The 57,671-nt window shown below is 35.6% G+C and carries 62 protein-coding genes and 1 riboswitch (1 of these 63 running past the window's edge); of the genes, 34 read left to right on the top strand and 28 right to left on the bottom strand.

Annotation, left to right across the window (positions count from 1 at the left end):
- The 8 genes from TX86_RS24185 to TX86_RS24155 all read left to right on the top strand — a co-directional run.
- Nucleotides 1-942: the 3' portion of a YycH family regulatory protein gene (locus TX86_RS24185; RefSeq protein ID WP_042352930.1), read on the top strand. The gene continues 402 nt to the left of window position 1, outside the view; the window shows 942 of its 1,344 coding nt (coding positions 403-1,344); its start codon lies off the left edge, out of view; it ends in the stop codon at nt 940-942.
- Nucleotides 929-1,759 (top strand): two-component system regulatory protein YycI, encoded by an 831-nt coding sequence (locus tag TX86_RS24180; RefSeq protein ID WP_042352928.1) that lies wholly within the window; start codon nt 929-931, stop codon nt 1,757-1,759. The genes TX86_RS24185 and TX86_RS24180 overlap by 14 nt, the downstream gene beginning before the upstream one ends.
- 6 nt (nt 1,760-1,765) lie before the next feature.
- Complete coding sequence (gene yycJ, locus TX86_RS24175; protein ID WP_042352927.1) at nt 1,766-2,560, top strand: exodeoxyribonuclease YycJ; 795 nt, start codon at nt 1,766-1,768, stop codon at nt 2,558-2,560.
- Between the two features lie 209 nt (nt 2,561-2,769).
- The gene (locus tag TX86_RS24170) at nt 2,770-3,963 is read left to right on the top strand and encodes a S1C family serine protease (RefSeq protein WP_042352925.1); all 1,194 of its coding nucleotides are present in this window, start codon (nt 2,770-2,772) and stop codon (nt 3,961-3,963) included.
- Between the two features lie 444 nt (nt 3,964-4,407).
- Nucleotides 4,408-4,566 (top strand): CxxH/CxxC protein, encoded by a 159-nt coding sequence (locus TX86_RS26505; RefSeq protein ID WP_081707828.1) that lies wholly within the window; start codon nt 4,408-4,410, stop codon nt 4,564-4,566.
- A 93-nt stretch (nt 4,567-4,659) separates the two neighbouring features.
- Nucleotides 4,660-5,139 carry a 23S rRNA (pseudouridine(1915)-N(3))-methyltransferase RlmH gene (rlmH, locus tag TX86_RS24165; protein WP_042352923.1) on the top strand — a complete coding sequence of 160 codons (480 nt, stop codon included), beginning with the start codon at nt 4,660-4,662 and terminating at the stop codon, nt 5,137-5,139.
- A gap of 225 nt (nt 5,140-5,364) precedes the next feature.
- Nucleotides 5,365-5,856, top strand: a complete 492-nt coding sequence (locus TX86_RS24160; protein ID WP_042352922.1) for a hypothetical protein — start codon at nt 5,365-5,367, stop codon at nt 5,854-5,856.
- A 29-nt stretch (nt 5,857-5,885) separates the two neighbouring features.
- Complete coding sequence (locus tag TX86_RS24155) at nt 5,886-6,374, top strand: hypothetical protein (RefSeq protein WP_042352921.1); 489 nt, start codon at nt 5,886-5,888, stop codon at nt 6,372-6,374.
- A 221-nt stretch (nt 6,375-6,595) separates the two neighbouring features.
- Here TX86_RS24155 and TX86_RS24150 read toward each other — a convergent pair whose 3' ends face one another.
- Nucleotides 6,596-7,504, bottom strand: coding sequence for a Gfo/Idh/MocA family protein (locus TX86_RS24150; protein ID WP_042352920.1), 909 nt, complete (start codon nt 7,502-7,504; stop codon nt 6,596-6,598).
- 192 nt (nt 7,505-7,696) lie between these two features.
- Between TX86_RS24150 and TX86_RS24145 the strand changes: the two genes are divergently transcribed.
- From TX86_RS24145 to TX86_RS24130, 4 genes are all read left to right on the top strand, one after another.
- The gene (locus tag TX86_RS24145) at nt 7,697-7,918 is read left to right on the top strand and encodes a DUF2829 domain-containing protein (RefSeq protein WP_042352919.1); all 222 of its coding nucleotides are present in this window, start codon (nt 7,697-7,699) and stop codon (nt 7,916-7,918) included.
- 48 nt (nt 7,919-7,966) lie between these two features.
- Nucleotides 7,967-8,722: a 3-oxoacyl-ACP reductase gene (locus tag TX86_RS24140; RefSeq protein WP_042352918.1), complete on the top strand. Its 756-nt coding sequence runs from the start codon at nt 7,967-7,969 to the stop codon at nt 8,720-8,722.
- Nucleotides 8,723-8,875: 153 nt separating this feature from the next.
- Complete coding sequence (locus TX86_RS24135) at nt 8,876-9,385, top strand: QueT transporter family protein (protein WP_042352917.1); 510 nt, start codon at nt 8,876-8,878, stop codon at nt 9,383-9,385.
- A 189-nt stretch (nt 9,386-9,574) separates the two neighbouring features.
- A complete protein-coding gene (locus TX86_RS24130; RefSeq protein WP_042352915.1) occupies nt 9,575-10,558 on the top strand; it encodes a GIY-YIG nuclease family protein in 984 nt (327 codons plus the stop codon).
- Between the two features lie 126 nt (nt 10,559-10,684).
- On the opposite strand, the gene TX86_RS26500 is transcribed toward TX86_RS24130, so the two are convergent.
- Nucleotides 10,685-10,792 (bottom strand): anti-repressor SinI family protein, encoded by a 108-nt coding sequence (locus TX86_RS26500; protein ID WP_081707827.1) that lies wholly within the window; start codon nt 10,790-10,792, stop codon nt 10,685-10,687.
- 448 nt (nt 10,793-11,240) lie between these two features.
- Between TX86_RS26500 and TX86_RS24125 the strand changes: the two genes are divergently transcribed.
- From TX86_RS24125 to TX86_RS24105, 5 genes are all read left to right on the top strand, one after another.
- Nucleotides 11,241-12,230 carry a glutaminase gene (locus TX86_RS24125; RefSeq protein WP_042352914.1) on the top strand — a complete coding sequence of 330 codons (990 nt, stop codon included), beginning with the start codon at nt 11,241-11,243 and terminating at the stop codon, nt 12,228-12,230.
- A gap of 196 nt (nt 12,231-12,426) precedes the next feature.
- Entirely contained in the window at nt 12,427-13,416 is a 990-nt protein-coding gene (locus TX86_RS24120) for an ABC transporter substrate-binding protein (RefSeq protein WP_042352912.1), read from the top strand.
- 27 nt (nt 13,417-13,443) lie between these two features.
- A complete protein-coding gene (locus tag TX86_RS24115) occupies nt 13,444-14,430 on the top strand; it encodes a FecCD family ABC transporter permease (protein WP_042352911.1) in 987 nt (328 codons plus the stop codon).
- A 1-nt stretch (nt 14,431) separates the two neighbouring features.
- Nucleotides 14,432-15,223, top strand: a complete 792-nt coding sequence (locus TX86_RS24110; RefSeq protein ID WP_042353006.1) for an ABC transporter ATP-binding protein — start codon at nt 14,432-14,434, stop codon at nt 15,221-15,223.
- 11 nt (nt 15,224-15,234) lie between these two features.
- Nucleotides 15,235-15,732, top strand: coding sequence for a HugZ family pyridoxamine 5'-phosphate oxidase (locus TX86_RS24105; protein ID WP_042352910.1), 498 nt, complete (start codon nt 15,235-15,237; stop codon nt 15,730-15,732).
- 62 nt (nt 15,733-15,794) lie between these two features.
- On the opposite strand, the gene guaC is transcribed toward TX86_RS24105, so the two are convergent.
- Nucleotides 15,795-16,778, bottom strand: a complete 984-nt coding sequence (gene guaC / locus TX86_RS24100) for a GMP reductase (RefSeq protein ID WP_042352907.1) — start codon at nt 16,776-16,778, stop codon at nt 15,795-15,797.
- Between the two features lie 372 nt (nt 16,779-17,150).
- Here guaC and TX86_RS24095 point away from each other — a divergent pair, with 372 nt between their 5' ends.
- The 3 genes from TX86_RS24095 to TX86_RS24085 all read left to right on the top strand — a co-directional run bounded on the left by TX86_RS24095 (nt 17,151) and on the right by TX86_RS24085 (nt 19,992).
- Nucleotides 17,151-17,492, top strand: coding sequence for a zinc ribbon domain-containing protein YjdM (locus TX86_RS24095; RefSeq protein WP_042352905.1), 342 nt, complete (start codon nt 17,151-17,153; stop codon nt 17,490-17,492).
- 374 nt (nt 17,493-17,866) lie between these two features.
- Nucleotides 17,867-18,289: a MarR family winged helix-turn-helix transcriptional regulator gene (locus TX86_RS24090; RefSeq protein WP_042352902.1), complete on the top strand. Its 423-nt coding sequence runs from the start codon at nt 17,867-17,869 to the stop codon at nt 18,287-18,289.
- 44 nt (nt 18,290-18,333) lie between these two features.
- Nucleotides 18,334-19,992, top strand: coding sequence for an FAD-dependent oxidoreductase (locus TX86_RS24085; RefSeq protein WP_042352900.1), 1,659 nt, complete (start codon nt 18,334-18,336; stop codon nt 19,990-19,992).
- Between the two features lie 68 nt (nt 19,993-20,060).
- Here TX86_RS24085 and TX86_RS24080 read toward each other — a convergent pair whose 3' ends face one another.
- Nucleotides 20,061-20,978, bottom strand: coding sequence for a DsbA family oxidoreductase (locus TX86_RS24080; protein WP_042352898.1), 918 nt, complete (start codon nt 20,976-20,978; stop codon nt 20,061-20,063).
- Nucleotides 20,965-21,306: a winged helix-turn-helix transcriptional regulator gene (locus TX86_RS24075; protein ID WP_042352896.1), complete on the bottom strand. Its 342-nt coding sequence runs from the start codon at nt 21,304-21,306 to the stop codon at nt 20,965-20,967. Before TX86_RS24075 ends, TX86_RS24080 begins: the two co-directional genes overlap by 14 nt.
- Before the next feature lie 138 nt (nt 21,307-21,444).
- Here TX86_RS24075 and TX86_RS24070 point away from each other — a divergent pair, with 138 nt between their 5' ends.
- The gene (locus tag TX86_RS24070; RefSeq protein ID WP_042352895.1) at nt 21,445-22,113 is read left to right on the top strand and encodes a YdeI/OmpD-associated family protein; all 669 of its coding nucleotides are present in this window, start codon (nt 21,445-21,447) and stop codon (nt 22,111-22,113) included.
- A gap of 45 nt (nt 22,114-22,158) precedes the next feature.
- Here TX86_RS24070 and TX86_RS24065 read toward each other — a convergent pair whose 3' ends face one another.
- The 3 genes from TX86_RS24065 to TX86_RS24055 all read right to left on the bottom strand — a co-directional run bounded on the left by TX86_RS24065 (nt 22,159) and on the right by TX86_RS24055 (nt 24,605).
- Complete coding sequence (locus tag TX86_RS24065; protein WP_042352894.1) at nt 22,159-22,683, bottom strand: PadR family transcriptional regulator; 525 nt, start codon at nt 22,681-22,683, stop codon at nt 22,159-22,161.
- Between the two features lie 74 nt (nt 22,684-22,757).
- A complete protein-coding gene (locus TX86_RS24060; RefSeq protein ID WP_042352893.1) occupies nt 22,758-23,915 on the bottom strand; it encodes a YhgE/Pip domain-containing protein in 1,158 nt (385 codons plus the stop codon).
- 249 nt (nt 23,916-24,164) lie between these two features.
- Nucleotides 24,165-24,605 (bottom strand): MarR family winged helix-turn-helix transcriptional regulator, encoded by a 441-nt coding sequence (locus tag TX86_RS24055; protein ID WP_336469871.1) that lies wholly within the window; start codon nt 24,603-24,605, stop codon nt 24,165-24,167.
- A 177-nt stretch (nt 24,606-24,782) separates the two neighbouring features.
- Here TX86_RS24055 and TX86_RS24050 point away from each other — a divergent pair, with 177 nt between their 5' ends.
- Nucleotides 24,783-25,238, top strand: a complete 456-nt coding sequence (locus TX86_RS24050) for a CBS domain-containing protein (RefSeq protein ID WP_042352891.1) — start codon at nt 24,783-24,785, stop codon at nt 25,236-25,238.
- A gap of 73 nt (nt 25,239-25,311) precedes the next feature.
- Here the strand turns inward: TX86_RS24050 and TX86_RS24045 are convergent, their stop codons facing one another.
- Entirely contained in the window at nt 25,312-26,103 is a 792-nt protein-coding gene (locus tag TX86_RS24045) for an ABC transporter ATP-binding protein (protein ID WP_042352890.1), read from the bottom strand.
- Nucleotides 26,104-26,351: 248 nt separating this feature from the next.
- Between TX86_RS24045 and TX86_RS24040 the strand changes: the two genes are divergently transcribed.
- Complete coding sequence (locus tag TX86_RS24040) at nt 26,352-26,843, top strand: PaaI family thioesterase (RefSeq protein ID WP_042352889.1); 492 nt, start codon at nt 26,352-26,354, stop codon at nt 26,841-26,843.
- Nucleotides 26,844-26,961: 118 nt separating this feature from the next.
- A complete protein-coding gene (locus tag TX86_RS25985; protein ID WP_052343887.1) occupies nt 26,962-27,729 on the top strand; it encodes a lysozyme inhibitor LprI family protein in 768 nt (255 codons plus the stop codon).
- 67 nt (nt 27,730-27,796) lie between these two features.
- Here the strand turns inward: TX86_RS25985 and TX86_RS24030 are convergent, their stop codons facing one another.
- The 4 genes from TX86_RS24030 to TX86_RS24015 form a co-directional block, all read right to left on the bottom strand.
- Nucleotides 27,797-28,543, bottom strand: a complete 747-nt coding sequence (locus tag TX86_RS24030; RefSeq protein WP_042352888.1) for an amino acid ABC transporter ATP-binding protein — start codon at nt 28,541-28,543, stop codon at nt 27,797-27,799.
- 15 nt (nt 28,544-28,558) lie between these two features.
- A complete protein-coding gene (locus TX86_RS24025) occupies nt 28,559-29,215 on the bottom strand; it encodes an amino acid ABC transporter permease (protein ID WP_042352886.1) in 657 nt (218 codons plus the stop codon).
- A 75-nt stretch (nt 29,216-29,290) separates the two neighbouring features.
- Nucleotides 29,291-30,088, bottom strand: coding sequence for an amino acid ABC transporter substrate-binding protein (locus tag TX86_RS24020; protein WP_042352885.1), 798 nt, complete (start codon nt 30,086-30,088; stop codon nt 29,291-29,293).
- A 303-nt stretch (nt 30,089-30,391) separates the two neighbouring features.
- Nucleotides 30,392-30,721, bottom strand: a complete 330-nt coding sequence (locus TX86_RS24015; RefSeq protein ID WP_042352883.1) for a heme oxygenase — start codon at nt 30,719-30,721, stop codon at nt 30,392-30,394.
- Between the two features lie 208 nt (nt 30,722-30,929).
- On the opposite strand from TX86_RS24015, the gene gpmA reads away from it, so the two are divergent.
- Nucleotides 30,930-31,661 carry a 2,3-diphosphoglycerate-dependent phosphoglycerate mutase gene (gpmA, locus tag TX86_RS24010; RefSeq protein WP_042352881.1) on the top strand — a complete coding sequence of 244 codons (732 nt, stop codon included), beginning with the start codon at nt 30,930-30,932 and terminating at the stop codon, nt 31,659-31,661.
- A gap of 110 nt (nt 31,662-31,771) precedes the next feature.
- Here the strand turns inward: gpmA and TX86_RS24005 are convergent, their stop codons facing one another.
- From TX86_RS24005 to TX86_RS23980, 6 genes are all read right to left on the bottom strand, one after another.
- Nucleotides 31,772-33,052, bottom strand: coding sequence for an MFS transporter (locus TX86_RS24005; RefSeq protein ID WP_042352880.1), 1,281 nt, complete (start codon nt 33,050-33,052; stop codon nt 31,772-31,774).
- A gap of 90 nt (nt 33,053-33,142) precedes the next feature.
- On the bottom strand, nt 33,143-34,453 hold the full coding sequence (locus TX86_RS24000; RefSeq protein WP_154663222.1) for an alkaline phosphatase family protein: 1,311 nt from the start codon (nt 34,451-34,453) through the stop codon (nt 33,143-33,145).
- A gap of 184 nt (nt 34,454-34,637) precedes the next feature.
- Entirely contained in the window at nt 34,638-35,741 is a 1,104-nt protein-coding gene (locus TX86_RS23995) for an iron-containing alcohol dehydrogenase family protein (RefSeq protein ID WP_042352877.1), read from the bottom strand.
- Nucleotides 35,742-35,770: 29 nt separating this feature from the next.
- On the bottom strand, nt 35,771-36,610 hold the full coding sequence (locus TX86_RS23990; protein WP_042352875.1) for a MetQ/NlpA family ABC transporter substrate-binding protein: 840 nt from the start codon (nt 36,608-36,610) through the stop codon (nt 35,771-35,773).
- Nucleotides 36,611-36,628: 18 nt separating this feature from the next.
- Nucleotides 36,629-37,300: a methionine ABC transporter permease gene (locus tag TX86_RS23985; RefSeq protein WP_042352874.1), complete on the bottom strand. Its 672-nt coding sequence runs from the start codon at nt 37,298-37,300 to the stop codon at nt 36,629-36,631.
- Nucleotides 37,290-38,297, bottom strand: coding sequence for a methionine ABC transporter ATP-binding protein (locus tag TX86_RS23980; protein ID WP_042352873.1), 1,008 nt, complete (start codon nt 38,295-38,297; stop codon nt 37,290-37,292). Before TX86_RS23980 ends, TX86_RS23985 begins: the two co-directional genes overlap by 11 nt.
- Nucleotides 38,298-38,394: 97 nt before the next feature.
- Nucleotides 38,395-38,500: riboswitch (SAM riboswitch) on the bottom strand.
- A gap of 444 nt (nt 38,501-38,944) precedes the next feature.
- Here TX86_RS23980 and TX86_RS23975 point away from each other — a divergent pair.
- The 3 genes from TX86_RS23975 (at nt 38,945) to TX86_RS23965 (ending at nt 41,732) form a co-directional block, all read left to right on the top strand.
- Nucleotides 38,945-39,412, top strand: coding sequence for a YbaK/EbsC family protein (locus TX86_RS23975; protein ID WP_042352872.1), 468 nt, complete (start codon nt 38,945-38,947; stop codon nt 39,410-39,412).
- Between the two features lie 171 nt (nt 39,413-39,583).
- Nucleotides 39,584-41,029 carry a DEAD/DEAH box helicase gene (locus TX86_RS23970; RefSeq protein ID WP_042352870.1) on the top strand — a complete coding sequence of 482 codons (1,446 nt, stop codon included), beginning with the start codon at nt 39,584-39,586 and terminating at the stop codon, nt 41,027-41,029.
- Between the two features lie 70 nt (nt 41,030-41,099).
- A complete protein-coding gene (locus TX86_RS23965; protein ID WP_230203716.1) occupies nt 41,100-41,732 on the top strand; it encodes a DUF305 domain-containing protein in 633 nt (210 codons plus the stop codon).
- Nucleotides 41,733-41,821: 89 nt separating this feature from the next.
- Here TX86_RS23965 and isdG read toward each other — a convergent pair whose 3' ends face one another.
- The 7 genes from isdG to TX86_RS23930 all read right to left on the bottom strand — a co-directional run bounded on the left by isdG (nt 41,822) and on the right by TX86_RS23930 (nt 49,021).
- The gene (isdG, locus tag TX86_RS23960) at nt 41,822-42,166 is read right to left on the bottom strand and encodes a heme oxygenase (RefSeq protein WP_042352868.1); all 345 of its coding nucleotides are present in this window, start codon (nt 42,164-42,166) and stop codon (nt 41,822-41,824) included.
- A complete protein-coding gene (locus TX86_RS23955) occupies nt 42,132-42,950 on the bottom strand; it encodes an ABC transporter ATP-binding protein (protein ID WP_042352867.1) in 819 nt (272 codons plus the stop codon). The genes isdG and TX86_RS23955 overlap by 35 nt, the downstream gene beginning before the upstream one ends.
- Nucleotides 42,950-43,945, bottom strand: a complete 996-nt coding sequence (locus TX86_RS23950; RefSeq protein ID WP_042352866.1) for a FecCD family ABC transporter permease — start codon at nt 43,943-43,945, stop codon at nt 42,950-42,952. The genes TX86_RS23955 and TX86_RS23950 overlap by 1 nt, the downstream gene beginning before the upstream one ends.
- A gap of 2 nt (nt 43,946-43,947) precedes the next feature.
- Nucleotides 43,948-44,916 carry an ABC transporter substrate-binding protein gene (locus tag TX86_RS23945; RefSeq protein WP_042352865.1) on the bottom strand — a complete coding sequence of 323 codons (969 nt, stop codon included), beginning with the start codon at nt 44,914-44,916 and terminating at the stop codon, nt 43,948-43,950.
- A 467-nt stretch (nt 44,917-45,383) separates the two neighbouring features.
- The gene (locus TX86_RS23940) at nt 45,384-46,613 is read right to left on the bottom strand and encodes a hypothetical protein (protein WP_042352864.1); all 1,230 of its coding nucleotides are present in this window, start codon (nt 46,611-46,613) and stop codon (nt 45,384-45,386) included.
- Between the two features lie 315 nt (nt 46,614-46,928).
- Nucleotides 46,929-47,651: a FadR/GntR family transcriptional regulator gene (locus tag TX86_RS23935; protein ID WP_042352862.1), complete on the bottom strand. Its 723-nt coding sequence runs from the start codon at nt 47,649-47,651 to the stop codon at nt 46,929-46,931.
- On the bottom strand, nt 47,648-49,021 hold the full coding sequence (locus TX86_RS23930; RefSeq protein WP_042352861.1) for an FAD-binding oxidoreductase: 1,374 nt from the start codon (nt 49,019-49,021) through the stop codon (nt 47,648-47,650). Before TX86_RS23930 ends, TX86_RS23935 begins: the two co-directional genes overlap by 4 nt.
- A gap of 203 nt (nt 49,022-49,224) precedes the next feature.
- Here TX86_RS23930 and TX86_RS23925 point away from each other — a divergent pair, with 203 nt between their 5' ends.
- Complete coding sequence (locus TX86_RS23925; protein WP_042352859.1) at nt 49,225-49,749, top strand: GNAT family N-acetyltransferase; 525 nt, start codon at nt 49,225-49,227, stop codon at nt 49,747-49,749.
- A 115-nt stretch (nt 49,750-49,864) separates the two neighbouring features.
- Nucleotides 49,865-50,878 carry a LacI family DNA-binding transcriptional regulator gene (locus TX86_RS23920; protein ID WP_042352858.1) on the top strand — a complete coding sequence of 338 codons (1,014 nt, stop codon included), beginning with the start codon at nt 49,865-49,867 and terminating at the stop codon, nt 50,876-50,878.
- Between the two features lie 192 nt (nt 50,879-51,070).
- Here TX86_RS23920 and TX86_RS23915 read toward each other — a convergent pair whose 3' ends face one another.
- Nucleotides 51,071-51,754: a class I SAM-dependent methyltransferase gene (locus tag TX86_RS23915; RefSeq protein ID WP_042352856.1), complete on the bottom strand. Its 684-nt coding sequence runs from the start codon at nt 51,752-51,754 to the stop codon at nt 51,071-51,073.
- A 128-nt stretch (nt 51,755-51,882) separates the two neighbouring features.
- Between TX86_RS23915 and TX86_RS23910 the strand changes: the two genes are divergently transcribed.
- Nucleotides 51,883-52,755: a LysR family transcriptional regulator gene (locus tag TX86_RS23910; protein ID WP_042352854.1), complete on the top strand. Its 873-nt coding sequence runs from the start codon at nt 51,883-51,885 to the stop codon at nt 52,753-52,755.
- A gap of 169 nt (nt 52,756-52,924) precedes the next feature.
- Here the strand turns inward: TX86_RS23910 and uptA are convergent, their stop codons facing one another.
- The gene (uptA, locus tag TX86_RS23905) at nt 52,925-53,524 is read right to left on the bottom strand and encodes an undecaprenyl phosphate transporter UptA (RefSeq protein WP_042352853.1); all 600 of its coding nucleotides are present in this window, start codon (nt 53,522-53,524) and stop codon (nt 52,925-52,927) included.
- A 269-nt stretch (nt 53,525-53,793) separates the two neighbouring features.
- Here uptA and TX86_RS23900 point away from each other — a divergent pair, with 269 nt between their 5' ends.
- The 3 genes from TX86_RS23900 to TX86_RS23890 all read left to right on the top strand — a co-directional run bounded on the left by TX86_RS23900 (nt 53,794) and on the right by TX86_RS23890 (nt 57,652).
- Entirely contained in the window at nt 53,794-55,032 is a 1,239-nt protein-coding gene (locus tag TX86_RS23900) for an MFS transporter (protein ID WP_042352852.1), read from the top strand.
- 30 nt (nt 55,033-55,062) lie between these two features.
- Entirely contained in the window at nt 55,063-56,568 is a 1,506-nt protein-coding gene (locus TX86_RS23895; protein ID WP_042352851.1) for a glycoside hydrolase family 32 protein, read from the top strand.
- A gap of 73 nt (nt 56,569-56,641) precedes the next feature.
- Complete coding sequence (locus tag TX86_RS23890; protein ID WP_042352850.1) at nt 56,642-57,652, top strand: carbohydrate kinase family protein; 1,011 nt, start codon at nt 56,642-56,644, stop codon at nt 57,650-57,652.
- Nucleotides 57,653-57,671: the final 19 nt, after the last annotated feature.

Here is a 57,671-nt window from a genome sequence, read left to right as displayed (position 1 = left end):
GATCGAGAACTTCGCAGAGATCTTGAATTTGACCGCATTCTTATTAGTGCAGCTACGGGAAATGGAGAAGAAAATGAAGTTTATTTCGTCTCTACTGATCCTGAGAAGAAATATGTTTATAGATTTGATGTGAGTGCTTCACATTTAAAAAAGCTAACGAACCAGATACGTGAGAAAGCGAAGAAATTTGATCACTATACAGTAATTAATGCGACACCTAATAAAGCTCTCTATGTACCAGAAAATAAAGGTCAGTATCCTAAATATAAATACACTACAAAATTACTAGATGTAAATAAATTTAAAAATGCATTATTTCCAGATCCAGGCGTTGTGAAATCAGACCAAATTGTAAGAGGGCAAGAGTTTACAGGGGGATCGACATTTATGCGTGTGTTTTATGATACAATGGTGCTCAAATATGTCAATCCAGGCTTAAAAGAAACATATAAAACTGCAAAAGCTGATTTATTAGAGAACAGTATCGAATTTATTAATGAGCATTCAGGATGGGAAGATAATTATCGATTTGCTGAAATTAATCAAGACGAACAGAAAACGACCTTTCGGTTATATGTAAATGGCTTACCTACCTTCAATAACCAATTCATGTCTGAGCTTGTTCAAAAATGGGTAGAAGACGATCTAAAGTCATATTTTCGACCATTCTTTACATTAGAACTAGCCATATTATCTGAAAGTGATATGGTTACCTTACCTTCAGGGAAGGAAGCATTTCAACAAATTAGTTCGGTGGCTGAACCTAACTATGAAGCAGACTTGTTAGAGGATATGCAGATTGGTTATCGTATGGTTAAAGATATGGAAGCATTTCAGTATGACAATATTTCTTTGGAGCCCGCTTGGTATTACAAATATAATGGTGAGTGGAAGTCATTAACGTTGAAACAAACAGGAGGAATATCACGTGGATTGGAGTAAAACGAAAACCATTTTTATTGTAGTTTTTCTTGTTCTCAATATGTTCCTTCTGTATCAATATATTCAAAAAAGAAGTTCTAATGGTCTTGAAGTGATTGCAGAATCAACCATTGAAGATAAATTAAAAGAAAATGAAATTACGTATAAAACGTTGCCAAAGCAACCGAATAAAGAGCAATACTTAAGTGCGAAAAGTAAACTTTTTTCTGATGAGGAATTAAAAAAACTCAAAAATCAACGAGTTCAAAAAGAAAAAAATCAACAAATATATGCTTCAGAATTTAAGCCATTGCAATTAGGTGAAAAAATTCATTCGGAAGCGTTAGATTCTTTTGTAAAAGAAAATGTATTGCACGGAGATCAGTATCGGTTTTGGAAAGTTGACGAAATCGGTAACGTGATTATTTATTATCAAACATATAAAGGTAAGATGATTTTTAATAACAGTAGTGCAAAACTAGAGCTAAAAATGGATGATAAGAGACAAGTTATATCTTATACGCAAACATATCTAGATGATATTGACGAACAATTTAACGAAAAAGATGATGTTATACCAGCTATAAAAGCGATTGAAACATTATTTAATAAAGGAAGTATTCAGCCTAATAATGAAATTACTAATGTGGAATTAGGTTATATCAATATACTCCAGGATACGGCTTCACATATCTTGACACCGATTTGGCATGTAGAAATTAATAATGAGGATGATTTCTTTGTAAATGCGCTTGATGGTAGAATTATTGAATTTAATGATGGAGTGAATATCTCTGATGAATCGGATATGGATGATAAAAAATTAATATTGGAGTGAAGATTCATGACGATGCATTTTAGCGTTCTCGCAAGCGGGAGCACGGGAAATGCGTTTTATGTAGAAACAGAAGATCAGCGCTTTCTAGTAGATGCGGGCTTGAGCGGAAAAGGAATGGAAGGTTTATTTCAACAAATTGGGCGAAATCTTTCTGAACTTACTGGTGTACTAGTTACTCATGAGCATAGTGATCATATTAAAGGGCTGGGTGTAATCGCTCGTAAGCACAAGCTACCAATCTATGCGAATGAGAAAACATGGCATGCCATGGAAGGTTTAATTGGTGAAGTTCCAACTGAACAGAAGTTTACTTTTGATATGGAAACGGTTAAGACATTTGGTAGTTTAGATATTGAATCATTTGGTGTTTCTCATGATGCTGCTGAGCCAATGTTTTATGTGTTCCATCATAATGGTAAGAAAATTGCTCTAATGACTGACACTGGGTATGTCAGTGATCGAATGAAAGGCGTGATTGCTAATGCTGATTGTTTCGTATTTGAGAGTAATCATGATGTTGGGATGTTACGAATGGGACGCTACCCATGGAGCGTAAAACGTAGAATTCTTAGTGATGTAGGGCATGTATCGAATGAAGATGCAGCCTTAGCTATGAGCGAGGTTATTGGTGATCAGACGAAACGTATTTACTTGGCGCATTTGAGTCTTGATAATAATATGAAAGATTTAGCGCGTATGTCTGTTACTCAAACATTAGAAAGCAAAGGATTAATTGTCGGAGAAGGATTTTCATTATATGATACCGATCCGAAAACAGCGACCGATTTGGTGACTGTTTAAGATAAAAGGCTGTTCGAACGGGTGAATTCAAGTCACCGTTCGAACAGCCTTTTTTTACACGTTTGATTCAGGTGAATCCTATATAAACCCTTTATTAAGTATAGAGAATATATGTATTAACAAAGATGCAAACTAATCCACTGAAAGTTAAAAAGTATGAAAAGCGGCTATAATAATAAATATGATTAATTATGAGAGGACTGAGAGAATTGGATTACTACGATCACGATTATGATCAAAGACCAAAGCGTAGAGCGGGAAATAAAAAGGGGTATTTTTTTTCAGGTTTAATAGGCGTTATTGTTGGTGCTCTATTAGTTGGTTTAGTCTTTCCAGCAATGGGTTGGATGAATGGCACTAATGGTGCTAATGAAATCAATCATACAAATCAATCACCTGGAATTAAGCAAAATGTAGCTTTAAATGTTACAAGTTCGGTCACAGATGCTTATGATAAGGCAGCAGATGCTGTTGTCGGCATAACTAATATTCAAGAAGCTAGTATTTTTTCTCAAGGTGGCGAAGCGGGAACTGGTTCAGGTGTTGTGTACGAAAAAGCCAATGGAAAAGCTTATATTGTTACTAATCACCACGTAATTGAAGGTGCATCTGCACTAGAAGTATCGCTTTCAGATGGTACAAAAATTCCTGCGAAGGTGATTGGGAGCGATGTGTGGACTGACTTAGCTGTTATTCAAACAGATGCTAGTAAAATAAAAACAATAGCCGAATTTGGTGATTCTTCTTCATTGAAACCAGGTGAGCCTGTTTTAGCGATTGGAAATCCACTTGGCTTACAATTCTCTGGATCGGTGACACAGGGTATTATTTCAGGTTTAGAAAGAACGATAGAAATTGATATTAATCAAGATGGCGTTGTAGATTGGAATTCAGAAGTTATTCAAACGGATACTGCTATTAACCCTGGTAATAGCGGTGGTGCCTTGGTGAATTTAAAAGGCCAAGTAATTGGTATTAATTCTATGAAAATTGCAGAGCAAGCGGTTGAGGGAATTGGTCTTGCTATACCTATAAACTCAGCGATACCAGTTATAAAAGATATTGAGAAGTATGGAGAAGTGAAACGCCCATATTTAGGTGTAAGCCTAGCACCAATTGAAGAAGTAACGCAATATCATCGTGAAAATACGTTTAAGTTACCAGCAAATGTAACAACTGGTGTGGCAATTGTAGAGGTTCAACGAAATTCACCAGCAGCAAAAGCAGGTATTAAAGCGTATGATGTCATTGTTGAAATGGATGGAGAGAAAATTAAAGATCTCGTTAGCTTCCGAAAACATTTGTATATTGATAAAAAGATTGGCGATCAGTTGAAGGTTAAATTTTATCGGAACGGTAAATTAGAAAGTGCAACAATTACATTGCAAGGGGAAACATTATAAGTTTATGAAGAGTCGTGCATGCGACTCTTTTTTATTGGGGATAAATCAAGAAGAGTAAACATCAATCCAAAAAGACCGGTGATGGTTTTTCTTTGAATGCTAAGAAAGTATATAATTTTGTGCGGTGTCTAGCTCCAGCGCCCTGTGACTAGTAGATTTCGCTCATCTCCCTACGATAAGTCAACATCGAAAAAGGCTACCGCCTCTTCGTGTTTCCTTTATCTCAGTCGAAGTGCTCCAATCTATACGTCACAAAACGGGCGCTTCCGCTTTTCTTATTGTTGATAACTTTGCTTTTTATGCTATGATGACTAGTGTGAAGAATAAACTGTGTATAACTTATTGAATGGTTATTAGTTGTGGATAAATTTCGCATTTTTGAAAAAACTATAATTATCGAAGGATAAATAGTGAGGAAATAATACTAGATGGAGGAATAGGACAATGATCAATTGCTGCAAAGAGCACGTAGAATTAGCGTTAGATGTAATGGTAGACGAACATGAAGTAGCCCCAGTGCTTACAGAATTAACAGAGGAAGAAAAGTTGTCCACAACCTGTGAATATTGTAATAACAAAGCTATATATGTAGTAGGGAACTGATATTCCCATACGAAATGTGGACATCTATTGTGGATATGTGGATAAGTCCTGTGTATAAGTTGTTTGTAATATGTTTGTAAAGTGAGGATACCTGTGAATATCTCAATTATCACCGTAGGGAAACTGAAAGAAAAATATTTAAAACAAGGCATTGCTGAATATACGAAACGACTTTCAGCTTATGCAAAAATTGATATTATCGAATTACCTGATGAAAAAGCCCCAGAGAATTTAAGTGAAACAGATATGCTAATCGTCAAACAAAAAGAAGGCGAACGTATCTTAGCGAAAATTTCTCTAGATACACATGTCATTGCACTCGCTATTGAGGGTAGCATGAAAACATCGGAACAACTAGCGGAAAATCTTGATAAATTAGCGACATATGGGAAGAGTAAAGTTGCATTTGTGATTGGTGGATCGCTTGGCTTGAGTGATGAAGTGATGAAGCGTAGTAATGAGACTCTTAGTTTTTCGAAGATGACGTTTCCTCATCAACTGATGAGGTTGATTTTGGTAGAACAGATTTATCGAGCATTTCGGATTAATCGGAATGAACCGTATCATAAGTAACTGTAAGCCATAACCTTCAAGTAGGGTTATGGCTTTGTTGTGTTTATGTGAAATATATATATATCTAATGAGGGATACATTCATTATCTTGTTCTTTTGCTTTCTAAAACGTATATTCTCCAGATATCTCAAAATTTATCATAAGGACGGAGCATGAACGAATATCTTATCTTGAAAGTACTTATAACGAGTCGTGGGAAACGGGGCAAAAGGAGGAGATTATTTGTGAAAATAGGAGATAGTCAGTGGAGTAGTTATCTTGATGCGATAGAAGCTATCTTAGATAAAGGAATGGCGGCAAAGGAAGTGGTTTGCTCCATTACGACTGGCTTTCGCTTGATTCCTTCGTTACGAAATGCGCCAGGGCTAAACTCATATCATGCAACTGTGGCTGATATTGGCTACAGCTTTGATGCTGTTAGAGGAACGATAGAACGACTTCGTAGTGGCGAAATAATTCCTCTTGGAAAAGAAATGCTTGTTTTGGATCTCGATACTCTACGGATTAGTGAAATTCAGTTAAAGCCCAACTTTGAGCTAGTAGCAAAAGAATCTACATCGGACACCTTTTATTTAATTGAGCAAAGTCAATTTTTAAATCAGCAAATTACACATGTAGTCTATGAGGCTAACAGTTATGGAAAAGCTCTATTAGGAACGGAATGGAACGTGATTCTAAAACGCGTCCAAAGCGTTCAAGCTATTCCTCGCATTTAGATGACTATTTTTATAAGGGAGAGAAGGGAATGCCACATCAATCTTCTGTTCAAATGAGTGAAGAGGAAAAACAGCGTTTATTAGAATGGTGGGAGGCAACAGAGCAAGGTACAGTAGTAGTAAAGCGCTTAGTTTCAAATATTACAGAACTAAGATTAACTCCTGAATCAAGTCGTGCGGGTGGAATGATTTTGCTTTATCGTGCTGCATCGGAAGTTTCCTATGGTTATGCAGGAATGAGGGGCTGTATTCGTCGTGCTTTTACACCTGAATATTCGGAGTTTCTCAGGCACAATGTAGTTCAGTGCCACCGCTTTGCACGGAGTTCATCTGACGATACAAAGGTTCTCCTGGAACGAGTTGCTAAACAAATCCATGAGACAAATGCTATGCAGATTGTAAACAGAATCCGAGAAATACTTCGTGAAAATGATGCCGTTTTAATGGAAATCAAGAAGAAAGCGGATGCCTTTTTTGGGAAAGAAACCTTAAAAAAAATGCAAATGAAGGCAATGTAATTTAGTACCTTATCGGAAGAAGTAGATACCTTGTTTGAAACTGACCAATCGATTTAGATGGTAGAGGGAATGAATTCTACAATCAGTATGGTGAATTATAGAATGAAATGCGGCAAAACAAGAAATCAAGTAGAAGGCATATGTTATAAAACCTAGCCTGAGGTTCACAGTCACTACTTGAATTCTGTGAACCCTAATTACCTAGGAAATATTAAACTATTTTATGCGTTACTATCAATGCAAGCAACAATCCTCTCGCAAATTTCATGAGTAACTAGTGAATCATCAATAGAAGGATTAGGTATTTTATTATTTATTACACAATCAATAAAGTGATCAACTATTTGATAGAAACCACGCTTATACAATGTTGGTTCCCAATCTCCGAATTTCATTATATGTATGTCTTTATTATGATAATGCGTAGTTTCCACAAGACTATTTACAACCAATTTATCTCGTGCTGTCATATATTCAATGGTTTCTTCTGTTACACCTGTATTTCTATTCATGATACCTATTGCTGTACATCTTTCACCAATCAGTTGAATTACTAGATGTTCTAGTATGTCATCTTTTTTCAAATACTCTACTTTTACATCTTTTATAGTAGTATCCATTAAAAATCTAAGCGTATCGACTACATGTATAAAATCTTCAACTACAAATCTTCTTACATATTCGGGAAAAGCAAATCGGTTTTTTTGCATAATAATGAGGTTGGCTTGACCATGTTCTTTTAGCTCTTTTACTCTAGGTATAAATCTTCTATTGAAGCCAACCATGGCTAGCTTCCCACTCTCTTTTGAAAGGTTTACTATTCTTTCAGTTTCTTGAAAATTCATGGATATAGGTTTATCTATATATACATGAATTCCATTTAAGAGTAGTTTTTCTGCTATTTCAAAATGAGATGCTGTAGCGGTACTTACAAAAGCTGCATCAATATTCGTTGTGATTAGTTCTTCCACAGTTTGAACTTTTTCTTGAATACGATACTTTTTGGATAAGTTGTTTAAGGTTGTTACGTTTCTAGTGCAAAGGACAAGCTCAATGCCTTCTTTTTCGGAAAGTACCGGTAGATATGCTTTTTGAGCGATATCACCTAATCCGATGATTCCAATTTTCATGTTTATCACCTCATGTGAATTTCGAAAACTAATATAATTATTCTAGTATAAACAATAGTATGAAATTAAGTATTTAATTTCAAAATAAAATACCAATAACGTCTTAACCGACCATCTGTTGTAAACACCTTGATTATTCAGTATACTTTTCTCAAGAGTAATGGTTATTACATAGATAAAGGATGAGTATAGATGACTTTCGAAGAAGTATTACCACGTTTAAAGAACGGTGAAAAAGTAATTCGTGAAGGTTGGCCTGGTGCAGAGTTATATGTAAAACTTGTAGGGCAAAGCGAACATGATGGGGAGAATTTAAACCCATACTTTTTAATTAATGTACAAGGTGAAGGCTATACAATGTTTACGCCTACTGTATGTGATTTATTAGCTGAAGATTGGAAAATAGTTGAATAATAATAGAGCCCATGAATTATCGTGGGTTTTTTTAATGAAGGTGATGTTATGAAGTTTGAAGAATATGCAGGAAAAACAGTATTTGTAACAGGAGCTGCCTCTGGAATCGGTGAAGCTCAAGCCCTTGCCTTTTTAGACAACGGAGCGAAGGTATTCGCACTGGACATGGATAAACAAGGCTTGCTAAAGATAAAAAAGAAGTATGAAGGACGCTTCGATTATAGTGTTGGTAGTGTGTCTAAGATGGAAGAGGTTCAGCAAGCCGTTGGAAAAGCGTCGGATAAATATGGATCAATTGATATATTGCTAAATACAGCTGGCGTTTTAGATGGATTTGCGAAGACGCTTGATACAGATGAAGCTCTTTGGAATCGAATTATGGATACGAATGTGAAAGGTACATATTTAGTGACTAATGCCGTTTTACCAAATATGTTGAAGCAAAAATCAGGCATTGTCGTAAATATGGCTTCTATTGCTGGGCTTGTTGCAGGTGGTGGCGGAGCTGCTTATACGGCATCGAAACATGCGATTATTGGCTATACGAAACAGTTGGATTATGATTATTGTCGTGAAGGAATTCGAGCAAATGCTATTGCACCTGGTGCCATTCAAACGCCAATGAATAAAGCTGATTTTGAAGGTGAAGGAGAAATGGCAAAGTGGGTGGCGAATGAGACACCTGCTGGACGCTGGGCGCAGCCGAGTGAAGTAGCGAACTTAACGTTATATTTAGCTAGTCGTGCAGCTGATTATATGCATGGAACGACTGTGCCAATTGATGGTGGCTGGATTATGAAATAGCATTTTCAAGAATTAATTCTTCTGTTATAATACGCTGGTAAGCAAAATCTTTGCTTGCACTACGGCACTTCTGACGGAGCGACAAACTCCCTTCCTTTGGTCGTAGTTATTACTAAAGTAGTGTATAAGCTACTTTACAAAGGAGAATTTAAATTGAATACGTCTATTTCAAAAGATTCATCACGGACGTCTGTAAGCGAACTTACGAAGACGTCACTTGTAGCTGCCTTGTATGTGGCAGTGACAGTTGTCATATCTGTTATTAGTTTTGGTGCAGTACAATTGCGATTATCGGAAATGTTTAACTATTTAGCGTTGTATAATAAACGTTATGTTGTTGGAGTTACTTTAGGAGTTATACTTGCCAATTTCATGTCTCCTACGTGGGTTCTTGATGTACCAATTGGTGGTATCTCAACATTTCTCGTATTAATTCTGTGTCGTGCAGTTACAAAAAAGATTGCAAATGATATTTTGAAAATGGTCATTACCGCGTTAATTTTCGCTGTATCAATGTTTACAGTAGCAGGACAATTAACTATTCTTTTTGATCTTCCATTTTGGCCGACGTACTTAACGGTTGGAATTGGTGAACTATTGTCTATGACTATTGGTGGTATGGCAATTTATTTTATAAATAAAAAAATCGATTTAACAAAATAAATGAAAAGGAATTATCCTGCATGGAAGTGGGGTAATTCCTTTTTTTATATTTTAAGAAAGTTTACCTTCATTAAAGGAATAAAGTATAAGAAAAGACATCGACTTTCGCCATTAGGGGCGATAAGTCGTGTTTTTCTAAATATCATGGTGTAGGCTAAAGAAGAGTATGAAGAAAGAAGGCTAATACCTTTGATTAAATTAACGAAAGTATTACAAGATAAATTAAGTAACCTACCGGATTGCCCTGGAATTTATAAAATGTTAGATGCTAGTGGAAGTATCATCTATATTGGGAAAAGCAAATGCTTGAAAAAAAGAGTGAAATCCTATTTTGTTGAGTCTCCAAAGTGGGAAAAAGTAATCAAAATGCAGCCTTTTATAAAAGACTTAGAAATAGTCATAACTGATACACATTTAGAAGCAATGCTTCTTGAATGTAAACTAATTAAAGAGATTCAGCCGTACTTCAATGTTCAAATGAAAAATGATAATCGCTATGTATATGCCAAAGTCGGAATGGATGAGCGTTCAGCACCTTTAAGCGTCGTTTATCAAAGAGAAGAACATTGCTATGGTCCATTTCGTAGGAAGCATACTTTACAACAAATGATTGATGCGCTAAAAAATATTTATCCTATCCAAAAGAACAAGCAAAAGTATGAATTTGAATATCATGTATTACCCATTTCAATGACAAGTGAAGAAAAAGAGAAAAATAGACTCGTCATGAATGAGCTATTTTTAGATGTCAAAAAAATGGAGCGCTTCGTCAAGCAGTTAGAGAAAAAGATGCAAGAAGCAGCGGTTGATTACCGTTTTGAAATGGCATCAAAGTATCGAGATATCCTACAAGCTATTCAATATTTAAAAAGTGGAATAAACCGTAATCGGGAGTTCCTTGAGAAGAGTATCTTATTGAAATTGGAGATTTCCGACGGATATAAATTAATATTTGTAGCAAAAGGACAAGTTATTGATAAGCAATGCTTTACTAGAATAACAGGGCAAGATCAGGAAACATTTGTTGAGCGTGCCATAAAAAAAAGCAACGCGATAGACATCAAGAGTAATGAAAAAAGTAACATAGATTATCATGATATATTACTTGGCGAAATTATGAGTTTACCAGATGAATCTGTTATATTGCTTGAAGATATAAGCTTTTCAAATTAAACCGAATATGAAAACTTCAAATTTAGCTTCGAAATACATTTAAGAAAAAGTAGAGGAAGCTATCTTAGGCCGCTACTTTTTCTTGTTATTGTCATAGTAAGAAAACGTCGTATTTTAATAGCTTTATTAACTTTCTTTAAAAGTATATGTGTGGAAAAAATTCCTTACATCCTCAATTTTTATTCCTAAATTCTTCGCTTCTAAAATAAGTGTGATCCATTCTTTATCGAGCATAGTTAGCAATGCACCCCCTGATAACCCTTTTGGGCAATCGTTATGTAATATAGTTTAGTGTTTTACTTAATGCTTTTATTGTTTTCCCTGTTTATATGATGACTATTGTTATAAATAACTTTATTTGATGAAGGTTAAAATTGGGTAAAGTTTTATCAAGGAAATAAAAATAGTTCTTTTTACGTATGTTAAAGGTTTGGAACATCACGTTAATACATGGGAGTATAGGTTTAACACTATTAGCATTAGGGAGAAATTAACTATGAATATATAATGTATTTTTGATAATATGAAGAAAAAGAGAGATAAAATTATACTTAAATAATTTATGAACAGTTACGTGCATATTAACATGCAGATGATTATAGAGAGCTACTGTTTTGGACATGATGAGAATCTTCTTGGTTCTCATCATTTATTTTCTCTAAAAAGAAAGGAACGATACAATATGGGAAATGTACAAAACGTATTAGAGAAGGTAAATCACGAAGAGGCAAGTTGTGTACAGGAATGGGTCAATCAATATAAATCTTATACTGAACTAGGACAATGTGCTGCGTATATACCTGCTTTAAAAAGAGCAGATCCATCACAATTAGGTATTTGTATGATGGGTGCAGATGGTTCAATGATTAAAAGTGGAGATTGTGAAGTACCATTTACATTACAAAGCATTTCTAAAGTCATTAGTTTTATTGATGCTTGTATGGAGCATGGCATTCCATATGTGTTGGAGAGAGTAGACGTGGAGCCAACTGGTGATGCTTTTAACTCGATTATTCGTTTAGAGATGCATAAGCCTGGTCGGCCATTTAATCCAATGATTAATGCTGGTGCAATTACAGTTTCTGCATTACTTGGTGGTAAATCTCCTCAAGAGAAAGTAGATACCTTATGCGCATTTATTGAGAAAATGATTGGAAAACGACCAGTAGTAAATGAGGAAGTATTTGAATCGGAATGGCATACAGCTCATCGAAATCGTGCACTAGCACATTATTTGAAAGAGACAGGTTTTCTAGAATGTTCCGTAGAAGAAGCTTTGGAAGTTTACTTACGACAATGCTCTATTGAAGTAAATGCAGAAGATATAGCAATGATTGGATTAATTCTTGCGTTAGACGGTTATCATCCAATTAAAAAGGAGCAAATTTTTTCTAAAGAAATAGCTAGAATAACAAAAGCGTTGATGGTGACTTGCGGTATGTATAATGCTTCAGGGAAATTTGCAGCGTTTGTTGGTGTTCCTGCTAAAAGTGGAGTGTCTGGCGGTATTGTAGCAGCTATTCCACCAAGTGTTAAATCGGAAGATACACCATTTCCAAATGGTTGTGGAATCGGGATTTATGGACCGGCTATAGATGAATTTGGTAATAGCGTAGCGGGTGTGAAATTATTGGAACACGTAGCTAAAACATGGGATTTTACTATTTTTTAGTTGTACTTTTTTTACGATAACTTCATATTATTTTATCTCAAGCCATTCTATATATTTAGAATGGCTTTTTAGTATAGATTTTATAAAATTACTAAAATTAAGAAAAAAATGTATTGCTAGCGTTTGAATTGTCTGATATATTTCTATCTGATAATGATAATTATTTTCAATTATGAATAACGGGGGATTTCTTACAATGAAAAAGGGTATATTCGGGATGCTGTTCTTATCTGCATTATTTGTTTTAGGGGGATGTTCAGAAGATAAGGCAGAACCAGTAACAAAGAAAGAAGAAGTAGCAAAAGATCATGGAAATCATGATGCAAAAACACAAGATGAATCAAAATCAACTAGTGAAAATGACGCTAAAGTAAAGGAATTATTGAAACAATTCCCTTCAGAACAACCAAAATCAATCGTAACAACATCTGTTTCGATTGTTGAAATGTTAAATGTTTTAGATGTTAAACCAGTTGGAATACCAACTTCAACTCATAAATTACCGGAAGGCTTCGATACAATTACGCAAATCGGGTCTACGATAGCGCCTGATGTAGAGAAGATTGCAAGTCTAAATCCGGATATTATTATCGGACCAGAATCAATTGAAGAGAGTTTAGAAAAGAAAATCAAGCAAAGTAAGGTAAAGAGAGCATATATTCCAACTGATTCTTATGAAGAATTGAAAATCTCATTAGAAGTGTTAGGAAAAACATTGCATAAAGAAGATAAAGCTAAGGAATATCTTGCACAATTAGAAGAAAAAGAAAAGGCTGTCTTGGAAAATAGTAAAGGGAAAACTGCACCGAAAGTGATGATGTTATTTGGTTCTGGTGAATCATTCATGCTGATGAATGAAACAACGTATGTGGGTAGTTTAGTGAAGAAATTAGGCGCAATTAATATTGTAAATGAAGCTACGGAATCGACAGAAGCATACGTACCAATGAATATGGAAGATGTTATTGCGGCTAATCCAGATGCGATTCTTCTTGTATCACATGGTGATCCAACAGCAGCATTAGAACAATTTAAAGCTGAAGTGAAAAAGAACGGTGCATGGGAGAAATTAAATGCGTTTAAAGAGGATCGTGTTCAAGCTTTAGACTACGAAATTTTCGGATATGCTTCAATTGAAAAGGCAACTACAGGATTAGAGAAACTAAACGAGATTTTATTTAAGTAATCCGTTCTAGAATGAGGGTTGAAAGAAATGGAAGTTAAACCGAGGAAAAAAATCAGCATTGGTGTAACCTTTGTTCTATTAATTGCTTTCATCATTATATCTATAGGTATAGGTAGTGTATATATTTCACCTACGGAAACCATTAAAACAATCTTTGGTTCTGGAGAAGCGTTGTCTGAAACAATTGTTTGGGATTTACGAATTCCAAGAGTACTTATTGCTGTTTTAGTAGGAATTAATTTCGCTATTTCAGGTGCATTACTACAAGCAGTAATGAGAAACCCTCTAGCAGATCCAGGTTTAACAGGCGTTTCAAGTGGAGCAGCCGTTACTGTTTTATGTATTATGTTACTTTTCCCAAGCCTCGGTCAGTGGATTCCACTGGCAGCTGTAATTGGAGGGGGAGTAGCTGTTACGATAGTGTACGCGCTAGCATGGAAGAAAAATGGCATATCCCCTGTTCGGATCATTCTTTCAGGAGTAGCTGTTAATGCCGTATTCGGTGGTATAACGGGCTTATTATCGATTCTTTATAGCGACCGACTTCCTTCTGCACTGCAATGGTTGAATGGAAGCTTGTCTGCAAAAGGGATGGGAGATGTTAGTATACTGTTTCCTTATTCGTTAATTGGCTGGGTTCTTGCATTGTTTTGTATTCGTTCTGCTAATATTTTGAGCTTGGGTGAAAACGTGGCTGTGAACCTGGGAGAAAATACGAATCGAATTCGTATTGTGCTTTCTTTTGTAGCAGTGTATTTAGCAGCCATTTCTGTTTCAGTTGTCGGTTTATTAGGATTTGTAGGGCTGATTGTGCCACATATGTCTAGGTTTTTAGTTGGTTCCAATTATCGCCTGTTATTGCCAATGAGCATGGTATTAGGTGCAGTCGTACTACTAGCAGCAGATACAATTGGCCGTTCCTTATTTGCACCTTTAGATATTCCAGCAGGTATCGTAATGGCAATGGTAGGGGGACCATATTTTTTATATTTAATGAGAGCGGGTGACATTTAATATGCTTAAAGCTCAATCATTGGATATTAGCTATGATCATAAAAAGATATTAGATGATTTTAAGATAGACGTTGAAAAAGGTGAGATTGTTTCGATTATTGGTCCGAATGGTTCGGGGAAATCTACAGCGTTGAAAGCCATGTCTAGACTGATTCCAGTCCAAAAAGGGAAAGTTTTTTTAGATGGTAAAGACCTTCAGTTGTTAAAGTCTAAGTCTATTTCAAAAGTGATGAGTGTGTTATTCCAATCAAATGAACCACCAGCTGATATTACAGTCGAGGAACTAGTACAGTATGGTCGCACACCTCATAAGAAATGGTATGAACGAACAAAAGTAGAAGACTTAGATATCGTCGATTGGGCAATTGAAAAAACAGGATTAACCGCTTTAAGAAATCGGCAAGTAGCTTCACTTTCAGGCGGAGAGGCGCAGCGAGCATGGATTGCAATGTCTTTAGCACAGCGACCTAAGCTATTACTTCTTGATGAGCCTACTACATACTTAGATATCGCTCATCAACTTCAGCTATTAGAATTAATTCACGCCGTTAATCGTGAGTTGGGTATGACCATTGTGATGGTGTTACATGATTTAAATCAAGCTAGTATATATAGTGATAAAATTTGTGTGCTCTCAAAAGGAATCGTAGTGAATTATGGTACACCTGAGGAAGTAATGACCAAGGATATGATTCGTACAATATACGGAGTAGAGTGCGAGATTGACTCACATTATCAGCATAGAAAACCACGTATTAATTTAGTTGGTATTTCGCCAGTTGTAGCGAACTAGGAGGAGAGTAAATGGTAAAGCAAATAGATCTTGCTCAAAAAAAAGAACAGTACTTAGAGTTCATCAATACGCGTAAAACGATTGTCATTAGTTCAAAAGATAATAATGGTGACCCATTTATTAGTTATGCACCTTTCGTGAAACATGATGGAAAGTTTTATATTTATATTAGTAAAATATCAGACCATTACCAATATATCGAAGAGAATGATTTGATTCATATTATGTTACTTGCTGATGAGCACGGTTCGTCCAATTTATTTGCTCGTGAGCGAGCTCGCTTCCAATGTACTTCTGAAAATCTTGGTAATGAAGGATACGAGGAAATCTTCACTGAATTTGAAAATATTCATGGAAAGCCGATGATGGGCGTTTTACGAGGATTGGATTTTTCATTGTTTGAATTAGTTCCTCAAGAAGGTCGATTTGTTGTTGGGTTTGGCCAGGCGTTTGATATTGATGTATTGGGAGAAAGATTTTTACATGTTGTAGTAGATAAAACGAAATAAAAAAAGGTGAGCAAGTAGTTCGTGTAACTTGCTCACCTTTTTTTATATAGTTAAATTGTTTATTAAAATACTTTATCGCCATTAAAGATTGAATTTTTAACAACTACGTAATCTACTGTGCGAATAGCATCTAATGTATTTCCACCAGCGTAAGAAATAGAAGATTGCAAATCTTGTTGCATTTCTACTAGTGTATCTTTTAGAGAACCTTTGAATTCAACAAACATTTTTTTACCTTCAACATTTTTCTTCTCGCCTTTTTGGAATTCAGACGCTGAACCAAAGTACTCTTTATATAGATTTCCATCTTTCTCTACAGTGATTCCTGGAGATTCCTCATGACCAGCAAATAAAGAACCAATCATGACCATACTTGCACCGAATCGAACAGATTTAGCAATATCACCATGCGTACGAATGCCGCCATCTGCGATAATAGGTTTCGTTGCTGCTTTTGCACATAGACGTAGAGCTGCTAATTGCCAGCCACCTGTTCCGAATCCAGTTTTGATCTTTGTAATGCATACTTTACCTGGTCCAATACCGACTTTCGTAGCATCAGCGCCAGCATGTTCTAATTCTCTCACTGCTTCAGGTGTTCCTACATTTCCTGCAATTACAAAGCTAGTAGGTAGGTAATCTTTAATATGTTTAATCATATTGATTACTGCATTGGAATGTCCATGTGCAATATCAATTGTAATAAATTCTGGTATAAGCTTTTCTTCTGCAAGTTGTTTAACGAAGCTATATTCTTCTGGTTTAACACCAACACTGATTGATGCAATTAGACCACGTGATTGCATGTCTTTAATAAAGTTCAAACGCTTTTCAGGTTGGAAACGATGCATGATATAAAAGTAACCGTTTTCAGCTAAAAACATAGCAATTTTTTCATCAATGATTGTCTGCATATTTGCAGGTACTACAGGTATCTTAAAAGTATGTCCACCTAATGTTACACTTGTGTCGCACTCAGATCGACTATTTACTATACATTTTGCGGGAATTAATTGAATGTCTTCATAATCAAATACTTTTCTCATTAGTATACACCTCTAAATACGAACGTTATTATATTTTGGTGTTGAAATCGTTCGCCCAATGGTAATTTACATCATTTTGAACAGTAAGTCAAAGCTTTTGCCTTTTTTCTAAAAAAAACCATGTTTTTAGTAAAGATATTCATCAGCTATAAACGAATTATTACTTTATTTTTAAAACAAAATGATGAGTTACGTGGATTTTATGCTGGTTTGTCAATACAAGAAGACTATGATATTATACAAGCCTATGAGGAGATACCTAGATATTGATTGGTCAATTCCTATCTCATAATAGTTTTCAAGTGATTTTCTTAAAAATGAAATCAATTATATATATTGAAATGAAAAATAAAGAATGGAGAATAGATGAAAATGAATAACTTACCAAATTGCCCAAAATGTAATTCAGAGTATACGTATGAAGATGGAACACTTTTAGTTTGCCCAGAATGTGGTCATGAGTGGACTTTAGGCTCAGAAGTTGAAAACAACGAAGATGTAAAAGTTGTGAAAGATGCGAATGGTAATGTTTTAAATGATGGCGATGCTGTAACGGTTATTAAAGACCTTAAAGTAAAAGGAAGTTCATCTGTTTTGAAACAAGGTACAAAAGTAAAAAGCATCCGTCTAGTAGATGGTGATCACGATATTGATTGTAAAATTGATGGTTTTGGTGCGATGAAATTAAAGTCTGAGTTTGTTAAGAAGATTTAAGAAACGAATTTGTTTTGAAAGAAGCAAGATGCTCCCCATGCATCTTGCTTCTTTATTTTGGTCAATGAATAGCGGATAGCTTATGTTTGTTGCGTGTTTGAACGATATGAACTATATATATGATAAGAAATAGCACCATACATAAGCTAGAAACTCGATACATAAATGCATAGCTTGTGGCTGTAACGATGGCGCTTAAAATCACAGTTCCTAAGGCAACTCCTATATCCATAAAGGATAGAAAAGTGTCACTTTAAATACATAATATATAGTTCTTCTTCTAAACCTCGTCCATCCCACATACAATGAAATATCTTAAGAGTAAACTTCTTAGTAGTAAGATATGTAACGGCATGGATAGAAAGGAGATGGCTATGGATTGTGTTGATTTAGTGGAGCTTTTTGAGATGTATCGCATTTTAAATAAACGGTGGTCTCAAGAATGGAATAAGGTGAGTGAGGAAAATCATTCTACTACACATGCTTTAGCTTTAGAATTTTTGAGTGCTGAAGGAAAGCAAACAGCATCTAATCTAGCTATTTCTCTTTCTGTTACTACTGGAGCAGTTACGGGGATTGTCGATAAGTTAGTGAAGAGTGGGTTAGTCAAACGAACTCGCGATATGAAAGATCGCCGAGTCGTGTATATGGAAATTACAGAGCAAGGTATGAAGCTTTTAAAACCATTAAGAGAGAAGCGAATGCGATTAATGGAAGGGTTTCTTGCATCGCTATCAGAGTCAGAAATGCAGATATTACTACAAATAAACAGGAAGTTATATAACTACACCAAATAGAGTCATACGTTCTTAAATTTATATCGGAAGTGAGGAAAATATGAATGGAATGGGATGCTAGTTATGATGTTTTAGTAGTTGGATCTGGAGCTGCTGGTTTAACGACAGCACTCGCTGCAACGTTGAAAGGATTATCTGCTTTGGTATTGGAAAAGACCACTCATTATGGTGGATCAAGTGCTCTTTCAGGTGGCGCAATTTGGGTTCCTCTTAATCGTTATTTAAAGGAAGCCGGTGTAGAAGATACATTAGAGGAAGTGGGAGCGTACTTAGATGCGATTATTGGTGACCGTGTTCCAGCTAGCTTGAAAAAAGCCTATCTTACTCGTGGATCAGAGATGGTAGATTTTTTACACAGTCAAACCGATCATATGCGCTTTGAATACACGCCAGCATATTCGGATTATTACCCAGAAATGCCAGGTGGATTTCCGGGGGGAAGGTCAGTAGAGCCTGTAATATTTGATTTGCGTAAATTAGGTGATGAACGTAAGTTAATGCGTCGAGCTAATTTACCAACGTACGGTATGGTGATGAACTCTTATGAATTTCATAAAGTAAATATGATTAAGCGAACTTCAAAGGGAAAAGCCATGTCTTTAAAAATTGGTATGCGTTTGATGAAAACTATTTTTACAGGATATAAACCAGCAGCTCTTGGTGAAGCGCTTGTGGCGCGATTACGATTATCACTTAAAGAAGCGGGTGGCTCTGTTTGGTTATCTACTGCTTTCTCGGATTTTATTATTGAGAACGATAAAGTGGTCGGTTTAATTGTTGAGCGTAATGGGAAGAAATTACGAATTAAAGCTCGCCGTGGCGTTGTATTAGGTGCCGGTGGCTTTTCACATAATCAACAATTTCGAGAAAAATATTTGCCTTCGCCTACTTCAACAAGCTGGACATCGGCAGCTGAAGGACAAACAGGTGATATTATTGAGGCGAGCCTTCGTGCAGGTGCCAAGTTTGATTTGATGGATAAAGTATGGGGAGCACCATCTGCAGTGCCACCTGAAGGAAAACCATTTTTCTTAGTAGCGGAACGAGGTATACCGAACATGATTGTTGTTAATAGCAACGGTGAGCGCTATCTTAATGAAGCTGCTCCTTATCATGACTTCATTGATCAAATGTATGAGAATGATAAACCAGGTGCAAGGACTGTGCCTTCGTGGTTAATACTTGATCAAACTGCAAGAAGCCGTTATATTTTCATGGGATTATTCCCTGGGCAAAGTTTTCCGAAGAGGTGGATTGAGAGTGGATATATTAAGGTAGGGAACTCTATATCAGAATTGGCTGAGAAAATGAAGGTACCCGTAAATAATTTAGTAGATACAGTTGATCGCTTTAATTCATTAGCTCGGGCGGGTAAGGATGAAGACTTCCAGCGTGGTGATAGTGTGTACGATCATTATTACGGAGACCCGACTTTACCAGCTCCTAATTTGGCACCACTTGAAAAAGCTCCTTTCTATGCTGTCCCAATTTACCCAGGTGATATTGGAACAAAGGGAGGAGTTGTTATTGATGAGAATGCAAGAGTATTAAACAATAATAATGAGGCTATTCAAGGACTGTATGCAGCGGGTAATTGCTCGGCAGCGGTTATGGGTGAAACGTATGCTGGCCCAGGAGCAACACTTGGACCGGCAATGACATTTGGTTATATTGCAGCTGATCATATGGCAAATCATATCTAGATAGCCATAGTCATGCATGATATATAAAGAAAACCGCTCGAATTCAATGAAAGAGCGGTTTTTTTAGTCTATTTTATTTCAATATAAAGCTCATTAAGAATGGTTTTTGCTGAGTAAGCTGTTTCATCTAATTCTTTTTGAATAAAGGATTGTATTTGTGATTGGGTTAGATCATACATTACTTCAATTTCTTTTGAGAAGAGACGAACTTCTTTCTCCAGTAATTGAGATAATGGTGAGGGTGCTTGAGGTTGTAATGATGTCTTTGCGAGAGTTTGCTCAAGGCCTTTTAAATAATATTCTAATGGTCTTGCACCTACAATTTTTGTTCCTTTATTCTCTTTGTTAATCATGATAATAGATGGAAATCCTCGAACACCAAGTGAACGTGCTAGAGCAAAATCTTGTTCTAGTAGTTGTTGACCTTTACCTTGTTCTGCTTCTTTCAAGATGGCTTCTCCGTCTAAGTTAAGTTGATTTACAATCTCAATAAGTACAGATGCTTCACCAATGTTTTGGTTGAATACAAAAACCGCTTCTCGTGTACGGCGTAAGAAAGTGGTAGCAAGTTGCTCATCCTTTTGCTGAATAACTTTAAACACACGTGATGGTGGGTAAGAGGATTGAATAGGATTGGTTAACCATAGTGAGCCATCAATAGGCATACGAGCATGCTCACCAACTTCTCTCCAGTGCCCGGCTACATCAGCAGGTTTGCCTATGCCGTTTTTGACATCGGCAAAGCCATTCCAGCTTTCCAATAAACCACCCATAACTGTTTGGATGTTGAAATACTGACCATATTGCTTCTCAAATCGTCGCAAAACAGGCTCTAATGCCCAGCAATGTGAACAGATAGGATCTGTTACATAGTAGACTGTAATCTTTTCGTTGATTGTGTTGAAATCAATCAATTGTACAGCATCTTCTCCTGCATCCCCACATATCCCTGTTTGTAAATCACAGTTCATATTATTCATGTTCATATACCCCTTTTTTCTTATCGATTTTGTAATCGTGAGCCCATTGTTGGATAGGCTCTAAAGCCTTCGTCAGCGAATTTCCCTTTTCCGTTAGTTCATATGAAATTGAAACTGTTGGTTTGGTCGTTACTTTTTTTTCAATAAGACCGAACTCTTCTAATTCAGATAATTTTAATGAAAGAGCTCTTGGCGTAATATCTGTCAAATCTCTTTTTATTGCAGAAAAATGTGCTGATCCCTCTGGACAAAGAGATAGGTAGTGAATGATTAAACCATTCCACTTTCTTCCTAATATTTGCAGTGAGTATTCTAAGTAAGGACAAATTTCCATTTCTAACACCACCTATATAAAAAGTATATCTAGTATAAAAAATATATCAAATAATATGATTTCAACACAACCTGGGTAATACTATATAGATTTGCTACAATGGTGAATGACAATTAGGGAACTTAAAGGAGTAATTCAATGAACTCAACTAAAACGATAATTGAAAAATTAAATTTAAATAAATATCCAAGCAAAGCGATTCTTCATATTCCTGAAGATATACATGACTTTCAAGAACTACAGTATGATACATTCCTGGAAAAAGAAAAGTATGATTTAATTTTCACCTTCATTTTTAGTGAAGCAGACTTTCTGAAACGGTTACAGCAGTTTATTGATAAGCAATGTATGAATGACAAAGGATATGTCTTCTTTGCTTATCCGAAAAAGAATAATCGACAATATAAAGAGTATATTGAGCGTGATCGCTTCTTTGAAATCATTCCAGTAGATGAAGAAGGTTATGTGAAGGGTAGTGAGCTAAAATTTTCTCGCATGGTAAGCTTTAATGATGTTTTCACAGTGGTTGGTTTAAAATCAGAAGTGAAAAAAGCAAAAAGTACAAAGAAAAGTCAATGCGTTGATGATTATATTGAACATGTGGATGACATAAAACAATATTTAACTAAAAATGAGGAATTATTATCTTTCTATAATAGTTTAACTTTCGGCTATCAAAAAGACTGGGCTCGTTATGTATATAGTGCCAAAAGAAAAGAAACACAGGAAAAACGATTAGCCGAAATGGACACGATTTTAGGAGAAGGATATAAATCCATAGACTTATATCGAAGACGAAGTAAATAAAAATTTAAAGGACGTGCAAACATTAATTGCACGTCCTTTTCTATATTACTGACTACGAACGAATAATAATAATCGCTCTAGCCATTCTAAATCCACTTTCATTTGATTATGTGTATATGACTGTATGAGATGAATAGCGGGAGTAGAGTCCGGGTGAATCTCATCCCATAGTATATCATACCGTTCTATCTTTTCTTTTAACTTGTTAATAATTTCTTCGAGTAAGAAGGCTACTTTATTTGTATCAACATATTTTAAAAAAATCGTTGATGAGAATAAGGAAGAAATAGAAGTATAGTTTTTAAAACTATTATAGATTTTTTGTTCTAATGCTTCTCTACCTTTTGCAGTAATGCCATATGTGGTTTTATCAGGTCTATTTTCATCACGTATAACTTCGATTTTTTCGATACAGCCCTGCTTGAGAAGAGATTCGAAGTTATAGTATAGAGTACCATCACTGATTTTTGACAATTCATCAATATTATTTTTCTTGAACATTTTTTTTATGTCATAAGGATGATGGTTTCCTGCACTTAGAACGCCTAAAATAAAAATTTGTAGTGACATAAGCAGGAGCTCCTTTACACAATAATATGGAGCCAAGCTTGTTGGCTCCATATTACAGTTTACACTAAATATACTTAAGCGGCATGATTTATACTTGATTTGCTTAATTCTTTTGTTGGTTGCAATGTATAGATGACTAATACAATCAGGAAGCATACAGCAGTCGTAATTGCTAATCCAATAAGATGTTCTGCAATTTTTCCTCCGCCGAACATGACACTTAAGTCAACTTGTACAGTATAAAACATGATAGAAATGTAGCTGAAAAACTTGAAGAAGCCAGGCATCATGCCTTGTGTTAATACTGCACCACTGCTAATTGTTTGAATTAACATAAATGGTAAGTTAACAAAAATTGATTTTTGTCCGAGTAGCAGACTGAAAATAGACATAAATTCAATTGCACCGAACATTTCTAACGCATGCGTTAGCCACATTTTTACGAATATTTCTCCACCTAATCCATCTGTCATTGCGTAGTAAATAGCAATTCCTATAATTGGAGCAATGATCGAAACAAGTACGATAATGGCTTGAACTGACCAGAATGTTTGCCATTTTCCATATGCATGTTTAACAGCAGAGACTACACCCATAACAATCATAGAGAAGATCATAGCACCAACAAAGGAAACCATTGTAATGAAAAATGGAGCCATCTGATTGTGCATACCTGCTGGTACTTTATTTGTTGTAACAACATTTGCATCTAGCTTTGTAGGTATTTCGGCAGCAAGCTGTTTAGCTTGTTCTTCGGGCATTTTCATACTTGTAAAAATACCTTGTGCAGTTTGCGTTGCAAATTGTTGGTTCATGGTAGTACTAATTTCTGATGTTACTTGTTTCATTGTTGAAGAAACCATAGCTGGATTTGAGTCATTTATGAAATAATCCAGTTTTACTTTTTCACCTTGTTTTGTAAGCTTTTCTGAAAAATCTTTTGGAATATGAATAATTAAATGAACATCACGATTCTCCAATTTTTCTTTCGCATTCTCTAAAGACTTAGGAGTAGACGTTTGGAATGGCATTTGCTCTTTAATTTGTTTAGCCATTTCTTTCCCATAATTAGCGTCATCATTTACGATAGCCACTTTTAATTCATCCATGTTTTTAGGAATAGCGCTGTAGCCATACATAAAAATCGTAATGAAAATGATTTGATAGAAGACCGCCATGACGATACCGCCAATGATCCCCGGATTCTTCAGTAACTTTAAAAAAGTTTTCATTTGTACACCCCTTTATTTATGAACAATAAATTTAAATTACTTTAATTAGAGTAGTAATGAGAAATTATACTACGCTTATAGTGTTAAGTCAATTTAGAAAAATATTTTTTTTCAGATTTTTTAAAACCATTTCTACTAGGGTTAAAAAGATTATCAAGGGTGTTAACAATCAAGAAAAAAAAGCAATCTGCTTCACTTAAAACGAGAAGCAGATTGCTTAATTACAATATAGTTGTAGTCCGTTTATATTTATTCATATGATCTAATTTCGTGGTTTAACTTTTTTAATAGTCGTCCGAATGTTTCGCAGTCTTCATCTGGCCACTCGCTCAATAAGGATGCTATTCTTTCTAACCTAATTTCTTTAAAGTTTCGTAGCTCTGTTTCGCCTTGTTCCGTGAGTTCAAAGAAATAAGCTCTACCATCATTAGGGTCATCCACTTTTATAACGAGCCCTTTCTTTTCTAAAGCTGCTGCTTGCCGACTAACAGTTGAAACATTTAATAATAATTCATGAGCTAACGTTTTTACGCCCACTCCATTTTGAATGGAGATTTGGTGTAATAGTAAATAAGCAGATCGGTCAAGGCTGCCTTTTTCACTGATTGCTGTAAGTGCTGATATTTTCCGAACTAGCAGTGCCATTTCGACTTCTATTGTTTCTAATGGATCTGAATTCAAGTCAATCACCTCGTAACTTTACGTCTCTAAAGTTCATAATAACTTACAAAAGCTAGTTGTCAATTTTACTTTCATCTTGAGTAGAATACTATTAGTAGTTGCATTATTCGGATATATAGTTGTATAGTACAACTATATAGTTGCTTCATTTTTATAAACAGCTTTTAATACGGGAGGAGGAACATGATGAAAGCGCAAGATATTATGAAAAAGCCAGTAATTAAAGTCAAAAAACAAGATAATGTGCGAGCAGTTATCGAGAAATTTATTGAGCATGGTATTAGTGGTCTTCCTGTCGTTAATGAAAGGAATGAAATTGTTGCTTATATAAGTGATGGTGATATTATGCGATATATCGGAAAGTATAACGATGTTATTATTGATACGTTTTATTTCGTAAATGTTATTAAGGGTGATCAAGAGGAGTTTGATACAAGAGTTAAAAATATATTGGATATGAATGTGATGGAGATTGGACAAAAATCGGTCAACAAAGTATCTTGGGATGAAAATATCGAACGAATCGCTTCTATATTAGGAAAAAAACATATTAAGAAGCTACCAGTAGAACGAAATGGCGTGTTAGTGGGCATTATTAGTCGAGGAGACGTAATTAGACATTCGTTTAAGGCTTTAATGTAAGTAGGCTGTCTCAAAATTGGTCAATAATCATTTTTGAGACAGCCATGGATAGTATAATTTAGTGCTTCATTTTCTATTCGTCTTTGACTAGATGGTATGTCAAACACATTGGTTTATTTGTACGTGGATCTCTTCCTATTTCAGCATCAATATTAAAAACTTTCTTTAAAACATCTTTATCGATTACTTCTTCGCAATCACCAGCTTTAATAATTTCACCATCTTTTAATGCAATAATATAGTCAGCAAAGCGGGCAGCCTGATTCAAGTCATGTAGTACCATCACTATGGTACGCTCTTGTTCTTGATTTAATTTCTGTAATAATTCTAATACTTCTAATTGATGTGCCATATCTAAGTATGTAGTTGGTTCATCAAGGAAAATCATTTCTGTTTCCTGTGCTAGAGCCATTGCAATCCATACACGTTGACGTTGCCCACCAGACAGAGCATCTACAGATCGAAATTTAAATTCTTGTGTTCCTGTTACCTCTAATGCCCAATCGATGACTTCGTAGTCTTTCTTCGTTAAGCGGCCGAAACCCTTTTGATAAGGAAAGCGACCATAAGAAACAAGTTCACCAACTGTTAATCCACTTGCACTTTCAGGCGTTTGTGGAAGAATCGCTAGTTTTTGTGCCAGCTTTTTAGTACTATCTTTTTTTATATTTTCACCATCTAAAATCACAGATCCAGAGTGGAATGGAATGATTCGTGTGATAGCTTTTAGTAATGTCGATTTACCGCATCCGTTTGGACCGATAATGACAGTTATTTTTTTATCTGGAATTTTAACACTTAAATTCTTAACAATGAGGCGTTCATCATAGCCAATATTTAAGTTATCTGTATAAAGTCGAACCATCATAGAACCCCCAATTTTTGTAAATGAAAATGATTCTCAGTGTCGTTACTCTAGTAAATATAAGTGTATTTAGTTTGTCTGTCAATGCTCTTTTTTATTGAAAGGACGAAAATTATTTATTGAAGGTTGAAATTTATAAATTTTTTTAAAATTTATCTGTGAGTAAATACGAATCAGTCGTATTGTGTTAAAAAATGTAATATATACCATTTTTATGTGATATAATGATTTGGAAAAGGGGTGGAAGAATGGAAGAGACAATTGTGAGAGCTATACAAGATGATTATCCAGATGATTTTGCATGGTGTTATGGATGTGGTCGATTAAACGAGCATGGTCACCATATTCGTACAAGTTGGCAAGATGATCAAACAATTACGATTTATACGCCAGAACCTGAGCATACGGCATTACCAGGTTTCGTATATGGCGGAGTAATTGCCTCATTAATTGATTGCCATGGAACAGGTTCCGCATCATTAGCATTACACCGCAAAAACGGTCATGAAGCAGGAGATGGCGCAGAGCCACCACGATTTGTAACAGCATCCTTAAAAGTAGATTTTCTAAAGCCAACCCCTCAAGAAGTTCCTTTGAAAGCTATTGGAACCATTACAGAAATTCATCCGAAGAAATGGAAAGTTGATGCAGAAGTGTATGCGAATGACACACTTTGCGCTCGTGGAGAAGTAATTGCAGTAGTAATGCCAGCAACTTTTGCGAAAAAAGAGTCGGAGTAGACAAAAAGTAAGCGTATACATACAGGGGAGCTGTTTATGAGTTGTTACAAACTTATAGATAGCTTTTTCTATTTTTCAATATAGTATTTAGTTACTGCTGTAGTGGGAGGTGGAGAATGTGAAAAAGGCTGTTGGTATTATTTTTAGCTGCTTTTTATTAATGGGATGTGGGAGTGATACGTATAATCAATCGATTAAACAAGCAAAAGAAGCAGTAGCTAAAGGTGATTTTGATTTAGCATTGGCGTCGTTCGAGGCAGCTTTGGATGAGAAGGCACTTGATGATACATCCAAACAATCGTATAAACAATTGGCTGCCTATCAGCAATTGAAAGAAGATATAGAGAATGAAAAGTGGAGAAAAGCACTGGATAAAGCTACAGCAATGCTTGAACAAGATTTATTAAATCATTCTTTACGAAAAAAAGTTGAAGAATATAAAAAGATGAGTGTAAATAATATAGAAAAGGAAAAATCCATTCCTATGCATATAAATACTACTAAAGAAATCAAAAATCAAAAAGAAACAGCAAAAATAAAGAATACTTATTTAGCTAAGCTCGAATTAGTAACGAAAGAAACAGAGGCGCAATCTGCTAAATATGCCTCTTACTCGACTGCTGAATACCGTATGGTAGAAGAAGTGAATTTTAGAATGTGGGACGATTTATTAAATGAGATATATGGGGAATTACAGCAGCAATTATCAACTAGTGAAATGAATAAATTACGGGTTGTACAAAGAGAATGGATTAGCTATAGAGATACTTATGCAGAAAAAGGAATAGAGTCCTTCGAAGGTGCTTGGCAAGGAGCACAGTATGCAATTAACCTAGCCTATATTACAAAGCAAAGATGCTATGAGTTAGTAGAAGAATACTTATAGTTTTGATATAACTGGCGAAAAAGAGCTGAGCAAAAGTGAATGAAAATCACTTTTGCTCAGCTCTTTTTTATTTTAAACTCCTTTTTAGGAACGCTTTTGTTCGTTCGTTTTTGGGGTTATCAAAAAGTTCAGTTGGATGACCTGATTCAATAATTTCTCCATTGTCCATGAACATGACACGGTTGGCGACTTCTCTCGCAAAGCCCATTTCATGCGTCACGACAATCATTGTCATATGCTCTTCAGCCAAGTCCTTCATAACTTGTAGTACTTCGCCTGTTAATTCAGGGTCTAAAGCAGAAGTAGGCTCGTCAAAGAGTAGGATTTCAGGATTTAACATCAACGCACGTGCGATGGCTACCCTTTGCTTTTGGCCGCCTGAAAGCATAGATGGGTAGGCATTTGCACGCTCAGAAAGCCCAATCTTCTTCAAAAGTTCCGTACTTCGCTGTTGAATAGCAGCCTTTGATTCTGTCTTTAACATTTTTGGTGCTATTTCTAAATTATCTTTAACAGTTAGATGTGGAAAGAGATTAAAGTGTTGAAACACCATACCCATTCGACCTGTAATACGTTTTATATCTTGTGGTTTTGAATAATTGCCGTCCTTTACGAGATAATTTCCATCAACACTGACGCTGCCTCCATTGATTTCTTCAAGATGGATGAGACTGCGAAGCATGGTGCTTTTTCCAGAGCCGGAGGGACCGATTACTGCCACTACATCGTTTTTATTTACATCAAAAGTAATCTGTTTAAGTACGTCTAGCTGACCGAAAGATTTCTTAAGATTAGATACTTCAATAATCGCCACTTTTATCACTCCTTCTTATTCAAATTTGAAGCGTTTTTCAAGCCATTTAAAGAACAATGTTAGTATAAGTGTGATTAGTAGATAAATAATACCTGCTATAAAGAAAGGCACAATCGTAAAATCACGGTTAACTGCCGTTTGAGCAAAGTGTAATAATTCCGGTACGGCAACGGCATATAATAACGCCGTGTCTTTCACGAGTGTGACAGATTCGTTGGAAACAGCAGGTAGTGCAATACGAAACATTTGTGGTAACACGATACGGATCGTTGTTTGCCATCTACTTAGGCCCAGTACTTGTGATGCTTCATATTGCCCTTTGTCGATTGCTAATAGACCACCACGGAAAATCTCTGCGAAGTAGGCTGCATAATTAAGGATGAATCCTAAGCAAGCTGCAACGAAACGATCGAGCACTAAATATTCTCCGATTCCAGGAATGAGTGGTAACCCGAAACAGATAAAGAGTAGTTGTAGTAATAGTGGTGTACCACGCATTACGTAAATATATGTTTGAGCAAGCCATGAAAGTGGCTTGAAACGGCTTCGAACACCTAGTGTAAGCAGAAAGCCGAGTGGAATAGATATGATAATAGCAATGATGAACAAGAGTATGGTCATCTTTGCTCCATCTAGCATGGGTATAATCATAGTATTAAGATAATCTGACATAAAAGGATCCCTCCCAAAAACAAAACAGAATTTCCCTAGGAAATCCTGTTTGTCTTTTTTATTTGTAAGGTCGGTTTATTGAAGTACTTTATTTTCACCAAACCATTTTTCAGAAATTTTTGCTGCTGTGCCGTCCTCGTTCATCTTATCAAGAGCAGCTTGAAGTTTTTTCAATAATTCTTCGTTGCCTTTCTTTACACCAACACCGTATTCTTCTGGTGCAAGAGAGCCATCAAGTAATTTGAAAGTACCTTTTTCTTTAGACATGTAATAATCAATAACCACTTCGTCGATTGCGACTGCATCAACACGACCAGCTTTTAAATCGCTTAAAGCTAATACATTATCTTTGTATTCAGAAATTGTTTTCACTTTATCTTTAATTGGGTTTGCATTTAATGCATCAAGTGCTGAAGAAAGTTTTTGAATACCAACTTCTTTCCCTGCTAAATCATCTAATTTAGTAAGCTTAGAATCTGCTAGTGTTACAACCACTTGTGCATTTTTTAAATATGGTTTTGTAAATAAAACTTTCTTTTGACGATCTTTTGTAATTGTATATCCGTTCCAAATTAAATCGATACGACCACTCATTAATTCAGATTCTTTTGCTGACCAATCAATTGTTTGAAATTCAACGTCTACGCCCATGTGTTCAGCTGCAGCTGTTGCGTAATCAATATCGAATCCAACAATCTTGTTATTTTTATCTCTGAATCCCATTGGAGCGAACATGTCATCAATACCGATAACAATCTTTTCTTTACCATCTGATGACTTATCTGCTTCTGTTTTTTCAGACTTAGAGCCGCATCCCGCAAGGATTGCAAATAAAGCAGTAATAGTCAAAATAATAGTCGCTATACGTTTCATTTAATAGAAATCCCCTTTTTTCTAAATAATCTTAATCCTTTAGCGCATTAACATATTATTAAGATAACACATTTCGTCAATAATGGTAAGAAAATTAGCTTATTTTCATTTATACAAAATAATACAAAAATACTAAGTTTTTAGACTTTATATAGTAAAAATATTATCGAATTAAATGATTAGCTCTTATAAAACTATCTAGAATATATCTTCTCGAGGAGTACTAATTAAAATGAAAAAAGAGACTGCCCTAAAAGGGATTGAAAATCTCCTTTGGGACAGCCTCTTATCAGTGTATAAATATTAAGCTTTTTCTCGTACTGATGCTACTTCATATGTGATTAATTCGCTACCGATGATTGGAGATTCCTTCTTAGCAGCTTCTGAGCCTGGCTCTGGTTGTTTGTGAGCAGCTTTAAATGCATCGCTATTTCTCCATGTAGTAAAGCTATCAAGATTTTCCCAATACATATTAACGCTCATTTCGTCGTAATCTGTAAGATTTTGTGTTAATAAAACTTCCACTTTTACAAAACCATCAAAAGTATCTAATGGACCTGGTGCTGTAAATCTAGGAGCCATCATTGCACCCATACCTTTTTTGACTTTAATTCGATTCGTAACAATATACATACTTGGAACCTCCTTAGAGTATAGACAAAATATAGTCTATCTTGATTAATCAAATCTAGTATAAATCATTTTAGCTGAGATTGTTAGAAATAAGTTCTGAAAGTTTTGCAAAATGATCGTGCTGTACTTTAAAGAATGGTTCTATCTTGAATGGGGTATAAGAAGTGGGAGTAAATCGTAATACACAAGATTGGAGAGATGAGGGTAAATGAAAAAAATCGTATTAATTCGACATGGACAAAGTCTTTGGAACTTAGAAAATAAATTTACAGGATGGACTGATGTAGATTTATCCGATAATGGTAGAGAAGAAGCGAGAAAAGCTGGGGAAATTTTGAAGAAGAATGGTTATACGTTTGATGTTGCTTATACATCTGTGTTGAAGCGAGCCATAAGGACAGTATGGATTATTTTGCACGAAATGGACTTAATGTGGATTCCCGTCCATAAAGAATGGCGATTAAATGAGCGACATTATGGAGCTTTACAAGGGTTAAATAAACAAGAAACGGTTGAAAAGTATGGCGAAGAGCAAGTTCATGAATGGAGAAGGTCGGTGGATGCACGACCACCCGCATTACAGAAAGATGATGAACGATACGCAGGTCATGAGTATAAATACCACTGTTTGAAGGAAAATAACATTCCTTTGACAGAAAATCTAGCAGATACAGAAAAACGAGTAATTAAAGAATGGGACGAAAACATCATACCTTTATTGAAAAAGGATAAAAAGATTATTATTTCTGCTCATGGGAATACCATTCGAGCATTAGTCCAATATTTAGATGATGTATCACGTGATGGCATTGCTAGTCTAAACATTCCAACTGGTACACCACTTGTTTATGAACTAGATGACCAATTAAAACCTATAAGGCATTATTATTTATCGCTGGATGGTGAGCTTCCTAAAGATGCAGTGGCTCGACATATGTAGTAATTACTTTATTTCTTTACTTATACCTTACACTATTTGAAATCTGATTAGATTAACGTATGCATGGTGGGGAGTGAATCAAGCCCCACCCATTAAAAGTTTCACTTCTCTCATTGATTCATGTCTGCTGAGATTGTAGTTTTTTCTTTTGTTGGTTCTGGTACATATGCTAAAGTGATGATTCCGATTACGAAAAGTACAATTAAACTGAAGACACCGTTTGCTGAATTACCTGTAAACTGAGCGGTAATGCCCACGAGAAGTGGCCCCATAATAGAAGCAAACTTGCCGAAAATCGCATAAAATCCGAAAAATTCATTGGATTTCTCTTTTGGTACAAGCTTTGCATAGTAGGCGCGACTTAATGCTTGAATTCCACCTTGAGATGTAGCGACTAGCATCGCTAAAACCCAAAAATCTACGGTTGTTTCTAAGAATAAAGCATAGATACATACCACAATATAAATGGAGATACCGACATAGAGCATTGTTTTATCTGTGAATTTCTCAGCTAATCTACCATACAGAATGGCAAATGGAGCAGCTACTACTTGCGTTACGAATAAAACAATCAATAATTGAGTAGAGCTAAGACCTAAATCTGATCCATAAGCAGTTGACATTGTAATGATGGTACCAACGCCATCGATATAGAAAAAATAGGCGATTAGAAAAAGAAATAATGCTCTATATTGACTTATGTCTTTAAAGGTTTGACCTAGCCGTTTAAAGCTGTTGAGAATAGGCCTTGGCTCTCGTTCGATATAATAGCGCTGTGTAACATTTCGAAATAATGGAATTGAGAACAACCCCCACCAAAGAGCGGTAATAAGAAAGGATATTTTACTAGCCATTGTTACAGAAAGTGGAATGACATGGCTTTGAGCTAGCACAATGATGATAATGCTGATGAGAAAGGGAATAGTGCTGCCAATATAGCCAAAACTAAATCCTCTTGATGAAATTTGGTTCATTTTTTTTTCTGATGTGACATCAATTAGAAAAGCATCATAGAAAACGTTTGTACCTGCAAATCCAATAGCTGTGAATGTATAACAAATTAATAAGAGCAACCAGTTGTCATAGGGAATAAAGGCGAGTAAAGCTGTGCTTATAACACCAATAGCGAAGAAGAACGTAAAGAATTTCTTCTTATAATCTCGATAATCAGCAATCGTACCTAATACGGGTCCAAGCATGGCAAGGATAAAAGTAGAAATAGCAATCGTATATCCTAAGTAAGCCGTTGACTTTGCAGCACTTATACCAGCTTCTGTTGCAGATGCCTTAAAGAAGAGAGGAAATACTGCTGTTGTAATGATAATGGAATAAGCCGAATTAGCCCAATCATAAAATACCCAACTATTTTCTTCTTTTGTAAAAGCCTTCATTGGTAAGCCCCTCTCTAGAAAATATATACATTTTTATTGTACAGAAAAACGAATATGGTGGGGTGTCAAATACAGAATTTTACGATAATTTTACAAACTTAATATTTCTTCAATGGCTTTTCCGTCAGTTTGACCTAAGCTTAAACCTAGTAAACGAGCGAAGGTTGGTCCCTCATCGGTAAGATGCATAGTAGGTATGACTTTATTTGGCTGAATGCCTTTTCCCACAGCAATAAAAACGGTTTTATAATCAGTCTTTTCAGGGCTATAGCCGTGACAAGCTACTGTGTATTTCTTTTGTTTAACATCTTCGTCAGTAATTTCATCTATATAATCCCCTTGAAGTTGCTCAGAGAAGTAATAGCCGCGATGAGCTTCAAGCATAAAGAAGGCTTGTTGATCGGCTCCTCTTATACCAGCTTCCTCCGCTGTGTATATTTTTTCGATACCATTCAATGAATTTTGAGAGAATGTTTGAATAAGCTCAGTTACAGCTGTTTTTGTTTCAGTATCATCTCCATCTTTCAAATAGATATAAGCAGAACCATCACAGCTTTTGCAGTAGGCTTTCCAATCAGTGACTTTCCCATGATGATTTAAGTTGATTAAGCCTTGCTGTTGAAGAATAACGTTGGGCTTTATCACTTTTGATTCATCAAGAGCGCTGTGATCACCTAAGATGATGATTGTTGATTCTTCATATATTTGACTATCTTTTAGTGCCTGAATGATGTGTCCGAGGCGCTCATCATGGCGTCTAATGGCATCCTGTGCTTGCTTAGAATTAAAACCATGATAGTGGCGCTGTGAGTCAAGATCAACAAAATGAATGAGCATTAAATTGGGTTTCTTCGTTTTAATGGTATGCACAGTAGATGCCAATACGAAATCATCTAGTTCCGGTTGGCTAAGTCCCTTACGGATGTGACCAAATCTTCTTTCTAAATCGAGAAGATAAAGTGGGCTTCCGTTCCATAAAGAAACTGCAACTTGGTGGTGCCAAGGGCGGTTTGGAAAAATCTCTGGAAGATTATAATCAATATTTGCTCTGGCTGTGACTGGCCAAAGTAGAGCGGCTGTTGTCATCCCTGCTTTTTTAGCTTCATCATATAAAGTTGTGCCTTGTATATGTTTACGGTGCCAGTACCAGTCAGGGGAGAGTCTACCAGGCTGTAGAAAAGTATTATTAATGATTCTATGGCGCTTTGGAAAATTTCCTGTGACGATAGTAGCGTGGCAAGGGTAGGTTACGGAAGGGTATATAGTTTCAACATTTTTGCAATAAGAGGCCTTTTGTAAAAGCTTTTGAAAATTAGGGAGCTGCTCTAGTTGAGAAAAATCTAGCGATGAAAGGCAATCAAACGAGATAACTATTAGATGTTTCGTAAGTGAATTCATAATAACCTCCAAAAATAATAGAATATTATGTCTTGTGTTCATCATATAGTATATCTTGTCATGTTAATAGAGGATTTATTAGAAGATATGAGGTGTTTTTCTTTTTATGCATAGTGTAAATGCATAAAAAGAGGCTGTCCCAAAAGTTCATTTGGGACAGCCTCTTTTCGTATTAAGATGGATATCTTTAGGCAAGCTCTTTTTCTAAGGCTAGTTTGTTTTCTAATGATGTGATTGCTTCTGCTACACGCTCTTTTGTAATTGCACCAATCGGCATAACGTGAATCGATTCTTCAAGTGAGGTTGCTTTACCAGCTACATCAGCAATGATTTGTTTGTTAAGTATAGTTACGCCTAAATCATGAAGTGTGCATGGTAAGCCTAGTTCACGATAGATAGGTAATAGTGAATCAATTTCTGACCATTTGTTTTCTAATACTAGTTGAACTAGAATACCGTAGGCTACTTTTTCACCATGTAAGGCATGATGGGTTTCCTCTAATACAGTTAAGCCATTATGAATCGAATGTGCCCCAGCAATCCGGCCATAGTGATCACCAAACCCACCAACCATACCAGCTAACATAATAATCGTTTCAGTAATCTGGATAAAATCATCATTTACAAAGCCAGTTGTTACAGCTTGTATTGCTCCTTTTGCGTGCTTCATAATCACATCTTTACATTGTTTCGCTGTGTAATGTGAAATCTGTAGGGCTACCGGTTTATTCGAAATAACAGCCATTTGTACATCTGCTTCATACCACTTGGCAAGTGTATCACCAATGCCGGCGATGAGAAGGTTGACTGGTGCCTGAAGCAAAATACGTGGTTCAACAAGAACAAGGCTGGCGCTTGTTGGATAAATATCAAATCGTATAAACGTTCCTGCATCATCATAAATGACACTGACTGGTGTCCATGGTGAACAGTTAGAAGCTAGTGTAGGAATCAATATGGCTTGTTTATGAGTAACGTGGCAAGCAGACTTGACTAAATCAAGAACTTTACCACCACCTATACCAATAACGGCATCATATTCATTTGTATTAACAAGTGCGGCAATAAAATTAATCTGGCTTAATGAGCATTCGCCACTATAGATATAGCTTTGAGAAGTCACACTAGTGAAAGCTGGAAAGAAGGTCATAGCTGCCTGCCATGACTTCTGACCATGAACAATCAAGACTTTTTGAATACCACGCTCTATGAGCATAGGTTCCAATTCATTTAATATGCCTTCTTGTAAGATGTATTCACTAGGTGCTCCATGAACTGAAAAAGTCTCCATATTCCTCACTCTTTTCTATAACTTCTTAATTATTTCTTCATCCATTCTGGTTTTCCGAAACCTTTAAATTTCTCATCAATTACCTTTTCGAAATCATCTGATTCAATTACTTCTTTAATATCTTTAGCAAATTGAGCATCTTTGTTCTTTGTTTGAATCGCGACAATATTACGGAATGGATCAAGCATATTTTCAAGAACTAATGCACTTAATAAGTCGAATTTCGCGGCTAATGCAAAGTTCCCAGGAACAGCTGCTAAGTCCACACTATCAACTGAACGAGGAAGTTGACCAGCTTCGATTGGTTTGAATTTTAGGTTTTTCTTATTCTCTACTACGTCTTTTTCCGAAACAGTTAGTACGTCTGCTTTTTCATCAATTTTGATTAAGCCTTGATCTTGTAATGTTGTAAAAGCACGTGCTGCATTTGTAGGGTCATTAGGAATTGTAATTGTCGCTCCATCTTTAATGTCATCTAATGATTTATATTTGTTGGAATAGATACCCATTGGCGCTGTTGGAACAGTAATAAGACCTGTTAAATCAAGTTTGTTTTCTTTAATAAAGTTCTCTAAGTAAATGCTATGTTGGAAAAGGTTAGCGTCGATGCTACCTTTAGCTAAAGCATTGTTTGGTTGTACATAATCACTGAATTCGCGGATTTCAACTTCGTAACCTTTTTTTTCTAAACCAGGGATGATAGCTTCCTTCACCATGTCACTGTATGGACCCGCAGTAGCACCAAACGTAATTTTTTTCTTATCCTTCTTTGCATCGTCACTTGATGCATCATCGCTTCCGCAAGCTGCTAAAGCGCTAATTGTTAAGATTGTTAGCAATAATATAAAGCCTCTGTACCATTTCTTCATGAATTTCTCCCACTTTCTTTATCTTTTATCAACAGCCTTGGAGATGAAGTCACCCAATAGCTGAATTAACTGAACTAAAATGATTAAAATGACAACGGATGTAATCATAATTGTATTGTCATAACGGTAATAACCGAATCGAATCGCTAAGTCACCGATTCCGCCACCGCCAACAAAACCTGCCATAGCAGAAAAGCCCATTAAACTAATAAGTGTGAGTGTCACACCAGATATAATGCTAGAACGTGCTTCAAGGAGAAGGACGTCCTTAATAATCATCCAAGGTGTAGCACCCGCTGCAATCGCAGCTTCTATGACCCCTTTATCAATCTCTCGAAGTGAGGTTTCCACAATCCGAGCAAAGAATGGAATTGCAGCAACAGTTAAGGAAACACTCGCAGCAGTTGGTCCAATGATGTCACCTACTATTAGGTCTGTTAATGGAAGTAAAGCCACTAGTAAGATGATAAATGGAATAGAACGAATTAAATTGACTAAAAAGCCTAATATACTTTGAAAAGCACGGTTCTCCCAAAACAACCCCTTGTCGGTGACATAGAGAAGAATACCAACGGGTAGACCGAGTATGATTGCAATCACTGATGAGAGAGCAATCATATAAAGGGTTTCACCGAATGCTTTATTAAGATCTGGAATCATCTCAACTAAGTGAGCGAAATCAAAGCCCATGACGTAACACCTCCACTTGCGCTTGTCGTGTTTGAATATACTGAAGCGCATTTTGTATTTCCGAACCTTTAAGCTCCATTATGAAAATACCTAAAGGCAAATCTTGAATATATTCAATCGAACCATGTAGGAAATTACCTTTTACGTTAAACTGTTGTAACGTATCTGAGATGATGCTTTCTCCTGCAATCGTTCCTTTGAAAATGATTTTCACAATTGCTCCCTCACATTGGTTGAGAATAACTTCTGGTACATCGAAGGAAACAACACTTTCAATGAACTCCTTTGTTAAATCTGCTTGTGGGTTTGCAAATATATCGTAAACAGGACCTTCTTCAATCACTTTTCCATCCTGCATGATTGCCATTCGATTACAGATTTCTTTCACTACATCCATTTCATGAGTGATCAGTACAATCGTGATATGGAGTTCTTTATTAATTTTCTTTAATAAATTTAAAATCGATTTTGTTGTTGTTGGGTCGAGAGCTGATGTTGCTTCATCACATAGTAAGACGGTTGGATCATTAGCGAGTGCTCTGGCAATTCCAACACGTTGCTTTTGACCACCGCTTAATTGCGCAGGAAATACATCACGCTTATCAGCTAGACCAACCATTTTTAATAAACTTTCTACACGAGCATTTATCTCATTAGCTGGAACCTTCGCTGCTTTTAAGGAAAAAGCAATGTTCTCGAATACTGTCTTTTGACTAATTAAATAAAAGTGTTGAAAAATCATGCCGATTTTCAAACGTGCTACTCGTAGTTCATGAGAGTTTAAAGATGTTAAATCAATGCCATCTACTGTAATGGTTCCTGATGTTGGTCGTTCCAATAGGTTAATGCATCGTAATAAGGAACTTTTTCCGGCACCAGAATAGCCAACAATTCCGTAAATATCACCTTTGTTAATGGTTAGTGAAACATCATCAACGCCTTTTACTTCACTTTTTTTAGTTTTATAAATCTTTGAAACATTTTGGATTTTAATCATGCCACAATCTCCTTTGGAGCCATCGACCGATGCAGTTTTTCGTATTAAAAAATGCTTCTTTCTACTGAAAGAAGCATCGAAACATCATCTGTATCTCGACTTATCTTTCAGAATGAAAATCATTCTGCCGGAATTGGCACCTTCCCAAAATGGGGGTTGCCGGACGTCATAGGGCCTAGTCCCTCGGTCGCTCTGGATAAGTTATATTTATAGAGTTTTTTTAAGTAATTAGAATAATACTTCGGTAAATATATTCTGTCAATACATAAAAATATAAATTTTCTAATAGTAAGCGTTTTCGAGTCTTTCAATCCCGATGAAAATACTGGTTTTAAATTATTTTTTTATGTAAGCAGAAATTAGGATAAATGAGCTAAAAAATAACATATTTTCAAATTATTCCAATTGAAATATCGGATTAATTGACTTTGAAAACCTCGTATCATACTATGATTTCAATAAAGAAGAACGCTGTCATTATTCAGTAGTAGTAAGAGAAGACATCATAATTTGCTAAGTGACCCGTATAAAATTTGTAATTTTGCAATAATAATAGGCTGAATTTTTGAAATGGTTTATCATTGTTGTATAATTTTTACATATATCACTTATTGATGCAGTTTTGAAAAGAAAGGAATGACATATACATGGCTATCGAAAATGTAAGAGAATACTTTAAACAATTTAATGTACAAGATCGAATTCGTGAATTTGATCAATCGAGTGCAACGGTTGAACTTGCTGCTGCGGCACTAGAGGTTATACCGGCACGAATAGCGAAAACACTTTCTTTTAAAGAAGGAGATAGTGCTATTTTAGTCGTAACGGCCGGTGATATTAAGATTGATAATAAGAAATTCAAGAGTGAATTTGGTACGAAAGCAAAGATGCTAAATCCAGATGAAGTGCTTGAATTTACAGGACATGCTATTGGTGGTGTTTGTCCGTTTGGCTTAGCACATGATTTACGCGTTTATTTAGATGAATCTATGAAGCGCTTTGATACTGTGTTTCCAGCTTGCGGAAGTAGCAATTCAGCGATTGAATTAACATGTGATGAACTACAAACCTATTCAAAAGCAGAGAAATGGGTAGATGTTTGTAAAGAAGCATAAGATAAAAGATGTCCTATCGTCATTGTAGGGCATCTTTTTTACTGAATCATTTCATTATTTCCGAGGAAATATTTAGGTGTTATTAGATGTGTATAAAACTAAATGAAACAAAATGGTTTTTACATGGTACGCTATGTGAAGAAACAATAATTTTAATAAATGAGGTTAAAAATGAATACAGTAACTTTTCAAACCTTTCCATTGAGTAAGGAAATTTTGAGAGCATTAGAAAGTCTGCAATATAGAACGCCTACGGAAGTACAAAGTAAGGTGATACCAGTTGCTTTAGAGCAACAAGATCATGTTGTGAAATCACAAACTGGAAGTGGTAAGACTGCCTCTTATGCGATTCCAATCTGTGAAATGTTGGATTGGCTAGAGAATAAACCACAAGCTTTAATATTAACGCCTACACGAGAGCTTGCCGCTCAGGTAAAAGAGGATTTTACGAATATTGGTAGATTCAAACGTATTAAAGCAGCTGCTATTTATGGCAAACAATCATATGCCAAACAAAAGCTAGATTTAAAGCAGAAAACACATGTTGTTGTAGGAACGCCAGGCCGTGTCCTTGATCATATTGAAAAGGGTACATTGGCTGTGGAGGCATTAAAGTATTTGGTCATTGATGAAAGTGATGAAATGCTGAATATGGGTTTCATTGACCAAGTCTCAGCTATTATTGAACAACTACCAAAAAATCGAATGACTGCATTGTTCTCAGCAACTTTACCAGAGGATGTGGAACACCTTTGTACTACATATATGAATCAACCAGTTCATATTGAAATCAAAGCAAAAGGTTTAACGACAGAGCATATTAACCACGAACTATATTCTGTTGAAGAAGAAGAAAAGTTATCGCTTCTTCGTGATCTTACAATCGTTGAAAAACCAGATAGCGCGATTATTTTCTGTCGTACACAAGAACGTGTAAACGAACTATACAAAGAGCTTGACCTATTAAATTATGACTGTGATCAGTTGCACGGCGGTATGTATCAAGAAGATCGATTCGCCGTGATGGATGATTTCAGGAAGGGTGCTTTTCGCTATTTAGTGGCAACAGACGTGGCGGCTAGAGGTATAGATATAGATAATATTACACATATCTTTAATTATGATTTTCCTGTGGAAAAGGAGAGTTACGTTCATCGAACGGGCAGAACAGGGCGAGCTGGAAACACAGGAAAAGCCATTTCATTCATGACACCTTCTGAACAAGAATTAGTAGAAATGACGGAGGCTTATATTGGTTTTCGAATTCCTGTAAATGAAGCTCCAACAAAGGCTGAAATAGCGGAATCGAGACCCGCTTTCAAAGAGAAAATGGACCAAATTCCTGATTTCAAACAAGCAAGGAATGAAGAATTAAATAAAGATATTACAAAGCTTTATTTTAATGGTGGTAAGAAAAAGAAAATACGAGCTGTGGATTTCGTCGGTACAATAGCTAAGATACCTGGTGTAACGGCAGATGACATCGGTATCATCACCATTCAAGAGCAAGCTTCTTTCGTTGAGATTTTAAATGGTAAAGGTGATATCGTCCTACAAGCAATGAAAAAAACGACCGTCAAAGGAAAAGTATTAAAAGTGTATATTGCTAAAAAGTAAATATTTGTATAGGAATAACATTCTTCTAACATAATAAAATGAAGATTATGTTTAGGAGGGAAATATATTGGTGAATAGAAGTATTCGCAATATCTTTACAAGTTTACTTACTGTTGCAATCTGCTTATTTAGTATGCAAGTGTATGCTGAGTTAGGTGAAAAGGAACAGGCATATTATGATAATTATCAAAGCATTCTTCAGGTTATGAAAAAGGGAATGGATAGTGCACCGAAAACAGGTGATCCATCACTTGATTTTTTATATGAGATGATACCACATCATGAAGCAGCTGTTTCCATGGCTGAGAATATTCTTAAGTACGGAAGTAATGAGCAAGTGAAGAAGCTTGCTACGGCAATTGTTCATGATCAGCTTAAAGGAATTGCTCAGATGGAAGCATTATTAAAGAAATTGAAGCAAAATCCACAAGTAGATAAGGCAAAAGAAGCTGCGTATTTGAAAGTGTACAATAAAGCCCATAATGAAATGATGAAGGCAATGGAAGAGGCAAAGCCGACAGGTAATATTGATCGAGATTTCTTAGAGGAAATGATACCACATCATGAAGGTGCTGTTAAGATGGCTTCAAACATCTTGAATTATACAAATAACGAAGAATTGAAAGCGATCGCTCAAAATATTGTAACGAGTCAGCAAAAGCAATTAGAAGAGATGAAACAGTTATTGCAGACAATTAGATAGTGGAGTTAAAATAGGTAAAGCCATCATTCAAGGGAGTAGAGAATGATGGCTTTACTATCTATTTTAAGGGAGTAAGGGGTACCTAATTATTAATGAGCAATAACATTTGAATATGAATGATTCGAATGAATTGCTTCTCTTACAATTTTCACATCATAAAATGTAATTTTGTTTTCTATAATGAACTCTGGAATTGTATCTTTTGAATGGACAGATTTAAAAGCGCTGCTCTTCATCCATGCTTGAAAATCGGCTTTTGATTCCCATCTTGTTAGGATGGTTACTTCATCATATTCGTCTATACTTTGTGTGAGAAGGACTTCGAGATTAATAAAACCCTTCATTGATTCCACTTTACCTACTTTATTAAATCGGTTGACTAATGTTGGTCCTTCGCCTTTAATAAGCTTGGACTTGTTTGTTACGATGATCATCTTTCTTTCCACCTCTTCGTTTTGGAATAATTATTGGAAAATCTTCTTCAAACTTGATACATGCTTCAATATCGTAAACTTCTTTCAAAAACTGTGGTGTCAGAATTTGTTTTGGTTGACCGACCTGAGCTACACGACCTTGCTTCATTGCAATCATGTTGTGGCAATACGTGGCAGCTTGCTGTAGGTCGTGTAGGACCATAATGATTGTAATGCCATAATCTATATTGATTTGCTGCAACATTTCCATAACATCTAGCTGATGAGAAAGATCTAGAAAAGTTGTTGGCTCATCGAGCAAAATAATATCTGTTTTTTGAGCTAGAGCCATGGCAATACGAACTTTTTGCTGCTCCCCGCCAGATAGCTGGTGAAACATGCGCTCTCGATGTTTCGTTGTTCCGGTTATATTCATCGCCCATTGAACTATTTCTTTATCTTTGTTACTTGATTGTTGTTGAAACAGCCCTTTATATGGATAACGGCCGAATGAAATCAATTCCTCAACAGTTAAATCAGGCAGTGCTTGTTTAGATTGCGGTAGCATAGATAGAATCTGAGCAAATTCCTTTTGCTTGTAGTGCTGAATAGGCTTATTGTGAACGAACATATAACCTTCATGAAGGTTAAGCAGCTGCGAAACGATCTTTAAGAAAGTAGACTTACCAGAACCATTAGGTCCAACAATGGCTGTAACTTGCCCTTTTGGAAATGTAAGATTAATATTTTGTAAGGCAAATTGACCAACATGGTGTGCAATATTTCTCGCTTCAACTGCAATCATTATAGTAACCTCCGCTTCTTTAATAATATTAAAAAGAACGGTGCCCCCAAGCTTGCTAGTAATATACCAACTGGTAACTCGATTGGATCAAACCATGAGCGAGCTATCGTATCAGCAAATACAACTAAAATGGCGCCACCAATAGCTGAGAGGGGAAGCAAGTAACGATAATCATCCCCTAAAAGAAGTCGTATTACATGTGGTACGACTAATCCGACAAAGCCAATTAACCCTGCAACACTCACGGCTGCTCCGGCTAACAAAGAAGCTAGAAGAATAATAAATAACCTTTGTAATTCTACTTTTTGACCAAGAAGCTTGGCAGAATCATCTCCTAATAGCAGTAAATTAGCTGATTTAATGGCGAATAGGGAAAGAACAAGACCAACTAATGCATAAGGCGCCATAAATTGAAGATGATACCAGCTTCTACCGTTAAGACCACCCGCTAACCAAGGTAAAATCGATTGTACTCGATCACTGTAGATGACCATTACACCGCTTTGAACAGCTCCTAGGAGAGCATTAATTGCAACGCCAGCTAGGATAATTTTTAATGGTGAAGCACCTTTGTCCCAGGCTAAAGCATAGATAATAAGTGATGTTAGTAATGCCCCTATAAAAGCAGCAACAGGTAGTAAATAAGAAAACTGAGGTAGTAGAATCATCGTGATGCTCGCCGCTAAACCGCCACCTGTTGTAACCCCGATAATGCCAGGATCCGCTAGAGGATTCTTCATAACACCTTGTAGTAATGCACCTGAAACAGCAAGACAGGCCCCTACAAGTAAGCCGATTAAAACTCTAGGTAGTCGTAAATTCAAAATAATCGTTTCATGAACTGCCTGCTGCTTTGCTGTAAACACGTCCCAAATTTCAGGTAATGAAATTGAAACAGAGCCATAAGTAATACCATAAAAGGAAACGATGAGAAGTAGAATGGGAGTAAGTGTAATTGCCCATTTTCTTCGACTCGTTCTTTGCTGAATATTCATCGTTATTGCTTCACGGATTTCAGTAATCCATCTAATAAGTCAATAGCTTCACTTATTTGTGTTCCTGGATTAGTTCCGAATAAATTCGATGGTAGTACTTCTACATGATTATTCTTCACTGCATCAAGACCATTCCAAGCAGCATTTTGCTTCATTTCATTTAAGAAGCCTTCCTTCACTTCTTTTGGATTACCATGACTCATTAATAAAACATATTGTGGGTTTGCTTCAATTACTCTTTCTGTATTTAACTGTGCATATTGTGGGTATTGTTCAAGTGCTGGATAATCTGCTGCAATATTTTCTCCGCCAACTGTTTCAAGTATATTGCCACTTAGTGAATTAGGTAGTGCAGCCATGTATGTCCCAGGTGCGCCGTAAATTAACAATACTCTGACTTTTTTGTTCGGTTGATTCTTCGAAATAGCATCAAGTTTATCATCGATATTCTTGTTTAACTCTGCTGCTTTTTCACGCTTTTGAAGTAAATCCCCAAATAAAAGAATTTGTTTTTGTATATCTTTGATTGAATTCGCATTAGTTAGTATCATTTTTGCACCAATACCTTCAACTGAAGCTACATCTTTAATATTCATCGGGTTGCTTCCTAGAACTACATCAGCCTGTGCGCTAGCGATTTTCTCTAAATCGAATTCATGGGAAGAACCAACTTGTTCAACAGCTTCAATTTTTGGATTAGGATTTGTTTCATGAGCAGTTGGTCTACCAACTAAATGGCCTCCTAATGCATTAACGATATCCATATCACCGTTGCTTAAAGCAACGATGTTATTTGGTACTTTGTCGAATGTCACTTTACGATCCGCAAAATCTGTAATTGAAATAGTAGTTGTTTTGGTTGCTGTATCTGTTTGCTTTGTTTCTTGATTTGTTTTCTCACTTGATTCTTGCGTACATCCCGTTAAAATCAGCAAGAATAATAGTATATGTATGATGATTCCTTTTCTCATAATATCCCCCTATTGATTGTTTAATTGATAATCGTTTTCACTTACAAATGATAATGATTATCAGTATCATTGTCAATGGTGTAAAGGAAAAAATTTCATGAAGGGGAATTAAATGTTTTTTATGATATGATTTCTACGCGAAAGGTGAGATAGAATGCTCAATTGCATGAATAGAGGAGGATAATTAAATTAATATAATTCCACTATGCTCCTAATATATATGTCCTAAGCAAGTTTTATTTTCTAGAATATCTTAATCTTGTGGAATCAAAACATTACTCGAAATGCCGATTAAGTGATGACGTTGGATTTATACTAATATTCGTAATGCTTATTTTGATAAATATGTTCGGAAGTAGCTGCGGAAAATAATAATAAAAAAGCAGTGAATAGCTTCTTGTATGAAAGTTCACTGCTTTTACTTTTATCGTTATTTACTATATTACAATGATAATATTTTATAAATGTCAGTCGACAGTTTGTGGTTCTTTTTCCGTTGCATCAGTATCTTGTTTCAACCAGTTATATATATCGATTAGTATAGGGGCAGTAGCTATGATCGTTTCCTCATCTAAATTAATGTTAAACATATTGAACAAGCTATCATTTTCTTCTTTGTTATAAATATTGGTTAGGGTTGTAACTATATTTAGTATGTCGAAGCTTTGTTCATCATCGTCATTCATATTATTAAAAAAGTAAGGAAGTACTTTAGTGAGAGTTGTAAAATTTTCGTGCTGTAATAAACCATTTAAAAATCCGCCATTCTCGTCGTTATCATCGTCTGTTTGATTTTTAAAGAACTGGGATAGGACACTTGAAATAGTTGTTAAACTGTTAGCGTCTAAATTAATGTTGAACCTACTAAGTATGCCATTTTCTTGGGAATCTTCACTGTTCTTTTCCTTATTCATGTAGTGTGATAAGAGATTGGCGATGGTGGTGTAATCATCATCTTCTAAGTTTAAATCGAGCATACCGAATATTCCAAGCTGCTCTTGCTCATTTTCTGTATTGTTAAACAAGTTGGTTAGGAATTTTGTAATTGTCTTTATTGTTTCTCCATCTAAGTTAAAAGGTATATTTCCGGAAGAAGAATATTCTTGTTCCGTTTTATCGGGGTTTATTATGTCGAATAAATTAGTTAAAAATGGGATAAATCTGGTTAATTGCTCTATATCGAAGTCTAGGTTTATTTTAGGATGTGTCATTGAAGTAACTGATGGTATTTGTTGAATTCTCTTTAATTCCTGTAATATTTTGTTTTGTAATTTCCCGCTTTGCATATCAGAAATATTTTTCTTTTGTTGATAGATTGAATGGCTTTGCAAAGTAGCGTAAAAGTTATTCAGGTGTGTAGAAATTTCATGTAGTATTTTTTCTTGTCGATCAACTTGTTTACATAATAGAATAGCTTGTTCTTCGTTAATGATTGAAATATACCTCGGTGAAAAAGAACGAATATTTGTTGTGTCATACAAAACCTCATTTAGAATATCCTCTGCAATATCAATTTGTCTTCGCATTTTATTTATTACACTTTTAGTGATTTTCGGTTTACATGTATATGCATAAAACTGAAAATTTGCTAAGCGATCTAATAGTTCATTTAATGTCAGTTCTTGTCGTTTAATTTGTCTTACTATTCTATGATAACTATTATGTTGAGCATCTGATAACTGCTTCATTTGCATCATACTTACTCTCCCTTCAAACATAAGTGCAAAATTAGAAATAATGAAATACCTACAGCTATTAGAATGTTTAATGTAGTGAAATAACCTAGCGTTCATAGGTATTCTACATATGCTATGTATGGGTGTTTTAAATTGTATAGACAAATTCACTATAAATATTAGATTTTATCGTGTTGAATCAAGATATCTTTGAAATGGTTCCAACAGCTATTAATCAAATCATGGTTGAAGAAATCTATAGGAAGGTTAGATTGTTTAATAAAAAATAATAAAATCCCTAGATTGCTCCATAATGAGTAGTCTAGGGATTTTCTATTATTCAACATCTTTAATTGTTGCTTCGGTCATTTTTTGCCGAGTTTTCGTAATATGATTTTCCATTAATTTTTTCGCACTATCAGCATCACGGTTTGCAATAGCCAGATATAACTCTCTATGTTCACTAAAGGTTTCTTGAAAATATGTTGTATTAGAGAAACGATAGTTGCGAGTAATGCGAATAGTATTCTTCATATGCTCCCCTAATATTTGAACTAACCCTAATAAAATGGAGTTATGGGCAGCTTCAGCAATACTATAATGAAAATTCAAATCCGCCATTAATCCTTTTTCCTCATCGCCACTTGCTATACGCATATCTTCAATACACTTTCGCATTTTTTCTAAATCATAGCTATTGGCTCGATATGCGGCTAAATAAGCACATTCCGATTCTAACGCTTGTCGTGTTTCTAACATTTCATATACAAGATAGTCATCAGGATGCATGATGGCAGTTGATAAATCGTCAATTACTTTTTGAAGATCAGAAGCTTTAATAAAGGTACCATCACCTTGTTTGCTTTCTATAATACCGTGAATTTCTAAGGCTCGTAATGCTTCACGAATCGAAGTTCGACTCACGTTAAAGCGTATAGCTAAGTCCCGCTCAGATGGTAATTTATCTCCAGGAATAAACTCGCCAGCTACTATGGACTCTTTAATACGATGAAAAATAATTTGATATACCTTTTGGTTTTGTTTTGGCGGAGGGATCATTCATTAATATCCCTGAAAATCTTTCCTGGATTTAAAATATTATTTGGATCTAATGTCTTCTTAATGCTTTTCATTACTTCAAAGGCAGCTCCATGCTCAAGGGATTGATATTTTGCTTTACCAATACCTACGCCATGCTCACCTGTACATGTGCCACCCTTAGATAATGCAAAGTTTACGATATGTTCATTCAATTCTTTAGCTTGATTTACTTCCTCAGTATTAGACAAATCAATCATCATTAGAACATGATAATTGCCGTCACCTACATGTCCAACGATGGCTGCATCGAGTCCCATATCTTCAATTTTTTGTCGTGAATTAAGAATGGCAGATGGTAGCTCATTGATTGGCACACTTGCATCTGTAACCATTAATTTCTTTCCAGGCGCGCTATGAATAAATGAGTAAGCAAGGTTATGGCGTAGTTCCCATAAGGCATTTCTTGCTTTAGAATCTTTTTCAAAGTCAAAGTTAATACAGTTCATATCTTTTAAAATTTCTTGTGTAAAAGTTACATCATAGTCTAAAGCGGCCTCACTACCATGGAATTCGAGGAAGAGAGTAGGTGCTTCCTCAAATGAAGCCTCCAAAGAAGTATTGACTTGTTGAATACTCCTTGTATCCACGAGCTCAATTCGAGCCATTGGAATACCGGCGGACATTACGGCGACAACAGCATCTACAGCATTTTGAATCGTTGGAAAAGTTGCACGTGCAGCTGTGATTTTTTCAGGAATACCAAAAACACGTAGCGTTAATTCCGTAATAACACCAAGCGTTCCTTCTGAACCAACCATTAATCCATTTAAATGCAGACCTGAAGATGATTTTGCTGAAAGACCGCCAGTATGTATAATCGTACCATCCGCTAGAACTACTTCTAAATCACGTACTTGATCACGCATGATGCCATAACGAACCGATGTTGTACCGCTCGCATTTGTAGCAGCCATACCACCTAATGTGGCATCCGCCCCTGGATCAACAGTAAAGAATAACCCGTGCTTATTCAGTTCTTTATTAACTTGTGTCCGAGTTACGCCAGGCTGAACACGTACTAGAAAATCTTGATTTCTCACTTCTAGTATTTGGTTCATTTGGGACATGTCTAAAGAAATTCCGCCATGCTCTGGAACAACATGACCTTCTAAGCTTGAGCCAAGACCAAAGGGAACAACAGGAATTTTGTTGTTATTGGCGAATTGTAATACTTTACTTACTTCTTCGGTTGTATTTGGAAATACGACTACATCTGGAAGACATGGCGTATGATATGATTCGTCATGACTATGTTGTTCTAAAATAATATCATTTGTTGTAACTTGTTCTTCTGAAAGAATAGTTCTTAATTGTTCTATTAGATTCATTTTCTCACCTCAATGAAATATTGGTCCAACCAATACTAGAATAAACTTAATTTTTAGAAAATACAAACTTTTATAGTGAGGTCTCAAATGTTGATTGTAATTGCCTATTATTACCCGGTGTTTAAAGAATTAAGTATAGAAACGTTTTAGGATGGTGGGGATGGTCTTATAATGAGATTAAGTAGAAAAGTGAGGGAGAAAAAATGAAGAAAATACTTGAGACTGACCGAATATATCTTAGAGAAATGACAGTTGAAGATTACGATCAATTATGTGAGATATTACAAGATGAAGAAGTAATGTATGCGTATGAACATGCATTTAGTGATGAAGAGGTACAAAATTGGCTCACAAATCAGCTGAAAAGGTACAACCAATATAGATTTGGCTTATGGGCGATTATTGATAAGCGAACGGGGTCCTTTATAGGTCAAGCAGGGCTTACAATGCAGCCTGTCGAAGATACAGATAAATTAGAAATCGGTTATTTACTTAAGAAGAAATATTGGCATCAAGGTTTTGCGACAGAGGCTGCGATAGCTTGTCGGGACTACGCTTTTCATCAGCTTCATTATGATTATGTAACAAGTATTATCAGAGATAATAATGAAGCATCAAAAGCTGTAGCGAAGCGGGTAGGAATGAAAAAAGTGAAACAAATTGTAAAACATTATTACAATATGGATATGTTACATGATGTGTATATGATGACTAAGGATGATCAGTAAGGTTAGACCAATTTCTATGAAATAATGCTATGCTATAATTATTGAAAAATAATTTTGGTTAAAAGGTAGCATTGTTTATAAATAATGATGGATATTTCAGAGAGGGTTTGTATAGATGGTAGCCAAAGGTAATAGGAATAAACCTAGAATTAAAGACGTAGCTGAGAAATCAGGTGTATCTACTGCAACTGTTTCTCATGTTATTAATGGAACTCGCTACGTTTCAGATGAGGTAAGTGAAAAAGTGAAAGCAGCCATGAAGGAATTGAATTATACACCTAATCCAATTGCTAGATCACTGAGAAGTCATCAATCTTATTTAGTTGGCTTAATTATTCCTGTTAAGAATCCAGCGGATATGGCAAACTTGTTCTTCATGGCGATAGCACAAGGTATCGAATCAATATTAACAAAGAACGGTTACAAGTTAATATTATGTAATTCGTATGAAGATATAGAAGTAGAGAAAGAGCATATTCAAATGTTTAATGCACAATTAGTCGATGGCCTAATCTTGGCACCATCTGGTGAAGATTACAGGAATCTTACTGAGCAATACCCAGTCGTATTTATTGATCGAAAACCGAAAGTCTATCAAGGTGACTGCGTATTGGCAAATAACTGTCAGGGTGCTTTTGAAGCGACGGAATATTTGATTAAACAAGGTCACAAGAAAATTGGATTTATTAATGGAAACGGTGGATTAACAACGGATCGGGCTCGCTTAGAGGGATATCAGAAAGCGCTTTTAAAGCATGGGATTATTTATGATAAAAACTATGTGAAAGAAGATTGTGTTTCAGTAGAGCATGGATATTCATTAACAAAAGAGTTAGTTGAACAAAAAGATGTATCAGCTGTTTTTATAGCAAATAATATTTTAACAATGGGTGCCATTTCATACTTTCAGGAATGTCATATAAATATCCCGGATGAACTAGCTATTATTGGCTTTGATGATTATGAATGGACTAAGATTATAAATCCACCTTTATCATGTGTGCGTCAGCCAGCGTTTGAGATAGGGCAGAAAGCTGCTGAAGTTCTTCTTGAACGTATTGCCAATAATGATGCGCCATCAGGGGAATATTTACTGGATACGTCATTAATAGTCAGAAAATCTTGTTAAAAGGTAGAGTGTCTTCCTTGGAGTTATTTGTATTGTATAAATGATAGATGATTGGATGACGAATATTTCTATTCCCACTACTACTGCTTTTTCTTTGCAATTTGTTTACTTTTATTAGAACAGGCGCGTAAATCAATTAGTCGAAAATAGAGAGAAGAAACCCAGCGATTGAAACAAATCGCTGGGTTTCTTTTATATTTTTCGTCCAAACAATACGACAAAGTTAAAATATTTATATATACAATCAACATCTTGAAATCCACTTTCTGTTAACCAATTTAGTTGATCAGCAAGAGTAGCCATTTTATCAAGCTTCGTTCGTTCAAATGCAGCTGTTAGTTCTTGTTGTGTTAAACCGCTTGCTTCAATTTTTGCTTTCCAATCATTTGTGTAAAGTGTTTCAATATAAGCTGTTTGTCCAAGTACTTGATCAGCGTTAATAAAAATACCATTTGGATTAAGTAAGTCATATATTTTGTTATATAATTTTTGTTTTTCTTCATCCGTTAAATGGTGGATGGAAAGAGAAGAGATAACGATATCGAACGTACCTTTGAAATTATGAGTAGTATAGTCAGCGTTAATATAGTCTATGTCCTTATCATTTTGAAATCGTTCTTTGGCGACATCTAGCATCTTTTCTGATAAGTCAATAGCGGTGATATGTGCTTGTGGATACTTCTCTTTTAAGAAAGAAGCAAAAAGACCTGTACCTGCACCAATTTCTAAAACGGTAGGCGCATTATTTTTTGTTTCAATAATGGAAATAGGAATGGAGTAGAAATCATGAAAGCAGGGTATTAATCTTTTTCGTTGATTATCATAGTGTGGCGCATTTTCGTTAAATTGTTCTTTTACATGTTGTTTCGTTGTCATATAAAAATCCCCCTTTTTTTAAAAATGTTCGTTAGGAAAATTATAATGTGTTTAGTATATAATGGAAAATAATAAAAAGCATGGGTTTTAATAACGATTTGTTATTAATGGGAAAGGTTGTCATGTTAATGGATATGAAATGGTTGAAAACGTTTATTGTTGCTACGAAATATGAAAATTTTCGAAAAGCCTCAGAAGAATTATATTTAACACAGCCTGCTGTAACGAAGCATATTCAACGATTGGAACATGAATTACATATCGAATTATTTAATCGAGTAGGAAAAAATATTTCGCTGACTCCTGCTGGCTATAAGTTCTTAGCATCTGCAGTTCAAATTATGAATAAATACGAGCAAGAAATGGAGGAATTTGAGGGGTGGAAACAAGGGTATAATCGTAAATTAACAATTGCTGTGGCTCCACAAATTGCTGCTTCTGTTCTCCCTTCATTTCTTCGGAATTTTATAGATAAACATTCGGATATAGAAGTAATTATTAATGTAGTCAGCTCATATAAAATTGGGGAAGAAGTAAGTTTAGGTAGAGCTGATATTGGACTGACAAGGATGCAGCCTATTCAAACTGATGTAAGTTGTAAAACAATACATCGTGATCCTGTTATTATGGTCGCCCCAAATTTAATAGGAAATGGCCAATATAATGAAGAAGAGATGCTCAAGCAATATCGATTATTAACGAATAATCATCCAGCATATTGGGATGAGCTATTATCAGAACTTAAAAGAATGTATCCTTATGTTCGCACATTACCTGTTACACAGATGGAAATCACAAAACGGTTTATTGAGCAGGGGTTAGGCGTTTCGTATTTGCCTTTGTCAATGGTTCAGGAAGAATTGAATAATGAGGCATTGGTTGAAATCAAAGATTATCAAATTACACTCCCTGTTTCTTTTACGTATATCATCATGAAAGTTGAAACATCTGAGGTAAAACAATTCGTTGTAGAGTTAAACAAGGCTTTTGTGAAAGAATAAAGAATTTAGTTTGAGAGTGTACTATGAATGGCTCATATTAATAGCTCATCGTAGCATTTCTATCTACCTCAACAGGAAGAACAACATCTGTTGAGGTGAAAGTTCGTACGAGAAAAAAGAAAAACTACTAAATGAGATAGTAGTAATCGCCCAACTATAGGAAAAACAATCATATAGATTCTTGTTTTCTTCTTTTTAATGTTATTACTATATAAGCAATGATGCTTATGAGAGCAATAATTATTACAGGTTGTACATATGGCTTTGCAAATTCATTAATTTGCCCCCAGTTTGATGATAATCTTTCTCCAAGATAAACGAAAAGTATAGACCAGGGAATAATGGCAAGCGTCGTATAGAGTGTGAATTTTTTTATGGGCATTTTTGAAATACCAGCAGGAATTGAAATAGCATGTCTAACAATCGGAATGAAACGAGCTGTAAAAATAACTCCTATCCCGTATTTCTGAAACCATTTTTCTGCTAAATCAATTTGCTTTTCGCGTATAAAGAAGTATTTCCCGAATTTTTTTAAGAATGGTCTTCCGCCATATTTTCCGATCCAATATATGAGTAATTGTGCAATTACCCCTCCGATTGTACCGGCTACTACAGCTCCTAAAAAACTAATTTCTCCAATTGAAACTAGATATCCAGCATAAGAAAGTACGATTTCGCTTGGAATCACTTCAATCATTAATGCAAAAGTAATCCCGAGATATCCTAGTTTCATCAATACAAGTAAAAAAGAATGAATTAAACCACTCATTGTATATCCCCTTTCTAGATCTAGCTTAATTGAGGAACATTAAATAATTATTAAAATACGAGGTGTATTTAATAAATATAAACTCTATCAGAGAAATCCTCATTAGTAAAAGAGAAAGGCTAGTATGTTAGGCTAATGCCGAAAATGATTTTTTAATATAATTTTACTGTTGACTCTTTTTGAAAACGCTTTTATAATCTAGTTAAACGATTACGTAAACGATTAACTAAAATGAAAACGGTTTAATTTTCAGGAAGAAGGGATTCGTTATGGCATTAGGTGCAAAGAAAAATTATTGGTTATTAAGTGCATTTTTCTTTTTTTATTTCTTTACATGGTCTTCATGTATGGCATTATTCTCTATTTGGTTAGGTCAGGATATTCAATTAAGTGGTGCTAGTACCGGTATTATCTTCTCGGCAAATGCTATTTTCGCTTTAATCATGCAGCCACTTTATGGTGTAATTTCCGATAAAATTGGATTGAAGAAACATATATTATGGTTTATTGCTGGTTTACTGGTTTTATCTGGTCCATTTTTCATTTACGTGTATGGCCCATTATTGAAATATAATGTATTACTTGGTGCAATCGTTGGTGGTGTATATTTAGGAGCTGCTTTTCAAGCTGGTTGTGGAGCAGTTGAATCATATATCGAAAAAATTGGTCGTAAATGCGACTTTGAATATGGAAAATCAAGAATGTGGGGTTCACTAGGTTGGGCAGCGGCGACATTCTTTGCAGGACAGCTTTTCAATATTAATCCTAATATTAATTTCTGGATTGCCTCTGGTTCTGCTATCTGTTTAGTTATTATTCTCTTATTAATGAAAATAGATTTAACTTCCTCAGCTTCAGAAGGAGAGCAACAAGAACCTATTAAAATGAAAGATGTTTTTGGTTTATTAAAACTTAAGAAGTTCTGGTTCTTCGTTGTGTATGTATTAGGGGTTGTATGCTTCTACTCTGTGTACGATCAGCAATTCCCGATTTATTATTCTTCACTTTTTGACAGTGTAGCATCAGGGAACCAAATTTATGGTTACTTAAATTCATTCCAAGTATTTTTGGAAGCTGGAATGATGTTTGCTGCTCCGTTTATTGTAAATAAAATTGGAGCAAAGAGAGCCCTTATTTTTGCTGGTTTTGTCATGTCAGTTCGTATTATTGGTTCAGGCTTAGCATTTGAGCCAATCGGTATTTCATGTATGAAATTACTACACGCTTTAGAATTACCAATCATGCTAATTGCGGTATTTAAGTACCTAGCACAAAACTTTGATAATCGCTTATCTTCTACATTGTATTTAGTAGGATTTCAATTCTCGAATGCAATTGCAGCAGCATTCTTCTCACCGGTATTCGGTAAGCTGTATGACTCGATTGGATTCTCGAAAGTGTACTTTATTATTGGTGGAATTGTACTGACATTTAACATTATTTCTTACTTTACATTGATTAATGATAAGAAATCTGAAGCAACAGCAAAATTACAACAAACAGCTTAATAGTTAAAGGGAGAAAGGATTGTTTCATTCATGACTACACAAACTTTAGATAAAAAAACAGTATTGGAACAAGCAAACGAAGCCTTGCAAAAAGCGACAAAGAATGTGAAACAAGATCATCGTTTAGGTTTTCATATTGCAGCGCCAGCTAACTGGATTAACGACCCAAATGGCTTAGTGTACTTCAAAGGAGAGTATCATGTATTCTATCAGCATCATCCTTACGATGAGCATTGGGGGCCGATGCATTGGGGACATGCGAAAAGTAAAGACTTAGTGCATTGGGAGCATTTGCCGATTGCTTTAGCTCCAGATGAAGAATATGACCGTGATGGTTGTTTCTCAGGTAGTGCCATAGTTGATGGTGACACATTATACTTAGTTTATACGGGTCATGTATGGGTTGACCGTCCAAAGGATATCGCGATTCAAACGCAATGTATCGCTTCAAGTAAAGATGGTATTACATTTACGAAGTTTGAAGGAAACCCAGTTATTAAAGAGGTTCCAAGTGATAGTACAGGTCACTTACGTGATCCGAAAGTTTGGAAGCAAAACGATGATTTTCATATGGTTCTTGGAAACCGTACAAAAGATGATATCGGTCGTGCAATTCACTATAGCTCAAAAGATTTAAAGAACTGGCATTATGAAGGTGTCATTGCTAAAAATGAAAGTGATTTAGGCTATATGTGGGAATGTCCAGATTTCATTGAGCTTGATGGTAAGCATGCTTTATTATTCTCGCCTCAAGGAATGAAAGCAGATGGTGATAAATATCAAAATCTATACCAAACAGGTTACTTATTGGGTGACTATAATGAGAGCACTGGAAAACTAACATATGGCGATTTCGTAGAATTAGATCATGGTCACGATTACTATGCTGTTCAAACATTACACGATGATAAAGGTAGACGCATCGGTATTGGCTGGATGGATATGTGGGAATCAAATATGCCAACGAAAGAAGCTGGATGGTGTGGCGCACTAACGTTACCACGTGAATTATCTCTTTCAAAAGAAGGAAAAATCATCATGAAGCCAGTAGCAGAACTTGAGTTACTACGTGATGAGGAATTAGTTATACCTCTAACGGAAATCAATAATGAATGCATTCAAACAAATATTCATGAAGATTTAGTAGAAATTAAAGCAGTTTTCTCGTTAAAAGATGTAACAGCTGAAGAATTCGGTATAAAAGTAAGATGTAGTGAAGATGGTAAAGAAGAAACTATTATTGGTTATGATGTGGCATCTTCTAAGCTATTCCTTGATCGTGAGCATTCAGGTAAGGGTGTAGCAGGCATTCGCAAAACAAAGATGGATGTCCAAGGTGATTCACTAATTGTACATGTATACTGCGACCGTTCTTCAGTAGAAGTGTTTGCAAATGATGGAGATGTAAATATGACAAGTAGAATTTATCCAAATCCTGAAAGCTTACAAGTACAATTCTATGCGAAGAATGGAAAAGTAGCAGTGGAATCTGTACAAGCTTGGAAGTTAAAAGATATTTGGAAAGAAAATAAATAACCGGAATATCAAAAGCCAAGTACTGTCAAAAAGTGCTGGCTTTTTGCCGTATAGGTAAGAAAGAGGTTTAGTTATGGGAAAAGTATTTAGTATTGGTGAAGCATTAATCGATTTTATTCCAGAGCAAAAAGGAAAAGCGTTAAAGGAAGTAGATACATTTGAAAAATTACCAGGCGGCGCACCAGCAAATGTAGCGATAGCAGTAGCCAAATATGGGGGGCAAGCTTCAATGATAACCAAACTTGGTGAAGATGCATTTGGTGATTTCTTAGCTGATATTTTGAAAGAAAATGGTGTAGAAGTAGATAAAGTGTTGCGTACGAAAGAAGCAAATACAGCTCTGGCATTTGTATCTGTTAAGGAAGATGGGGAGCGTGACTTCTCTTTCTACCGAAATCCATCTGCAGATATGCTATTAACGGAAGATGAAGTACAAGCAGATTGGTTCAGTGGAGAAGATATACTTCATTTCTGCTCAGTTGATTTAGTGGAATGCCCAATGAAATACGCACATAAGAAAGCAATTCAAAGCGTGAAGGAAAAGGGCGGTATTGTTAGCTTTGACCCAAATATTCGTTTATCGCTTTGGGACGATCATGATGAATGTAAAGCAACGGTGCAAGAATTTTTACCACTATCACATATCGTAAAAGTATCGGATGAAGAATTAGAATTTATCACAGGCATTGCAGATGAAAAAGAAGCTCTTCAATCACTATTTGTTGGTGATGTAAAAGCAGTTGTGTATACGAAAGGTGCAGATGGTGCCGAGTTGCATTTAAAGAATCAAAGCTTTGTATCTTCTGGTTTTAAAGTAACGGTTTCGGACACAACGGGTGCCGGCGATGCCTTTATTGGTGGCTTGCTATATATGCTAACCGCTCATAAAGTACAGTTAGCGAACGTTGAGCAAATTTTAGCAGATAAGCATGATGACATCCTAACGTTTGCGAATGCGAGTGGTGCTTTAACAGCTTCAGTAAAAGGGGCCATTCATGCAGCACCAGCGAAAAAGCATGTGTTGAATTTCATTCAAACGCGTTTAGGGGAAGATTTCGAAGTGCGATTCGAAGAGATTAAATAATAGTAAAAGAAAGCGATTG

The organism is Bacillus massiliigorillae, from assembly GCF_000380245.2.
In the GTDB taxonomy this organism is placed as follows: domain Bacteria; phylum Bacillota; class Bacilli; order Bacillales; family DSM-1321; genus Bacillus_AD; species Bacillus_AD massiliigorillae.
The sequence above is the reverse complement of the archived record's forward strand: the minus strand, read 5'-3'. Positions and strand labels throughout refer to the sequence as shown.

Coding starts and splice junctions, on each gene's coding strand:
- TX86_RS26500 (WP_081707827.1), bottom strand. CDS start 10,792: ATGCTCGATAAAGAATGGATCACACTTATTTTAGAAGCGAAGAATTTA.
- TX86_RS23940 (WP_042352864.1), bottom strand. CDS start 46,613: ATGATGCAAATGAAGCAGTTATCAGATGCTCAACATAATAGTTATCAT.
- uptA (WP_042352853.1), bottom strand. CDS start 53,524: ATGAGTGGTTTAATTCATTCTTTTTTACTTGTATTGATGAAACTAGGA.
- TX86_RS24040 (WP_042352889.1), top strand. CDS start 26,352: ATGGAAGAGACAATTGTGAGAGCTATACAAGATGATTATCCAGATGAT.
- TX86_RS24015 (WP_042352883.1), bottom strand. CDS start 30,721: ATGTATATTGTTACGAATCGAATTAAAGTCAAAAAAGGTATGGGTGCA.
- TX86_RS24140 (WP_042352918.1), top strand. CDS start 7,967: ATGAAGTTTGAAGAATATGCAGGAAAAACAGTATTTGTAACAGGAGCT.
- TX86_RS23945 (WP_042352865.1), bottom strand. CDS start 44,916: ATGAGAAAAGGAATCATCATACATATACTATTATTCTTGCTGATTTTA.
- TX86_RS24090 (WP_042352902.1), top strand. CDS start 17,867: ATGGATTGTGTTGATTTAGTGGAGCTTTTTGAGATGTATCGCATTTTA.
- TX86_RS23990 (WP_042352875.1), bottom strand. CDS start 36,610: ATGAAGAAATGGTACAGAGGCTTTATATTATTGCTAACAATCTTAACA.
- TX86_RS24125 (WP_042352914.1), top strand. CDS start 11,241: ATGGGAAATGTACAAAACGTATTAGAGAAGGTAAATCACGAAGAGGCA.
- TX86_RS23985 (WP_042352874.1), bottom strand. CDS start 37,300: ATGGGCTTTGATTTCGCTCACTTAGTTGAGATGATTCCAGATCTTAAT.
- TX86_RS23920 (WP_042352858.1), top strand. CDS start 49,865: ATGGTAGCCAAAGGTAATAGGAATAAACCTAGAATTAAAGACGTAGCT.
- TX86_RS23915 (WP_042352856.1), bottom strand. CDS start 51,754: ATGACAACGAAACAACATGTAAAAGAACAATTTAACGAAAATGCGCCA.
- TX86_RS24115 (WP_042352911.1), top strand. CDS start 13,444: ATGGAAGTTAAACCGAGGAAAAAAATCAGCATTGGTGTAACCTTTGTT.
- TX86_RS24080 (WP_042352898.1), bottom strand. CDS start 20,978: ATGAACATGAATAATATGAACTGTGATTTACAAACAGGGATATGTGGG.
- TX86_RS23970 (WP_042352870.1), top strand. CDS start 39,584: ATGAATACAGTAACTTTTCAAACCTTTCCATTGAGTAAGGAAATTTTG.
- TX86_RS24065 (WP_042352894.1), bottom strand. CDS start 22,683: ATGTCACTACAAATTTTTATTTTAGGCGTTCTAAGTGCAGGAAACCAT.
- TX86_RS23980 (WP_042352873.1), bottom strand. CDS start 38,297: ATGATTAAAATCCAAAATGTTTCAAAGATTTATAAAACTAAAAAAAGT.
- TX86_RS23895 (WP_042352851.1), top strand. CDS start 55,063: ATGACTACACAAACTTTAGATAAAAAAACAGTATTGGAACAAGCAAAC.
- TX86_RS24085 (WP_042352900.1), top strand. CDS start 18,334: ATGGAATGGGATGCTAGTTATGATGTTTTAGTAGTTGGATCTGGAGCT.
- TX86_RS24005 (WP_042352880.1), bottom strand. CDS start 33,052: ATGAAGGCTTTTACAAAAGAAGAAAATAGTTGGGTATTTTATGATTGG.
- TX86_RS24120 (WP_042352912.1), top strand. CDS start 12,427: ATGAAAAAGGGTATATTCGGGATGCTGTTCTTATCTGCATTATTTGTT.
- TX86_RS23925 (WP_042352859.1), top strand. CDS start 49,225: ATGAAGAAAATACTTGAGACTGACCGAATATATCTTAGAGAAATGACA.
- TX86_RS23900 (WP_042352852.1), top strand. CDS start 53,794: ATGGCATTAGGTGCAAAGAAAAATTATTGGTTATTAAGTGCATTTTTC.
- TX86_RS24070 (WP_042352895.1), top strand. CDS start 21,445: ATGAACTCAACTAAAACGATAATTGAAAAATTAAATTTAAATAAATAT.
- TX86_RS23930 (WP_042352861.1), bottom strand. CDS start 49,021: ATGAATCTAATAGAACAATTAAGAACTATTCTTTCAGAAGAACAAGTT.
- TX86_RS24045 (WP_042352890.1), bottom strand. CDS start 26,103: ATGGTTCGACTTTATACAGATAACTTAAATATTGGCTATGATGAACGC.
- guaC (WP_042352907.1), bottom strand. CDS start 16,778: ATGAGAAAAGTATTTGATTATGAAGACATTCAATTAATTCCCGCAAAA.
- TX86_RS24110 (WP_042353006.1), top strand. CDS start 14,432: ATGCTTAAAGCTCAATCATTGGATATTAGCTATGATCATAAAAAGATA.
- yycJ (WP_042352927.1), top strand. CDS start 1,766: ATGACGATGCATTTTAGCGTTCTCGCAAGCGGGAGCACGGGAAATGCG.
- gpmA (WP_042352881.1), top strand. CDS start 30,930: ATGAAAAAAATCGTATTAATTCGACATGGACAAAGTCTTTGGAACTTA.
- TX86_RS24020 (WP_042352885.1), bottom strand. CDS start 30,088: ATGAAACGTATAGCGACTATTATTTTGACTATTACTGCTTTATTTGCA.
- TX86_RS26505 (WP_081707828.1), top strand. CDS start 4,408: ATGATCAATTGCTGCAAAGAGCACGTAGAATTAGCGTTAGATGTAATG.
- TX86_RS24050 (WP_042352891.1), top strand. CDS start 24,783: ATGAAAGCGCAAGATATTATGAAAAAGCCAGTAATTAAAGTCAAAAAA.
- TX86_RS23955 (WP_042352867.1), bottom strand. CDS start 42,950: ATGATTGCAGTTGAAGCGAGAAATATTGCACACCATGTTGGTCAATTT.
- TX86_RS23975 (WP_042352872.1), top strand. CDS start 38,945: ATGGCTATCGAAAATGTAAGAGAATACTTTAAACAATTTAATGTACAA.
- TX86_RS23950 (WP_042352866.1), bottom strand. CDS start 43,945: ATGAATATTCAGCAAAGAACGAGTCGAAGAAAATGGGCAATTACACTT.
- TX86_RS24025 (WP_042352886.1), bottom strand. CDS start 29,215: ATGTCAGATTATCTTAATACTATGATTATACCCATGCTAGATGGAGCA.
- TX86_RS24145 (WP_042352919.1), top strand. CDS start 7,697: ATGACTTTCGAAGAAGTATTACCACGTTTAAAGAACGGTGAAAAAGTA.
- TX86_RS23935 (WP_042352862.1), bottom strand. CDS start 47,651: ATGATCCCTCCGCCAAAACAAAACCAAAAGGTATATCAAATTATTTTT.
- TX86_RS23995 (WP_042352877.1), bottom strand. CDS start 35,741: ATGGAGACTTTTTCAGTTCATGGAGCACCTAGTGAATACATCTTACAA.
- TX86_RS24060 (WP_042352893.1), bottom strand. CDS start 23,915: ATGAAAACTTTTTTAAAGTTACTGAAGAATCCGGGGATCATTGGCGGT.
- TX86_RS23890 (WP_042352850.1), top strand. CDS start 56,642: ATGGGAAAAGTATTTAGTATTGGTGAAGCATTAATCGATTTTATTCCA.
- TX86_RS24155 (WP_042352921.1), top strand. CDS start 5,886: ATGCCACATCAATCTTCTGTTCAAATGAGTGAAGAGGAAAAACAGCGT.
- TX86_RS24075 (WP_042352896.1), bottom strand. CDS start 21,306: ATGGAAATTTGTCCTTACTTAGAATACTCACTGCAAATATTAGGAAGA.
- TX86_RS23910 (WP_042352854.1), top strand. CDS start 51,883: ATGGATATGAAATGGTTGAAAACGTTTATTGTTGCTACGAAATATGAA.
- TX86_RS24095 (WP_042352905.1), top strand. CDS start 17,151: ATGAATAACTTACCAAATTGCCCAAAATGTAATTCAGAGTATACGTAT.
- TX86_RS24105 (WP_042352910.1), top strand. CDS start 15,235: ATGGTAAAGCAAATAGATCTTGCTCAAAAAAAAGAACAGTACTTAGAG.
- isdG (WP_042352868.1), bottom strand. CDS start 42,166: ATGATCATCGTAACAAACAAGTCCAAGCTTATTAAAGGCGAAGGACCA.
- TX86_RS24150 (WP_042352920.1), bottom strand. CDS start 7,504: ATGAAAATTGGAATCATCGGATTAGGTGATATCGCTCAAAAAGCATAT.